This window comes from Collinsella sp. LCP19S3_B6 (genome assembly GCF_052121815.1).
Classification (GTDB): Bacteria; Actinomycetota; Coriobacteriia; order Coriobacteriales; family Coriobacteriaceae; genus Collinsella.
On the sequence record NZ_JBQKDN010000009.1, the window covers coordinates 1 to 57,671 of the forward strand.

Here is a 57,671-nt window from a genome sequence, read left to right on the forward strand (position 1 = left end):
CCAGCGCAGCACGCGAGGAGCGGAGCGACGAAGCGGGGCGCGGGCGGCGCCAGCCGCACGCGGACATCCCTCATCGCCCACCACTTGATTGAAAAGGCTCCCAGCGATGGGGGCCTTTCTTTTATGCACACGGCCTATCCCAGCCATGGTAAATCGATAGCAAAACGTGCTCCAGTTTGCCCAATCGTGCGCCAAACGGCACGCGACGGTCTGGAACCCGCTTCAAATTGCTCTATGCCTGATGACGCTAAGCAAAAACACCCGCCAGGATCTCGATTAGGCTGTCCACATCGGCTTCCTCGCACACGAGCGGCGGCAAGAAGCGCAGTGTATGTGCACCTGTAGCGTTAATCACGGTACCAGCCACCAATGCGCGAGCCACAACGTCGTGCGCATCACCCGCAGCATCGTCCAAATCACAGCCGAGCATTAGGCCGCGACCGCGCACCTCGGTAACATGCGGCAGCCTGGCGAGCCTTGCCTCCATATAGGCACCCACCTTGGCGGCATGGTCTGCGTAGTCACCGCGCACAAGCACGGAGAGCGTCGCGGCACACGCCGCGATGGCCAAGCAGCTGCCGCCGAAGGTCGAACCATGGTCGCCGGGCTTAAAGATGTCAGCGATTTCCTTCTTTGCCACCACGGCACCCATGGGCACGCCGTCGGCGATGCCCTTGGCAAGACTCATGATATCGGGCTCCACACCATAAGTCTGGAACGCGAACGGCTTGCCGGAGCGGAAAATACCACACTGGACCTCATCGGCGATAAGCACGGCACCCACCTCGTGTGCCAAGTCGCGCGCCGCAGCCATAAACTCCTCGGTCATGGGATGCACGCCGCTTTCGCCCTGGATCGGCTCGAGCATCACAGCGCAAATCTCGCTTCCCAGCTGCTTAAAGATTGCGTGCAGTTCATCTACATCGTTGGGCGTGCATGCCACAAAGCCACCCGGCAGCGGGCGGAAACTGTCCTGCAGCCAATCCTGCATGGTCGCGGCAATGGTCTCGAGCGTACGACCATGAAATCCGCCGCGCATACACACGATGGTGTTGCCACCGTTGCCAGCACGTTGGGCATACAGACGCGCGAGCTTCATAGAGCCCTCGTTGGCCTCGGCACCGGAATTGGCAAAGAACGTCTCCCACACCTGCTCGCCCGCAGCCGGAGCGCCAAGCGCCGCCGCCGTGGTCTCGTCGCCAGCGGCAATCGCGTCGGCAAGCACGCGCGCACCGTCCGCATCGTCGTTGGCGAGCTTGGACAGCAACGCCGCGACCTGGCCGCGCTGCTCAATGTAGAAGTAGTTCGAGACATGCAGGAGCTTCTTGGCCTGGGCCTCGAGCGCCGAGAGCACCGCCGGGTTGCCGTGGCCTAGGCTGCATACGCCAATACCTGCAAGAAAATCGAGATATTCGCGACCATCGTCGCCGGTGAGCTTCATGCCGTGGCCCTCGACAAACTCGACCGGCGAGCGGCCAAAGGTTTGCATAACGTAGTGGGATTCGAGCGATTGTTGAGCTGCAAGTGACATGAGATGCCTTTCGTTAAGCGCCAGGTGGCGCGGACTGTGGGTGTAACGGTGTGACGATTTCTAACCAGCTAGACCGTCTGGAGCTTCTCGACCTCGTCGAGGTTCTCGGTCAGGCGCGCCGCAAAGGTCGAAAGCGGGTGCGGGTGCGTATCAAATTCGTAGGCCGTCTCGGTAGAGTGGATCACGGTGCCGACGCCGGCATCGGTCAGCAGCTCCAGGAGCAGCGAATGCGGCGTGGTACCGTTAATGATGTGAGCGCGAAATACGCCGCCGACAAGCGCATCGACGGCCGCGCGCAGTTTGGGAATCATGCCCTTATCGACCTCGCCACCGTAGAGCATCTCATTAACCTCGTCGAGCGTTAGGTTGGAGATGAGCGAGTCTTTATCGCTAAAGTCCTTGTACAGGCCGTCGACGTCGGTCAAAAAGATCGCCTTGTGCGCGTGGAGCGCCGCCGCAACGGCACCGGCGGCGGTGTCGGCGTTGATATTGAAGAAGCCACCGTCCTCCCCCGCCGCGACGGTAGCGATGACGGGAATATACTCGCTATCGAGCAAGTTCTCGATGTAGTCGGTGTTGACATGCGTCACTTTGCCCACGCGTCCGAGCTCGGGGTCGAGCGGCTCGGCGATGAGCGTGCCGGCGTCGCTGCCCGATACGCCCACGGCCAAGTTACCGTGGTGGTTGATTGCCGCCACCAGCTCTTGGTTAACCTTGCCGCCCAGCACCTCGCGCACGATATCCATGGTCGCCGGCGTGGTCACGCGCTGACCGTTCTTAAACTCGATGGGCATATCGTAATGGCTCAGCGCCTCGTTGATGGCTTTACCACCGCCATGCACGATGACGGGGCGCATGCCGATAATCTTGAGCAAAACGATGTCGCTCATCACGTCGCGACGTAGTTGCTCGTCTACCATGGCGGCCCCGCCATACTTGATAACGACCGTCTTGCCGGTCAGGTTTTTAATCCACGGCAGCGCTTCGAACAGCAGCTGCGCAGTTGCTTCGTTGGATTCGCTCGAACGACAATCGCGTGCGAATTTCATAATCTGCCTCGTCTTTCGTATCGTTATCGCGCTGTGCTCCGCTGCCCGCAATCGCGGCGAGATGCGCAGCGTGCCTGGAGTCTAGGAGCGGTAGTCACCATTGATTGAGATGTACTCGTGCGTGAGGTCACAGGTCCACACGGTCGTTGCCGCGTCGCCTGCGCCCAGGTCGGCCGAAATCACGATCTCGGGCGCCTCAAAACGTCGCAGGGCCTCGTCCTCGTCAAAAGGAACAGTCAGGCCATCGCGGCAGACGGGCATGCCCATCATGTCGATGGAAACGTCTTCCTGATTAAACTTTACGCCGCACTTGCCGAGCGCCATGGCAACGCGACCCCAATTGCAGTCGTGGCCAGCGATGCAGGTCTTGACGAGCGGCGAATTGGCGACGGCACGGGCGGCGATATCGGCTTCCTCGTCGTTGGCGGCGCCGGTGACGTTAACCGTCACGAGCTTTGACGCACCCTCGCCATCGGCCGCGATGTTACGTGCCAGGCTCTCGCACACCTCGTGCACGGCAAAGGCCAGCTCGTCAAAGGCGTCAGTGCCCTCGACGATGGCCTCGGCATCCGCGGCGGCAGCGCCAGAAGCCAGCATGATACAGGTGTCGTTGGTCGAGGTATCGGAATCGACCGTCACTTTATTAAAGGTCTGTTTAACGGTCGAGAGCAGTAGGGTGTGGAGCGCCGCCGACTCGACGGGGGCATCGGTAGTAATGACCGCGATCATGGTGGCCATATTGGGCATGATCATGCCCGATCCCTTGCACATGCCGCCCACCGTATAAGCGTTGCCCACATGGCCCACAGCCTCACTGCGGTAGCGAACGGCATACTCCTTGGAATGCGTATCGGTCGTCATGATGGCACGGGCTGCATCGGCGCCGCCATGGGCAGAGAGTGCCTCGTAGGCGGACGGAATTGCCGTCTCAAACGTGTCGATCGGCAGAATCTGTCCGATCACGCCCGTGGAGGCAACTAAAATCTGTTGGGGTTCACAGCCAATGACCTGCGAGGCGATATTGCACGTCTCGCGCGCACAGGCAAGGCCGGTCTCGCCCGTGGCGGCGTTCGCGTTGCCGGAGTTGATTGAAACACCGGCGATGATGCCATAGCCCTTGTCCGTACCGCCCAGGTTGGCACGGCTCACCTGCACGGGCGCCGCACAAAAGCGGTTGGTCGTAAACACGCCGGCCCCGGGACAGGGTTTATCGGGCACAACGAGCGCGTAATCCAGGCGCTCGGGATTCTTGCGGAATCCGGCATGGATGCCCGCCGCCTTAAAGCCGGCTGCCGCCGTTACGCCGCCCTCTACGGCACGAATCTTGATATCGAACTGCTCAGCATTCATCGTCTTTACGACTCCTTATGTCAAACAAAAAATGGGCATCGGTTGGTGCGCCATGCCAGCCACAATCATGAGACCAGCTTAAAAGTGGCGCCAAACTCGATACCCGACTACCAAATCGTTAATAATCGAATGTGCTACACCGGGCACGCCACTGTGGGCAAGCCTCGTCGCTCGTCAAAACCAAAGACGATGTTGGCGCACTGGACCGCCTGGCCCGCAGCGCCCTTGCACAAATTGTCGATGGCGCCCGTCGCCACCAGCACGCCCGCACGCTTGTTGAGCGCAAGGCCGATCTGGGCGGCATTGGTACCGACAACCGAAGCCGTCTTGGGCTGCTGGCCGGCATCGAGCACGCGCACAAAGGTACGACCGGCGTAGAACTTCTTGTAATGGTCGACGGCATCCTCAAGAGTCAGCGCTTCGAGAGCCTGCGTTGCGAGCGGCAGCGTCACCGTAGAGAGCAGGCCGCGCTTGAGCGGTGCCAGGTGCGGAGTAAAGACGACGCGATCGGTAAGGCCCAGAATTTGCTCGATTTCTGGCGTATGGCGATGTTTTCCTACGCCATAGGCCTCCAGATTCTCGTCCGCGCTGCAAAAATGGGTGCGGGTGTTGCACGACTTACCGGCACCCGTCACGCCACTGATGGCGTCGACGACTACGGGGCCGCTCTGGGCCACCCAGCCCGCACGCACGGCAGGCGCGGCAGCAAGACTCGTTGCGGTGGGATAGCAACCGGCGCAGGCGACCAGCACGGGTCTGCCAGCGGCATGGCTGGAAGCAGCGGTCTCTAAGTCCTGGCAGAACAACTCGGGCAGACCGAAGGCACGTGTTTTAAGCAACTCGGGGCTCGTGTGCTCGGCGGCATACCATGTCTCAAAGACAGACGCGTCGCTCAGACGGTAATCGGCCGAAAGATCAAAGCAAGAGACACCCGATGCAAGCAGAGCGGGCACCTGTGCCATGGCAGCCGTGTGCGGCACGGCGAGAAAAACCGCATCGCAGCTCTTGAGTTCAGGGGCGTCATGCGTGGTGAAAACCAGATCGCTCACGCCAGCAAAGCTCGGATACACCGCGGACAGCAGCTGGCCGGCATCGGCGTTGGACGTAATGGCAACAAGTTCAAACTCGGGATGGCCGAGCACGAGGCGAATAAGCTCGGCGCCGGCATATCCAGCCGCGCCGACGATTCCAACCTTTAAAGACATATCGGACTCCTTGTCTGCGGTCTTATGCGTCATTGCGCATTCCGCAGCCGTCGTTATGAGGTAGGTTGAAACTTTAGCACCTGAGAATGCATATTTACGCAAATAATTTGTGTCTTCATGCATTGAAACATACCCGACACATTCACTTGAAAGAATTGACAAAAAATAAGCGAGCTCTGCATTAGCCGCAGCGCATCATGCTGCTGGCCAATGCAGAGCCCACCTTATACGGAATACCAAACTTAAGGATCGCCCAGAGCAGCCTAGAGCTCGACCGGAACCCATTCGTCGTGATTGCAGATAAAAGCCTCGGGGTCCTCGACGCTAAAGAAGACGAGCGTGGGATCGTTAGGCCCCTCATAGTGCTCGCTCAAGCGCTCAAGATGTTTCCACCCGGCCTCGCGCATTTCATCCGAAGCCCGGTCGTCCAGACCCGCACGCCCGCGCAGGATCAACCAACCATGGCCCGGCCACCAACTCGTGGCCTCAAAGCGCTGGTTTTGCAGCAGCTCTTGCCACACATCTTTGGTGCGCGCCGTTACAAACCACAGCTTGCCGTCCTGAATCTGCGCAAACGAGAACGGACGCACATGCGGCTGCCCGTCCACGCTCGTCGCTAGGTACCACGCCGGCACCGACGTCAGATACTCCAGCACCGTATTCAATCCGTCCACGTTTCCTCCTGTCATCTGACCAGTCTTTTTGGAATGGGCAGCTAATTTGGGAAATTAAAGTTCGAGGAGCTCTTCGCTGCCGTCGATATCGCAGAACCGTGCGGCGATGTTGCGGACCGAGAAGAACGCAAGGCGGCCATCGTTGGCACTATCGTGTTGCTCGCCAATGCCCACCATGTGCTTAAAGCCCGTCTGGCGCACCTTGTCACTCACGAATGCATCGTCCTCGAGTGCGGCCTCGCCAGTTAACACGATCCAGCACTCCCCCGGCTTCCAGCCCGATACCTCAAACTTGGGATTCTTGCTCAACTCCGCCCACACGTCCTTGTCGCGCGACGTGCAAAACCACAGCTTGTCGTTATCGACCATGGCAAACGAAAACGGCCTCACGCGGGGCTGATGCCCGTCGTTTGCATCGGTCGTGGCAAGATACCACGCCGGAATGCGCCTGAGATACGAGCAGACGCGCTCGAGCTGAGCCATGCGATCGATGTCGGTCATAGAGACCCCTTTCTTGCGCTCGAATCGAGCTTAGACGAGTTGGAGATTGATAACGACAACGCATACCACCAGCAGCGTCATCGCCACCGCGGCCAGTGCATCCCCGCGGCCAAACGTAAGCGCATGCAGACGCGTGCGTCCCCGCTCGCCGTGATAGCAGCGCGCATCCATAGCGGCCGAAAGCGTCTCGGCATGACGGAACACGCCAGCAAACAGCGGAATCGCCACACTGCCGAGCATGCGCACGCCACCGAGCGGACCGCCCGTCACGCGCGCGCCACGGCTTGCCTGTGCATCGGCCGTCTGTTTCATCTCGGTGGCAAATTGTGGCATAAATCGCAGTGCGATACCCATAATCATGCCGAGCTCGTGCGCCGGAAGCCCCACACGCGCGAATGGTGCGAGCAGGCGCTCAAAACCCGCGGTGAGGTCGAGTGTCGGCGTGGTGAGCGTAATGGCGCTCATGCCGGCCATCATCATCGTCAGGCGACACGCCATAAACGTCGCAGAACGCAGCGAGCCCTCGCTCACCTGCAAAAAGCCAAACTGCCACAAAATGCGGCCACTCTGATCGGAAAACAGGTTGAGCACCGCGACCACCACGACAATCGCCAGCAGTGGTGCCATCGACGATAGGACCCGACACAACGGAACCCGGGCCGCGACATAGACCAGCACGACAAAAATTGCGACCGGAACCAGCCCGCGGAAGCTGCCGACGGTGAGCGCAGTGATCAGAAATGCGAAACCTAGGAGCAACTTAGTTCGCGGATCCAGGCGGTGGATCGCACTATCGCCGGGATAGTAGCTGCCAAACGAAAACGCCTCCATTAGCAGCCCTCCTCTTGCGTGGCCATCTTGGAACCAGCCTGACGCGACGCCCTCAAAGGTCCGTCCGCGCAGCCTAGCAGCATGCCGGCCAACTCGTCGGCCAGCGACTCAACCGTATAAAGCTTGTCGCAGCGGAGCGGCACACCGGCTTGCACGAGCGACAATGCCATGCGCTGCGCAGCGGGAACGCCCAAACCGATCGATTTGAGCTCGTTCGCGTGCGCAAAAACCTGTGCGGGCGTTCCATCGGCAAACACCGCGCCCTCGTTCATCACAACGATACGGTCACAACAATTTGCCAGGTCATCCATGCTGTGCGAAACCATGACAACGGTCAGGCCCTCACGATGGAGCCGATCGATGAGCCCCAGGAACTCCCTGCGCGCAGCCGGATCGAGCCCCGCCATGGGCTCGTCGAGCACCAGGACCTCGGGCTCCATGGCGAGCACGCCGGCAAACGCCACGCGGCGCTGCTGACCGCCCGAAAGCTCAAAGGGGCTCTTGTCGCCTATCGCAGCAAGGTCGAGGCCCACGCGCGCAAGCGATGTTGCGACACGGCGAACAACCTCGTCTTGCGGCAAGCCAAGGTTGCGCGGGCCAAACGCCACGTCCTGCGCCACGGTCTCGGCAAATAGCTGGCGCTCGGGATACTGAAACACCACGCCGACCTTGGCCTTAACCGCGGAGGCGCCTTTCTTGCTTGATAGGTCGAGCCCCAGTGCGCAAACGCTCCCCTCCTGTGGACGAATCAGCCCGTTGAGATGCTGAACCAGCGTTGATTTACCCGAGCCGGTATGACCCGCCAGGCCCAGAAACTCGCCGCGACGCACCGTCAGCGAAACATCACGTAGCGCCCAGGGGCTGTTTGGATCGTTGCCCCAAAGAGCCTGTTTGCCCGATGCGCCCACAGTGGTCGAGCGCTTGCGCCATCGGCGGCGCTCGCGGACGCTCAGCGAGTAACTATGCGAGAGGTGCGAAATCTCGATGACGGGTTCCGACGCGACCATCCCACCGGCTGCAGAGGATGCATGGTCAAGCACACGAGAATCGGATGCGGAGGGCCGCCCAGCGACGCCCGCCCCGCTCCGCTCAGCATAAACCTGTGCAATCTCGGCGACCATATCCGCCTCACGCACCTGCGCGCAAACGGGTACGCCCTTCGCGCGGAGTGCCCTACCTAGACAGCACGACGCCGGCATATCCAGGTTGAGCTGGGCAAGTTCGTCCGCCCGCGTCAGAATCTCCTCGGGCGCACCGAGCATGGCAACGCGCCCCGCCCGAAACACCGCGACACGATCGGCCTCGGCGGCCTCTTCCATAAAGTGCGTAATCATCACGATGGTCATGCCGCGATCGTGCAACGCGCGGCAAACCTTCATGAGGCCCTTACGTCCACGCGGATCGAGCATCGAGGAAGCCTCGTCCAATATGAGCACGCGCGGTTCCATGGCGAGCACGCCGGCAAGCGCCACGCGCTGCTTTTGGCCGCCCGAAAGTGCATGGGTCTCGTGGCGCTCAAAGCCCACCAGGCCCACACCCTTCAGCGCCTCGCGTACGCGCTGCGCAATTTGCGCCGATTCGACCCCTAAGTTCTCGGGACCAAACGCAACGTCATCTTCGACAAGCGTTGCCACCAGCTGATCATCGGGATTCTGGAACACCATGCCCGCGGTCGAACGAATGTCGTAGACCAACTCGGGATCGGATGCATCCATGCCGTTGATACGCACCGTGCCTGCATCGGGCTGCAGCAGCGCATTCAGATGCTTGGCAAACGTCGACTTGCCCGACCCATTGCCGCCGAGGATGCAGAAAAACTCGCCATCCTCGATGTTCAGATCGATACCGTCGAGCGCCGGCGTGACACCGTCATAGCTAAAGGAAACGCCTCGACAATCAATCATGCGCGGCCTTTGACCTGGTCCTTTTTAGGCGTGATGAGGTTGGAGACCGCTTTGTACACTGCAAGCGTGAGCACCGAGTTGAGCACGGTCTTGATAAGGTTGAACGGTAGCACGGCAGGAACCATGAGCGGAGCGATCGTATCGACCGAGCCATACCAGAACCATACGCCAATGGTAAGGTTTGCGACCATAGACAGTGCCGTAGCGGCAATGACGCCGAACACCAGGCCAATCACGGCACCCTTATAGGTATGCATCTTCTGGTAGACGATAGCCGCGGGCAGAATGTAGCCCAGCGTGGCAACCAGGTTCATAAGCGCACCGACCCAGTCACCCGTGGTGAGCGCGTGAATAACGATAGCCATAGCGGCAACAGCAGTACCGGCGCCGGGACCATACGCAAACCCGCACACCATCGCTGGCACCAGCGACGGATCGTAGGTCAAAAACGGCGCCGAAGGAAGGATGGGCAGCTGCACGTACATAAACAGGGCGCCCAAGGCACACATCAGCGCCATGGTAACGAGCTGTTTGGTGCTCCACCTATTCGTGTTCTCAAAATGGATATGCTGCGACTGTTCAGACATAAGATCACCTGCCTCTTTCATCCGGACTCTAACCGTTGGTACTGGGATCTCACCAGTTCAGCCGGTATGCGAACCAACGCACGCACGGGTCGCGGACTCATCGGATCGGACGCAGGTACCTCGCCTGCGCCACGGCGCCCCTCTGGCACCGTCCGATTTACCGCCAGTGGGGAATTACACCCCGCCCTGAAACAGCAATTCCAAGTCTAGCACGGGCAGGCTTTCGCGCAAGTATGCCAAAGGTAATTTATAGTGGGGATCAGTTGCCGCAACAACCACGTTCCCCACCCATCCCACAGTAACGCGCCTTTCGCGCAAAGCGCGAAACAGCGTCCGGGATACGTATCCCCAACAACCACGTTCTCCGCGAGCCGACCTCAAGGCCGTAAACGTAGGGAATCCGGGGGCGTGACGGGGCTTCTCTCCGGAACATTCCGCAGGACGCAAAGAGGCTCCGCAGCGCGAAGCGCGATGCGGAGCCTCTTTGCATGTCCGAGGACGTTCCGGAGAGAAGCCCCGTCACGCCCCCGGGATTCCCGGTGGGAGTTCTAGACCTTGTCGGCCTTAGTACATACCGCCGCCCTGCTGACCAGCGGTAGCAGCAGCGATAGCATCCTCAAGCTGAGTGTTCTTGGGCACATCGGAAACCGTGGCCTCGGTGATGAGGATCAGGCTGGCGACAGAAGCAGCGTTCTGCAGGGTGACGCGGCTGACCTTGACGGGGTCGAGGACGCCCATCTCGATCATGTCGCCCCACTCGCCGCTGGCAGAGTTGAGACCCTGGCCAGCGGGCAGCTCGGCGACCTTGTCGACCACGACAGCGCCCTCAAAGCCAGCGTTCTTGGCAATGGTTGCGACCGGAGCGGTCAGAGCCTTCTTGACGATGTCGACGCCGATCTTCTCCTCGGGGTCGTCGATCTCGACTGCATCGAGCGCAGGCACAGCGTCCATGAAGGCGACGCCGCCGCCAGCGACAATGCCCTCCTCGACAGCAGCGCGGGTTGCCTGCAGGGCGTCCTCGACGCGGTGCTTGATCTCCTTGAGCTCGGACTCGGTGGCAGCGCCGACCTTGATGACGGCAACGCCACCGGAGAGCTTGGCCAGGCGCTCTTGGAGCTTCTCGCGGTCGAAGTCAGAGGTGGTGTTCTCCATCTCGCCCTTGATCTGAGCAATACGGGCGTCGATGGCCTCCTTGGAGCCAGCGCCGCCGACGATGACGGTGTTGTCCTTGGAGATGGTGACGGACTTAGCGGTACCGAGCATATCGGCGGTGATGTCAGCGACCTTCACGCCCAGCTCGTCCAGAGCAGCCTGACCACCGGTGAGGACGGCGATGTCCTCGAGAATGCGCTTGCGGCGATCGCCGTAGCCCGGAGCCTTGACGGCGCAGACGTTGAGGGCGCCGCGGATCTTGTTGAGGACGAGGGTGGGCAGGGCCTCGCCGTCGATGTCCTCAGCGATGATGAGCAGGCCACGGCCAGCGCGCTGGACAGCCTCGAGAACAGGCATGATGTCCTGGACGCTGGAGATCTTCTGGTCGGTGATGAGGATGTACGGATCCTTCATCACGGCCTCCATGCGGTCGTTGTCCGTGACGAAGTAAGCGGAGACGTAGCCCTTATCGAACTGCATGCCCTCGACGGTGTCGATGGTGATGTCGAACGTCTGGGAATCCTCGACGGTGATGACGCCGTCCTTGCCCACGACTTCCATGGCCTCGGCGATCTTCTCGCCGACCTCGGGGTCACCGGCGGAGATGGTACCGACGGAAGCAATCTGCTCCTTGGTCTCGACCGGCTTGGCCTGCTTCTTCATCTCGGCGACGGCGGCGTTGACGGCCTTGTCGATGCCGCGACGGATGGCCAGCGGGTTGGCGCCAGCGGCGACGTTGCGCAGGCCGTCGTTAACGATGGCCTGAGCGAGCAGGGTTGCGGTGGTGGTGCCGTCACCCACGGTGTCGTTGGTCTTGGTGGCGACCTCCTTCACCAGCTGGGCACCCATGTTCTCGATGTTGTCCTCGAGCTCGATCTCCTTGGCGACGGAAACGCCGTCGTTGGTGATGGTCGGGGCACCGAACGTGCGCTGCAGGGCGACATAGCGACCCTTGGGGCCCATGGTGACGGTAACGGCATCGGCCAGAGTGTTGACGCCCTTGGCGAGCTTAGCGCGGGCATCGGTATTGAACGTAATGTTCTTTGCCATGGTAGGTAATCCTCCAAAAGAAATGTGACTCACGTCGCCGCTTCCGAGTCCTATGCGGCGACCGCGTTCAAAGACGAATCAGAGAGCCTGATGAGACTAGGCCTCGACGACGGCGTAAATGTCGTCGGCGCGCATCAGCAGATACTTCTCGCCGTCGACCTTGACCTCGTTGCCACCGAACTTGCCGTAGATGACAACGTCGCCTTCCTTGACGTCCATGGGGATGCGCTCACCCTTGCCGTTGACCTTGCCAGCGCCAACGGCAATGACGGTGCCGCGCTGCGGCTTCTCCTGAGCGTTGCTGGCGATATACAGACCAGAAGCGGTCTTCTGCTCGGCCTCGTCGGGCTTGACCAGAACACGATCTGCAAGCGGCTTCAAAGACGACATGCTTGTCTCCTCCTTTTTGGGCCGCGTGGATATGCCACGCGAATTAACCCTATTTGTTTGCGTACGCGTTGAATGGTACCCACGAATGGCGGGTTATACAACACAGAGTCAAAAAATCTTATTTTTTGGCACTTAGATTTTCTGAATGCCGGGGGGATAACTTAGAAGTGGCTCCTTGGACGGACCGGAGGGCATGAAGTTTGCTGCTCTACAGTCCTGCGCAAGACGGAAAGCGCATTAAGTGCCTTCCTTTGCGTGCGGAACTCGCGACAAACCTTATGCCCCGCCCCTCCGGAGCCACACGGGAGCCAAGTTAACTAGTTCGGGCGCGGCATTCAGAAACGTCAGTGCAGCAAAATGGCGATGCGGATAGGAACATGGGCATGGCTTTCGCTGCACGCACGGGTCCCCTGGGGAGCACCGTGCATTTTTGGGAGTATTCAGCAGACCAGGATGGCTGTATACGCGCCAGACACATCTTATTGGTCCCAAGGACGCCTTCGACCGGCGATTTGGGTCGGCAGGCAGACCCCATCAGGGCATAAAGGCATGCCTCGTGCCTGCCCGGACGCCAAAATGACGTCAATCCCCATGACATTACCCGACCGCAACGGCGCCGGCAGAGCTCGCAGTGCTGAATACTCCGTTTTTTGTACGGCCCAGGCGGGGGTACATCAGGGCCAGAAAGAACATCCCAACCTTTTTATGCAATCTGTAATGGGAAGTATGCAAAACACCATGAGGCAGCATTGCAAATGTCCAATTTGAACGCGCGGGGCAGCAGCGCCTCCACCCCACGCACAAATCCGGCAGAGCAGGGACGCTCATAACGAGTCCCCACCGATATGCAGACGTGGCTCGAGCGCCATCCCAAAATAAGTCGCCCGGGCCGCGTTTAACGACACGGCATGAGCATCAGCGCTCGTAGATGAGGTTACCGGCTAGGTAGGTGGCCTGAACCTTGGTGGCTTGCAGCTCTTGGGGGTCAACGGTGAGCGGGTTTTGGTCCAAGACTACCAGGTCAGCATACTTGCCGGGCTCCAAGCTGCCGAGGTTTTGCTCGTCGCCTGCTGCATAGGCGCTGCCCAAGGTGTAGTTGCGCAAAGCCGTTGCCGCGTCGATGCGCTCGCTCGGCAACCAGCCGCCCTCGGGCCAGTGGCTTTTGGGGTCCTGGCGTGTGATAGCCGTGTAGAGCACGTCCATGCTGGTAACGGGCGTGATGGGGCTGTCGGTACCGAAGGCTTGGCGAATGCCGCGCTGCTTATAGGTTGCGAACGGCCACATGATGCGGCTGCGCTCCAAGCCCAAATCGCGCTCCGGTCCACCCGGGTCGAGCGTAATATGGCAGGGCTGGCTCGAGGCGACCACGTTGAGCTTGCGCAGGCGGTCGATGTCCTCGGGCAGGAGGTTCTCCAGGTGCTCGAGCGTGTTGTGGCCGTGCTGGGGCAGGCCGTACAGACCGGCGGCTTCCTCGAAGATATCCAGCGCGGCATGAATCGCACCGTCGCCGATAACGTGGATGCGCACGGCGCGGCCGCGCTCCGCAGCCGCCAGAACCAGCTTGCGCATGCGCTCGGCGGAAACCGTCAGACGGCCTTGGTCGCCCGGGAAGCGCGGATTGGTATAGGGCTCGGTGAGATATGCCGTATGTTCGCTCGACACGCCGTCAAAGAACTGCTTAAAGCCCGGCGCCGAAAGCAGTGCGTTGTTCGCGTAACGTGCCTGCAGCTCTTCTAGACGCGACTGGTCATCCAGCAGCGTGGGGAACAGATGGGCACGAATGCCCAGCTTGCCGGCTGTCTGCAGTTTGTCGTAGACGTCGTCGCGGATAAAATCGCAGCCCGGCATGGGCATGAGCGACATGTCGCAGATCGAGGTGATGCCCTGCTCGGCCATGCGCCTCATTTGATCGGCGTAAGCGCTTGCGATGCGATCTTCGCCCAGCCACTCAAGGCAGCGCGGCAACAGCTGCATGGCGGCCGCCTCGTGAGCAATGCCCGTGAGCTCACCGTTTGCGTCCTTGTCGTAGCTGCCGCCCGCTGGCGGCTCGCTATCGCGCGTGACGCCGAGCGCCTCGAGAGCGCGACTGTTGAGCCACAGCGTGTGGCCGTCGCCCGAGTACATAACGCAGGGACGATCGGGAAATACCGCATCGAGCGACGCCTTGGTAGGATGCTCGGGCGGGTCCCAACGGTAGTCGCGCCAGCCCTGCGTCACAACCCAAGCGTCGTCGGGCAGATCCTGGGAAAACTCGAGCACGTGCTGCACCAGCGCCACCTCGGACGTGCCCCCATCCATGAGCATATACGGCGAGGAACCGACCGAGGTATGAAAGAAGTGCAGATGAGCGTCATGGAAACCGGGGCAGACAAACTGCTCGCCGTAGTCGATAACCGGCGTGGTGGCAGGAGCGGCGGCGATCACGTCATCGGGCTTGCCGACTGCGACGATACGGTCGCCTGCGATGGCAATCGCCAGCTCACGGGCGGTATCGATGCCATCTTGCGAGGTAAAGACGTTCTTAGAGCGGATAATCCGATCGATATGTTGCATGGGCATCCCCATCTCTGGCAGGAAATTCAACACCCCCGAGTGTACTCCACCGCCACAGCTGCAAAACGTCAAGCGGTAAACGGCACCTTTCCCAACCCCAACGGCCCCGCCTGCCACTTGGGGACGGGGTAGAAATGGTAGATTTCAAGCTTGAAAGCCGCATCCAAGGCTGCGTGCACAAGCAATTTGGACCTGTCAAGGTTACGGAGGTATCCATTTCTACCATTTCTGCCCCGTCCCCAAGTGGCAGGTGGCATACTGGAAAGAGCCTGTACGATTTTGCGATAAACCAGCAAGGAGCAAATCGACCATGACGAAGACCAAGGCACAGCAGATTATGGCAGCGACCGAGGCCCGCGCGGCTGATGACGTCACCGCAGCCATCCAAGATATCGCCGCCGAGTTTGAGCCCTACATCATCAAGCAGCGCCGGCACTTCCATAAGCACCCGGAGCTGAGCCTCGCCGAAGAGCGCACGACTTCTGACATCGCCAACCAGCTCGACGCCATGAATATCCCCTACGAGCGCCCGCTTAAGACGGGCCTGGTGGCGACCCTTCGCGGCACCGCACCCGACGCCTACCGCGAGGACGGCACGCCGCGCCGCCGCATCCTGCTGCGCGCGGATATCGACGCCCTACCCGTCACCGAGCAGACCGGCGAGGAGTTCGCCAGCGTCAACGAGGGCTGTATGCACGCCTGCGGCCATGACTGCCACATTGCCATGATGCTCGGCACGCTGCAGATTCTGCGCCATATGACCGACGACATCCACGGCGAGGTCCGCATCGTCTTCCAACCCAGTGAGGAAAACGGCCAAGGCGCCAAACTCATGATCGGCACGGGTGTGCTCGATGGCGTCGATGGCGCCTACGCCGCACACATCTGGAGTGAGGTCGACGCCGGCACCGTAAGCTGCGAGCCCGGTCCGCGCATGGCCAATACCGACTGGTTCCGCATTGATGTCCGCGGGACCTCGTGCCACGGCGCCATGCCCCAGCGCGGCCACGACGCCGTCATGGTGGCGGCCGAGATCGTCAACGCCCTGCAGACCATCGTTTCGCGCGAGATCAGCCCCTACGAGCCGGCCGTCATTACCGTCGGCGAGCTGCACGGCGGCACCGCGCGCAACGTTATCGCCGGTACCGCCTACCTCGCCGGCACGGTGCGCACCTATGGCGATTCGACGCACGAGGAAATGCCCGAGCTCATGCGTCGCATCGTAGAGCACACTGCGGCGGCCCTGGGCGCCGAGGCTGAGCTTACCGACTACACCATCGCCAACTACAAGGTCGAAAACGACGTCGCCTCGAGTGAGCGTTGTCGTCAGGCCGTGGTCAAGTGTCTGGGTGCAGCCGGCGAAGGCCATTATCGCGGCACGCTTTCGGGCGAGGATTTTTCGGAGTACCTGCGCCGTGTACCGGGTGTGCTTGCCTTTGTGGGCACGCGCAATCCCCAGATCGGCGCCACGTACGCCCAGCACTCCTGCTTCTATAAGATCGACGAGAGCGTGCTCGCCAAGGGCTCCATGGTAGCCGCTCAGTATGCCATCGACTTTTTGGCCGAGCCCACGCAAGAGGAGCTCGACGGCCCCGCTATCGCCGCGGTTGCCGAGACCAATCCCGATCTGGCAGCCAAGCTACGCTCTGCCAAGGCAACGGCCGCCGAGGCCCGCGACGCCATGCACGACGCCCGCACCGCCCGCCATGCCGCCATCAAGGGCATCCACGAAGCTCGCACCGCCGCTCGTCACGAAGAGAAGCACAACGAGTAGTCGAATCGCGACCATCTCGCAGCCGTAGCCACATCGCGATGTCAAAGCGGGGGCGGACGTTTCGACACGTCCGCCCCCGCTCATTCGTCAAGCACTATTTCTACCATTTCTACCCCGTCCCCAAATGGCAGGTGACAGGGCTACTCGTCTTGCGGGTCCTCGTCGGAGCTTGGCGCGGGCTCCGTCGTGGGCTCGGACTCCGGCGCAGATCCCGGGGCAGACTCAGGCTCGGGCTCAGGCGCGACATCCGGAGCGCTGTAACCCGAAGGAGCGGACTTCTTCTCGAAGGGCAATACAAACGTCAGGACGTCGTCCTTATCCTCGTCGGCCCACTCGCTTGCATAACGTGCGACCCAATAGCCAACGGCACGGTGCTTGAGCATCTTGCCAAAGACCGTTAGAAATACGGTGACGAAAGCGATCAGCACCAGGAACAGTACGAGTGCGATGCCACCGCCGGCAACAATTGCCTCAATACCCGTAGGACGATAGTAATAGCTATACATACCGACAGAGGCAATGGCGCCAAAGACCGCCGTCAAGATCCATGTGACAACGTTGGCGACCAGGCCCGTCAAAAACTCGGGAAGGAATGAGGCACAGAACAGCTTGGTCTTATTGTTCTTAAAGGCCGCCCAGACCTTGTCGAGCGAAAACGCGCTCTCGACGCGACCGGTCACCGCAAAGTGCATCACGGCGATATCGGCGAACATCTTAAAGAAGACTCCCAGGACCGCCGTGGCAATCATAGCCAGGACAAGCAGGCCAAGCGAGCCAAACAGCGCAGCCTCGAGCGCATAAGAGCCGTAATGCGAATACGAGCCCGCCGCGCCAATTACCACGCTCTCCACCAGCGAAAGCACTACGCCAATAACGGGAATGGCAGCGATAATCTCGAGCACGACCGAAATAACACTCGAAAAGACCCCGAGGCCAAACGATGTGGAACGCATCAACGGACGATCCATGCCGTCATCGATCTTAAGCGACAGGTCGCGACCCCACTCGATGCCAAAGCCCGAACCGCACACACTCGCCACGCAGGCGGCCAAAAAGCCGATGGCAGCTGCAATACCGCCGATAACGGGAATGAACAGCACGAGCACCGACACGACACAGATGAGCGCCGGCAAAAAAGCAATCTGGCACACGCGCTGCAGCACGCCCGGAGTCTTGGTCATGTCTTGGAACGCCTGAGCCACACAGCCCTTTGGCGCATTCGCCACGGGCGGTTGCGGAACAAACTGCTGGGGCTGAGACTGTCCCTGGGGAGCGGGGCCGGCGGCCTTGACCTCGGTATTAGGGGCACCGCACACGCCGCAGAACTTGTCGTTATCGCCCATGGGGGCGCCACACTGCGAACAGAACATCGAAATCATCCCTTCGTATCTAGAGTGAACCACCTGGATCGCAAACGACGTCTTTGGCAACATTATCGCGCAATGTGGGGACAAATACCCCAAGATGACCGATTTGAAACGTTGGCGGCTTTATTCAATGGTTCGAAGGGTATATCCGCGCTAGTTCGTGCCGCGGAAGCCCTTGCCCACGATCTCGGAGCTGTCAACGATCGTGATAAACGCATCTGGATCGATATCGCGGGTATAGCGGCGCAGTTGCACTGCTTCGCGACGGCTCAGCACGCTCATGATCACCGTCACGCAATTGCCCGAGAAGGCACCGTAGCCGCGGCTGATCGTTGCCGTGCGGTTGAGATGCTTGACGATAAACTCCTCGACTTTGCGTGGCTCGGCGCAAATAATCGTACAGACCTTGCGCAAGTGAATGCTCTCGATGGCCTTGTCGACCACAAGCGTCTTGGCAAACAGGCCGAGCACGCAGTACAGGCCAACGCGCGGACCGTACAAAAAGGCCGCGATGGTCACGATGCCGATATCGACCAGTAGCAAGGCGCGTCCGATCTCGAGCGTCGTGCGACGCTTGAGGATCATGGCAAGGATATCGGTGCCGCCCGTTGAGGCGCCAATGTCAAAGACAATGGCACTGCCCAGCGCCGGCAAGATAACGGCAAAGCACAGGTCGAGCCACATATCGCCCGTCATCGAAACATCCGTCGGAATGAAGAGCTCAAACAGCGAGACGTAGGCCGAAAGCGCAAACGAGGCAAAAACGCTCCAAAGGATTGCCTTGCGCTCCAAAAAGATAAAGCCCAAGACGACGAGAACCGCATTGATGATCCACATAAAGACGCCGACGGGCAGAGTCGGGAACAGCGTGGAAAGAATGACCGACACGCCCGAGGTTCCGCCAAAAGCAAAATGATTAGGGGTTTTAAACGCAACGATGGCGAACGCCGTGAGGATCAGGCCCAGATTGAGCTCGGCGAAAAAGCGCGGGAAGCCCGGCTCCTGGCTGCGCTTGCGGCCGGCGCGCTCGCCGCGCTCGATATCCTCGCGACCGACAACGCGCTCCATCGGCACCACGGGGGGACGATGCACCTCCTCGGCGGCACGCGACGCCGCCTCTGCCGCGGCGGCCTCAATCGCCCATGCCTTGCTTTCTGTTTCGTGCTCGTCGGCCATTACGGCAACCCCTCGTTAACGATTTGGAAACAATGCGCCCATTAGGGTAACGCGGAACGCGAAGATTGCAACCCTAAGTTAGACGAGCGGTATGACTACATCGAGGGCATATAGAAAACGGTCGACCGCACTTTTGCTTGCGCGGTCGACCGTTTAGCGTTTTCGCAGGTAAAACCTATCGAAACAAACCTGTCCCTATTTGGTAGGTTACTCGTGCTGGCTGGTGCGGTGCTCGTACTCCTCGGGGGTGATGACATCCTCGATGCGCAGGTTGACGCCTGCCACCTCAAGGCCGGTCATCGCGGCCAGACGCTCGGTCACGCGCGCCTTAACGTCGTCGAAAATCGCGGGTGCGTAGGCGCCGTACTCGATAATGACGGAAATGTTGACGACCACGCGGTTGTCATCGGTGACCTCGACCGTCACGCCCTTGGTCAGGTTCTCGGCACCAAACTGCTCCTGCACAAAGTGCATAAGGTTGCCCTTCATGCCCAGGACGTGCGGCACCTCGCGGGTGGCCATGGCGACGATCTTCTCGATCACACCGTTGGAATAGGTCAGCGAATCCTCGGACTCGTCCGCTTCCTCATCATCCTCGTCCGCATCGTCGGCGGGCTCGGCCTCGACGAGCGCCCCGTCCTCGAGCGTTACGTCCTCAGCCTCGGCGGCGACGGTCTCGTCTGCCTCGAGCTCGGTATCGGCCACATCGACCTTCGTGTTAAAAGCCATGGTTCCTCCTTATGCCCACCGCACACGCGGCGGTCGAATACATACTAGCGGCCGCTAAACAGACGGCCGAAGAAGTTGACGATCCCGTTCTCGCCGTCACGGATCTGGCCAATCACGGCGCCGATCAGCACAAAGAATGCGATGACGAGTGTGTCCCACAGGCCGAGCGTGAGCACCAGCACGGCGAGCACAAAACCAGCGACGGCCCCGAGCGTGGTGTTGGGATGACGGACGGCATAGCTCCAGATGGCCGCCCCCGTACCCTTGATGAGACCCATGGCCTCGTCAAAGTCGTTGGCGGCGCTGTCGTGCTGCTCGCCGGCCTCGGGGGTGGTGTCGGCGGACTCGCTCGCCGGCGCAGCGTTCTGGTCGATCGTCAGGCGCGGGGTGCGGACGGTCTTGTCTTGGTTGGTATCACTCACCGGAAACCTCCACGGTCTGGACGGTAGTCTTGGACGGCAAAAAACGGACGCGCGCGGTCGTGCCCGGCGTGCCGAGCATGGTGTCGCAGGCCTCCTCGATACGTTGCTGCATCGCGGTTGCAAGGGAGGCCACGTCCCGGTCATCGAGCGCGATGGCGTCGACCTTAAAACGGACGAGCGATTCGTCGGAACCCTGCACGCGCGCCTCGACATGCTCGACCATCACACGGTCGTCGCGCTCTGCCGCAGCGCGAGCGCACGAGGAAAGCGCTGCGAGGGTGACCTCGATGTTGCGCTCCCCCGCCGGATGCACGCAGGACGGCTCGCGACGCGCGAACATCAGGCGGAAAAACCCGATGAGCACGCCAAGTGCCACGATGGCGGCGCACACCGTAACGACGACGCGAGGCATGGTGTCACGCAACAGCAGCATAAAGCGATACGTATACGGTCCCCAGAACTGGCAGACAAGCGTGCCCAGCGCCACGATGGCGGCGGCAAGGTACACGATTGCTAGGGCTCGTTTGAGTACGCGCACGCGCGCTCCCTTCAGGTTTCGGTCCGCAGAATGCAAAACGATTCGCATCATTATAAAAGAGCCGGGTCCGGTGCCATACGCACGCGGATCCGGCTCATCTATTCCACGAGGCTTGTATGCTCGCTTCATTATGCCCAGATATGCACGGCTTAACCCGTGCAGGCGCTACTCCTCCTCGAGGGCAGCGATGACCTCGTCGGTCATGTCCATGGTGCTGTAAACATCCTGAACGTCGTCGAGCTCCTCGAGACGGTCGATGAGGCGCTGGACCTTCTTGGCGTCGGCACCGGAGACCTCGGTCGGGGTGGTCGGAACCATAGTGGTCTCGGAGCCCTTGACCTGGATGCCCTGCTCCTCGAGCGCCTTGGAAACAGCCATGACGTCGTTGGCGGCGGTCCAAACGATCCACTCCTCGCCGGCGTCCTCGTAGTCGTCGCCACCGGCCTCGGCGATAGCCATCATGAACTCTTCCTCGTCACCGGCAGCACCGTTGGCGATCATGGTCTCCTTCTTGGCGTTCTCGTCCAGGATCTCCTTGGCGACGACGATCTGGCCCTTGCGCTCAAACTGGAAGGCGACGGAGCCAGAGGTGCCCAGGTTGCCGCCAGCGTGGGAGAAGGCGGAACGGACATCGGCGGCGGTACGGTTGCGGTTATCGGTCAGGCAGTCGACGTAGACGGCAACGCCGGCGGGACCATAGCCCTCGTACACGATGTTCTCGTAGACGGCGGCATCGGCACCCGAACCGAAGGCCTTGTCGATAGCGGACTTGATCTTGTCCTTGGGCATGGACTGAGCCTTGGCCTTGGCAACGGCAGCGGCGAGGCTGGCGTTGTTCTCGGGCAGCGGGTCGCCGCCGAGACGGGCAGCAACGGTGATGTTGCGGCTCAGCTTGGAGAAGAGGGCGGAACGCTTGGCGTCCTGCGCGCCCTTACGATGCTTGGTTGTGGCCCACTTAGAGTGTCCGGACATACGTGTCTCCTATCGGTTTCGACCTAAAGCCCAGCGCAGATGCTCGGGCAATATAAACAAACGTCGTTATGATATACCTACTGGCCTGCGAGATAAACCCCAAAATGAAGGCGTCGTGATGATGCAGCCCCTTGGTGCAAAGTAACCTGTCCCCTTTGCACCAAGTTAGAACCAGAGAAGGTCGCTGCGGGTGATGGTGGCGCCGATGGCGAAGGGCATGCAGGCGATGACTGGATACAGGTAGCGCATGTAGGTCGAGCCGTTGCAGGGACCGATCAGGCACACGGCGAGCACGCCCAGCAGCGGCACCCAAATGGCCAGCCCGCGCCACGAATGACGACGTAGCAGATAGACCACCACAGCGATCATGATCCACACATAGGTGGCCGAGCTCATGGTGAGCGAGATAAACGGGATGCGTTGTACTGCCACGCGATACAGGTTGATCAGGTGGTCGCACCAGCGCACAACCTTGCTATCGGCCGGATAGAAGTCGAAGTACTTGAGGTTATCGGGCTTCGCCATGATCTCGGCACTGCGCGCCGTGCTGTAGACCCACGCATCGCGGGCGCTCGGATAAAAGTAGCCGTAGTAGTTATTGATGAGCGCCGAGATATAGCACTCGGGATCCTTTTTGAACATCTGGGCCCACACCTCAAAATAGGCCTTGATGTCCTCCTGCGAGGCGTACTCGTTAAAACAGTTTTTTACGGCATCCGACTTGTCGGGGTTGTAACGGCGGCCCAGATTCTCGTACTTGAGCACCCGATCGATCGCAGCGCGTTCCTTATCGGTCACCAGACCGTCGCAGGGAGCTTCCTCAATCGTGCCGTCGTCTTTGACCTTGGGGTTAACGCCCGAATTAAGGCCGTCGTGCTTTTGGACGAAGCGCGCCGTCTGTTGAAACGGAATCGAGAGGATCTCGCGCTTGGAGCCCGGCGTGATATCGTGCGCGGGCATAAAGACCTTGGTAAAGTACATGTTGGAGGCAAGGCAGAGCACGAGCACCGCGAGAACGCCGGCCCAGCGGAAGCGCGGCGTGGCGCATGAGGGTGCGACGCCAGACTGTTTGACCACGCGACGGGCCACATGCGCGTCCCAGGCGCAAAACGCCGCCGCAATCACGCAGGCCGCCAACGGAAAGACCAGGCCGCCATTGCGCAAAAACGTGGAACCCATGGCGCCCAGCACGAGCAACAGCCAGTCGTGTCGCGCAAAGAGCACAGGCGTGCGCTCGCCCGCGCGCTCGGCATTGACATCGCGACGGGGCAGGCCACATGCCACGAGCTTGACGGTCTGAACGAGCAGTACCAGAAACGCATCGGCAAACAGTACGTCTTTGGTCAGCAGCGCCGCGTAGTTGGAGAACATCGGCATAAACGCAAAGAACAGCAAGATGACGCCGCGGACCGGCAGGCTCACGCCCAGCTTGCGCAGCGACGATATGGAATAGGCCACGCAGGCGGCCGTGATGACAAATTGGGCGCAGGTGTAGATGGCTAGACCCGCATTGGCGCTATTGAATAGCGAAAGCCCCAGTTGCACACACGAGCCGATGATGGCCGTGTGCACCACCGGATGATGGCCGTTGAGTAGCACGTTGGGGTTAAGCAGGCGCAGGTAGTCGCTCGTGCCGTTGGGGTAGTTGAACCATTGGCGGATCTGCGCGCCCGTATCTCCCATAAAGAGGCCGGGCAGCGAGGCGATAAGCGTGGGCGCCCAGACAATCATGAGTACAAGAAACGGCCCAACAAAAGGATGGACCGAGAGCACGGCGTGGGTAACACGCCACACGCGGCCAAAATGCGCCTCCGAAAACGGAATGCGGCGAGAACTCAACCAATCCAAAAACTCAAAAGCCAGATAGAAGGACACAATCGCCAGAAGCATCCAGCCCGCGCCGCCAATCCAGGCGCAGATAACGCGCGCCTTGTCGCCCAGCACAATCTCGGCCGAATCGGTGAGGTCGTAACTGCGGCCGAACACCATGCAGACGGCAAAGAATAGCGATGGCAGCACGACCGAAGGACGCCAAGCGTCACCGCGGCCAAAGAACACATAGCGAAACGGCAGCGTAAGTAGGCAGGCCAGCGCGAGCAGCATCACAGCGTCGGTATGGCCGGCAAATGAGAGGAGTACCTCGTAGCACACGTAAAGCATGCCCGAGGCCTTTGGATCGATCGCCAGGACCGCGTTGCTCGACACCGGGGCGGGATCGATGGAAAACGCCGTGGTCGCCAGCAGGGCGAGCAAAAATGCGACGAACGTCTGCTTGGCGGGATAGCGCTTAAACCAAACGATGCGGGCGGCGTCGCGCGCAGCCGTTGTGGAGAGATCGGAATCCTTCACAGTCCGAAAAGCCTTTCTAGAAACCTGCCAAAAAGGGACAGGTTTATTTTGGCAGGTTTTATCTGGGGAAACGTTACGGTTCTGTCATCGTTGCCTGGCAAAACCACCACAAAGGTGCCTGTCCCCTTTGTGGTGTATGTGGTGGTTAGGCGTCGAGATAGATGCGCTGGGGACGGTTGCGGCGGAGGGCAAAAATGATGAGCGCCAGGCCCGCAATCACGAGTGGCAGACTCAGCAGCTGACCCATGGTGATGACGCCGCCCAGCAGATAGCCCAGCTGGGCATCGGGCACGCGCACGAACTCAACGAGAAAGCGGACGATGCCGTACCCCATCACAAACACACCCATAAACGTACCCTGGGGCAGCAGCGGTTTTTTGCGGCTGAGCACCTGCAGAATGCAGAAGAGCACAATGCCCTCGAGAAATGCCTCGTAGAGCTGGGATGGATGGCGCGGCATATCGCCCGCGGTGCCGCCAAAGATCACGCCCCAGGGCAAATCGGTCGGCTTGCCCCACAGCTCGCCGTTGACAAAGTTGGCGCAGCGCCCCAGGCACAGGGCCAGCGGAGCACCGATAACGGCAAGGTCGGCGATGGTCCAGGCGTCGAGCTTGTACATACGGCACACGAGCACGCCGCCGATGATGCCGCCCACCAGGCCGCCATGGAAACTCATGCCGCCTTCGTTGGTGGCAAAGATCTCGAGCGGATGCGCCCAGTAGTAGCCGTCACCGTAAAAGATGACGTAGAACAGACGGGCGCCAATGATGAGGCCAAAAACCACGCCAACCACGACACTCATCAGGTCGTCGACCGTAATGTCAAAACCCCAACGACGCTGCGTGCGGTACATGACGACCGCCGTGAGCAGAGCTCCGACCACATAGGCCAAGCCGTACCAGTAGATGGTGATGGGCCCCGCCGAAATGGCAACAGGATCAAGCATATGGTAGAGGTCGTTGAGCATATCGGTCCCCCTGCTCCCTACATACAAATGCGGCCGCGGGCCTTTCGCTCGCAGCCGCACATTTGGGCATGACGTCTATGCGGAGCACATCGCCCGCAGCTTTCGCTTCTCAGAACGGCGCATACTCGTCGTACAGATCCTCGACCTCGCCGGAGGCATTGACCTGCTCGACACGCGTAACGCCGGGCACGTGCTCCTTGAGGATACGCTCGACGCCCATGGAAAGCGTCAGAGCGCTCATGGGGCAACCGGCGCAAGCGCCCTGAAGCTCCAGCTTGACGACGCCCTCGTCATCAACGCCCATATACTCCATGTCGCCGCCGTCGGCCTGCAGGTTGGGGCGAATCTCTTCAAGAACCTTCTTAAGCAGCTCTTCGTTAACAGCCACAGGGGCTCCTTTCTCACAATAACGCGGGCGCGCCCGCGGACAGAGCTATGTTACTACAGCCATGTACCCGCTCACGAGCCGTCCATGCGCGCGGACACGACTTTCACGAGCAGTTAATTTGACAGTTAATTTGGGACGGGGCTTAATTAGCCGCTTTTGCCAACGCCCGGCGCTCGTACACGCTGCCGCTACTGCTGCGTTTGTTCCCCGGTACCAATGTGGACATCGACGATAACCTGGCGGAAGCTAATGCCACAGGAGTCGAGAATGCGGCGACTGATGCGGCCGTCGTCGGTGTCGGCGTACTTATTGTCCAGATAGACAACCTCGCCCACACCTACCTGCGCCAGGATTTTGGCACAGTCGTGGCACGGGAACAGCGTGACGTAGACCGTGGAACCCTCAAGGTCCTTGAGCGAGCCGCGGTAGTTGAGCACGGCGTTGGCCTCGGCATGAACTACGTAGTTATGTTTGTCCTGCAGCGGGTCATCGCTCGTACCCCACGGGAAAAAGTCGTCATTGAGCGCCGAGGGCGTACCGTTGTAGCCCACCGAAAGAATGCGGTGGTTGGTGCTGGCGATGCACGCGCCCACCTGCGTATTGGGATCCTTGCTGCGGCGCTGCGCGGCGATGGCCACGCTCATAAAGAACTCGTCCCAGCTAATAACGTCGCGGCGCTTGCCCGACGCGGTTTGATGAAGATCGTCCGACATGGCAGACACCTCCGAAATCGAAATAGTTTGGCCCATTGTAGCAGGTGAAAGGTGGGATTGTTTCCTCCCCCCCGCCGACGTTCTTGGCTTTATGCGCGGCGAGGCTTTTGGTTGATGCGGTACAGCTCGGCGAGACCCCGCAGCGTCAGCGCGTCGTCTACCGTCAGGCTGTGGCCGACCAACGCCGCGAGCGCCTCGGCATCGTCGCCGGTGATGACAATGGGCACGCTGCCCTCGCCTGCCGCCTTGGTCGAGCGCATCTCGGCAAGCACCATGTCGAGCATGCCGTCGATACGGGCCACCTCGCCCAAGACCACGCCCGAGCGCATGGCCTCGCGCGTGTTGCGACCGATCACATGCGTGGGTGCCGAGGGCTCGACTTGCGGCAGGCGCGCCGCAGCGGCCGAGAGCGAGCGAGCGCCGAGCGCCAGCCCCGGCGCGATAACACCGCCGACAAAGGTTCCGCGCGCATCGATGACCTCGATATTGGTCGTAGTGCCCAGGTCGATCACGATGCACGGAGAGCCGTAGACGGCACGGGCCGCCACGGCGTCGGCGATGCGATCGGGACCGATCTCGGCCGGGTCGTCGTAGTGCACGGGCATGCCGGTCTTAAGTCCCGGCCCCACGGTGAGCACACGCCCCGTGCAGGTACGGGAAAGTGCCGCCTTCCACGGGCGTTCGAGCGCCGGCACCACGCAGCTCAGCACTGCTGCCGCGGGAACGAGCACACCAGGCATGCCCGCATCGGCTGCCAGTGCGCCCATGACCCGCGCGAGCCTCATGCGCGCCTCATCGGCCGTAATGCTCGGCGGCGTCGTGATCTCGCACGTCGCAAGCGGGCATTCCTGCGCCGCGGCCGAATCCTCGGCAAACAGACCAAAGCGAATGAACGTGTTGCCCACGTCGACCGTCAATATATATGCGCACCCATTAAGCATCGTCGGCGCTCCTTTCGTCTGCCCAGCAGTATATCCCCGTCCCAGAATAATCATCCTTCGACTTCGCTCGAGGTAGCTAAAAAAGCCCCGTCCCAAATTAGCTGGTTTTGGCAGGGCATGGGACGGGCGATGCCGCTATACTGATGCGCGGTCGTGCGCGAGCTCACGCGGCGGCCCTTGGTAACCCGACTTCCCGCGCCGTATCCGTAGCGGCGCTTGCGGGGGAAGCGGATATACGCAAAGGAGTTCTATATGGGCAATCCCTCGAACCGCACCTCTATGCGCGGTCAACTCACGCTGCGCGGCGTCGTCATCGGCGTCCTTGGCTGCGTGATTATCACGGCAAGCTCGGCCTACACGGCCCTCAAGATGGGCGCCCTCCCCTGGCCGATCATTTTCGCTGCCGTCATCTCGTTGTTCTTCCTTAAGCTCATGGGCAATGCCAGCCTCAACGAGGCCAACGTTACCCACACCATCATGTCCGCGGGTGCCATGGTCGCCGGCGGCCTGGCGTTTACCATCCCGGGCGCCTGGATGCTGGGCTATGCCGACCAGATCAGCTGGCTCGACATGTTTATCGTGGCGCTCGCCGGCACCATCTTGGGCCTTCTGGCAACGGCGCTCATCCACCGTCACTTTATCGTGGACGCCGCGCTGGAGTTTCCCACCGGCAACGCCGCAGCCCAGACCCTGCGTGCTACCGAGGCTGGCGGCAAGACCGGCAAGCAGCTCTTTGGCTCCATGGCCATCGCAGGCATCTATAGCGTGCTGCGCGACGCCCTGGGCGTGGTGCCCAGCATGCTGTGCACGCTCAATATCCCCGGCGTGACCTTTGCCATCTACAACTCGCCCATGTTGCTGTCCATCGGCTTTTTGGTGGGCTTTGCCCCCGTCGCCTTCTGGTTTGCCGGCGCGCTGCTGGGCAACTTTGGCATTATCGTCGGCGGCACCGCTGCCGGCCTGTTCGATATTGTGACCGCACAGGGTATCGTCAAGTCCTTAGGTATGGGCCTTATGATGGGCTTTGGCGTCGCCGTCGTCCTTAAAGACATCCTGCCGCAGGTCGCCGGTATCGTTCGCGGTCTTGCCGCCGACAGCTCCACCGACACCGACGAGCAGTCGCTCATCTCGGGCTCGCTTAAGCTCGACGCCGGCATCATCGGCCTGGGCGCCGCCGCCATCGCCGTGATCATCGCCATCGCGCTCGACCTTGGCCCCGTCCCAGCCGTCATCGTCACGCTGTTCACCTTTGTCACCACCATCATGAGTGCGCAGAGCTGCGGTCAGACGGGTATCGACCCCATGGAGATCTTTGGCCTCATCGTCATGCTCATCGTAGCGGCCTTCGCGCAGCTTGCGCAGGTCAAGCTGTTCTTTATCGCCGGCATCGTGGCCGTGGCGTGCGGCCTTGCGGGCGACGTCATGAACGACTTTAAGGCCGGCGCCGTGCTGGGCACCAACCCGCGCGCACAGTGGATCGGCCAGGCCATCGGCGGCATCGTGGGCGCACTGGTCGCTGCCGCCGTCATGGTCGCGCTCGTCACCGCCTATGGTCCGGACGCCTTTGGTCCCGACAAGAGCTTTGTGGCCGCGCAGGCAAGCGTAGTCGCCACCATGGTCTCGGGCATCCCGAGCGTGCCGTGGTTCGCAGGCGGTTTTATCGCCGGCATCGTCATGTATTGGCTCGGCATTCCGGCCATGATGATCGGTCTGGGCGTGTACCTGCCGTTCTACATGTCGCTCACGGCCTTCTTGGGCTCCTGCGTCAAGCTCGCCTACGACAAGTGGGCAGCCCACCGCGACGCCGTTGCCGGTCTTTCGGGCAAAGAGAAGGCTTCCAAGGATGCTGCCTTCCAGGAGCAGGGCCTGGTCGTCGCCAGCGGCCTGTTGGGAGGCGAGTCTGTCGTTGGCGTTATCCTGGCGTTTGTCTCCGTCGGCCTGAGTCTGCTGGGCTAAACCCAACAACGACGTACCCGTACAGAGCGCAGGGTCGGAGACCATCCGGCCCCGCGCTCTGTATCTGTCGAAACACTCGGCCGCAACCGCATTTGACGTCCCCCTTACCTGCTCGTCTAAGTTTCACGTCAAGATGACCACCCCGCCCGCCACGGTGTAGAGTACATGCTGCGAGCACACCCGCGTTCCTGCGACAATACGAGGTGGACATGGAACTCGACAAACAACAGATCAAGCGACTACGCAAACGCCATCACCGGCGCCACGGCATTCGACCTGCCCATAGTGAGGCCCTGGAGAACACCGGCCGCTTCCTAAAGCGCGCATTCAACATTCGCGAGGGTCGCGCACCCTATCACGTGATTCGCAAGCGCTTTGTAAACGGGGCGCGGCTGACCGGCTCGCACTTATGCATCCTCATCATCGCCATGCTCATCGCGAGCATCGGCCTCGATATCGACTCGGACATTGCCATCGTGGGCGCCATGCTCATCTGCCCACTCATGGGGTCGGTCCTTGCCATGGCATATGGCATCGCCACGCTCGACCGCGAGATTGCCGTCGAGGCCGTCGCCGGCCTCGCGCTACAGATGGCCTTTTGTCTGATCACGTCTACGCTGTATTTTAAGCTCTCGCCCCTTGGCACCACCACGGCCGCCATCATCGACAACTCGACGCCCACTGTGTGGGACCTTGCCGTCGCGCTCGCGGGCGGCTTTGCGGGCGGGCTGGGCAACTCGCGTGACCAGGAACCTGCCACGCTTATCGCCGGCGTGGCCGTGGCGACCGCGCTCATGCCTCCCCTGTGCGCGGCGGGCTATGGCATCGCCATTGCAAGCGGGTCGCTTTTTCTCTCGGCGCTTTATGAGTTTGGCATCAACGTGGTCTTTATCGCACTGGCTGCCGAAGCCGTGCTGCTTCTTTTGCGCGTGCCGCTCAAGCGCGACCTGAACGGCGACGGTATTGTGACTGCTGAAGAAAACGCCGAGGTCAACGAGCTATCGCGCAAGGTGCGCCGCCGCATCATCGTGGGCACGGTGATCTTTGCCATCCCCTGCATTATTATGACGGCGGGGTCTATTGGCTCGGCGCAGGCCGGCGTGCAAGACGGCTACGGCGTCACTGAAACCACGCGCGAACTTGCGGCGGTGCTGCCGGGCTTTAAGGATTACACCGTCGCCGTCGAGACCTCGGCCGCCGAAGGCGACAAGGAGGGCGTTGTCGATCGCCAGACTGTCGCTCGCGTAACGACAAGCGAGACGCTCGGGGCGCACGACCGCCGTGTTGCCCGCAAGCTCATCGACCTCAACGTACCCGAACTCGATCGCGTGGAGTTTGACGTGAAGTGATGCGGAACGTGAGGTAGGCCCGGTATGAGCGCGCGCAGCCGCGGGGCACAGGCACAGCCAAGCGCAGCGCTACAGCTCGTACTTGTACACGCGGTAGATGTACTTCTCGGCTTCCATCTCGTACGTGGCAATGGGCAGTCCATAACGATCGTACTCGGCAAAGGTCTTGGCTATGCCCGATGCCACGAGCATGCTATTCGAATCGCCGACGCGCTGCGCACTACTTACGTAACCTGAGAACGGCACTGCGATCTGGTCCACAAGCTCGTAGGTGCGCGCGGTCTCGTCCACCGTAAAAATGCGCCCAAACGAATGCGTTCCTTTGCTGTAGTCGGTCACTACCGCAGCGCCCAGCTGGCCCCAGTCGAACTTGGGATAGCTCTCGGCAACACCAAAGTTGTTGTCGTATAGCAGCACCTGGTAGCGGCCAGTCGCGGTCGTCTCGTCGTTTGGCAGATAGGTCACACTATGCTGGCCTGCGTTGAGCGAAAAATCGCCTTGAGCCTGCAGCAACTTGTCCTCAAAGCCCGAGCCGGCCCAAAACTCTGGCGAGCCCATAAGCCAATCGACCGTAGGCGTACCGTAGATATCCGTGAGCTTGATGACCGTTGAGGTCTCGCGCGAGCTGAGCAAAACGGTGCCGCCGCCGAGCCACTGGATCGTGTTGATGTGAATCCAATCCAGGTCGCCGTCCGAGGCAACCTTGGCACTTGCCTTGAGGTCGGGGAATATATCGCCCAGGTCCACGACGAGAGAAACGTCACCTGTTGTTATGTCGACCTTAATGATGAGGTCCTCTACATTAACGCGATCGTCCTTATCTTTTTTGGCAGCCGCGCGATCGACGTCCAAATCGGCTTCGGAGCCGGCGTGACTCGCCAGCACCAGCAGGTTGCCATCGTCATCGAAAGCGTAGTCGTGGTGTAGCTCGTAGTCGCCCGTGCTCCAGACGTTTACCACCTGGCCGATGGCGTTGATCTGGGCCATCTTGGTAGTCGAGACGCTCATGATCATGCTGCCGTCGCCCGGGAACAGCAGGCGGTGGCTGCGGTAGCCGACAATCGGCACCTCGCCGCGAATCTGGCCGTCGTTGTCGTAGAGGTACATAAAGTCGAGCTTGGACGAGTCGTTGCCCAAGATGGTAAAGAGACCATCGGCAAGCGGCGTATTGGACTCCCCCGACGTGACGGCGAGCTGCTCTTCTTCCTCGCCTTTGAGAGCCGGCGTCTTGACCGTGAACGTCGAGGTGCGGCTGATACCATCTTGTGCCGTGCAAGTGATGGTTACCGTGTTTTTGTGGTTGGGAATGAGGCCGATGACCTTGAACTCGTGTTCCGTGGCCGGCGCGTCGCCGCCGTGGGGCGTATGGGAAAACGCGGCGACCTTGGGCGCGTCACCAGTCTTTTTGCGACCGGCGACCTTGTAGGAGACGGTTACGGAATCCGTTGTCGCAAAGCGAACGTAGCAGCTCAGGGTATCGGTGCCAAAGGGATCCTGCGCGATAAACGGAGTGGTCTCGTTGTAGCCGCCGTCAGCGTACTCGGCATCGAGCCGCTCCTTGATGGCCGCCTGCTTCTCGACGTCGTAGGTCGCGACAATCTGCTTGTGGAGTTTCTTTTGCTCGTCAGTGAGCTCGTTGCTCGCAGTAGATGCGGCGCCCGTGCCGGCCCCGCCGACCGAGCAGCCCATGAGCCCTGTCCCGGCAAGCGCCAGCGCGCCCGCCGCACCCGCAAGAGCCTCTCGACGCGAAAACAGTCTGCTGTCCTTGTCACTCAATTCCATATCGTTACCGTCTATGAATACCATTGTTGTTCCCTCATATACCACGGCGTTTGCCCAGCCCTGTCTAATTATGACTCACAGTTTAACAAACGCCCCTTAATGCAAGTTTAAGCTTGTAGCGATACGGAAACGCGGGGCACGAAGGGAATCCGCAATCCTTCCGCTCCCAAGTGATCAATCGGGGCGGCCGCGATGGTGCTCGATCCAGTCCACGGCAAAGTCGACAAGTTCGCGTTGGCGCATAAAGCGGATTGTCCCGTTGCCGAGCGGCGCTGCGGCGCACTGACACTGCAAATGATACGTTTCTCAATGTTGCCGAGGAATCTTTTTAGTACTTGAAGAAGCCCTCGCCCGAGCTTTCGCCCAGCTTGCCTTCGTCGAGCATCTGCTTGAGGACGGATGCCATGGCCTTAAAGTTGTAGGGCATCATCATCTTTTTGAGCAGCGGGCTCACCAAGCCCGGCACCTTCTGATACTGCATGACGATGTTATAGGCCGTCTGGATGCCCACGGTGTCGAACACGCGGAACGGGCCCTTGGGCGCGCCAGTGCCGCGCGTCCATGCGAGGTCGATGCTCTTGGGGTCGCTGACGCCCGAGACGTACAGATCAAGGCCCGAAAGCAGCCACGGCACCAGCATGGAATTGAGCAGATAGCCGTTCTTTTCCTTGTTGACGGGCAGGGCAAGCATACGGATGTCGCTGGCAAAGTCGACGAGCTCATCGAAATAGCGCTTGTCGGTCTGGTCCTGAGCCATGACCTCGGTCATGTTGTTCTTCCAGATGGAGTTGGCAAAGTGCAGCGACAGGTACTTCTCGGGGCGGCCGGTGTACTTGGCAAAGGTGCTCGGCAGCAGCGTGGAGGAGTTCGTCACGACAACGGTCTTTTGCGGGAGAACCGGGGCGAGCTTCTTGTAGAAGTCGATCTTTGCCTGGGTGTCCTCGGCCATCGACTCGATAACCAGATCGGCGTCGGCCACTGCCTTGGCAAGATCGAGCTCTAGCTTGAGTGTGGAGTAGGCACGCTCGACGGCGGCGAGCGCCGCCTCCTTGTCGAAGGGCTGGTCGCTATCGGCGATACCGGCACACCACTCGCCCGTGCCGTCCGCCATGCCCTCGATAGCCGCGATGTACTCCTCGCGCACATGATCGATCTTGGGCTGAGTGCGGCCGATGCTGCCCTCGCTGCGCAGCCAGATCGTCACATCGAAGCCGCAGTAGGCAGCCTGAAAGGCAATCTGGCTTCCCAACACGCCGCCACCGGCAACACAAACGGTCTTGTAGCTCATAGGAACAGTCCTCTCTTACGTAATTCCATGGATGTGTATTTATTCAACCGTAAGGATGACGCGCGCTAGAGGTGGGTTCCATAAACGGACGGTAATTTGCGGCGAACGGCTACATATGTTCATTATCTCAGGGTTCCGAGGGCGATTTTAGTGCCACTGAGACGTCGTTTTCGGAAGAGGTGATAGTTGGGCTGTTTACGTAACTTATGTCCAGAAAAAACGGGTGGTAGCCGGCACGGCTACCACCCGTTTGTCTCATATCTAGCACATAGCAGGCCAACTACTTCTTAATGCCGCGTCCCAGACGCTTGGCGACCGATGCAACGGCCTCCTCGCTGACCGAGCCACAGCTCACGCAGCCATCATGGGCACGCATCTGGCCGGTGACCTCGTCCATCGCGAGCGGCGCCACCTTCTCGAGCTTAAAGCCCTTACCGGCGCGCATGTTTTCCTTGGCCACGCTGATCATGAGCTTAATGCGGTTGAGCTGGTTGACCTCGGACGCGCCGGGGTCGTAGTCCACCGCGACAATGTTGCTCTCGGGGTGCTGACGGCGCAGCTCCTTGATCACGGCCTTGCCCACCACGTGGTTAGGCAGGCACGCAAAGGGCTGCGTGCAGATGATGTTGGGCGCGCCATGGTCAATCAGGTCGAGCATCTCGGCCGTGAGCAGCCAGCCTTCGCCCATGTTGTTGCACACCGAAAGCACCGTACGGGCCTTGTCCGCCATGGTGCCGATGCGCTCGGGCGCCTCAAAGCGGCGGGACTTTTGGAGCAGCTCCTCCACCGGCGTACGCATCCAGTCCACGAGCTTGATGAGCGCCTGCATACCAGCGCGCGTGGTTGCAGAGCTTCCGAGCTCATCCTTCTGCAGCTCGGCGTTGCTCATGGAGTACAGGAAGAAGTCCAGCAGGCCCGGCACCACGGCCTCGCAGCCCTCGCGCTCGATAACGTCGACCACGTGGTTGTTGGCTGTGGGGTGGAACTTGACCAAGATCTCGCCGACCACGCCCACGCGCGGCTTGGTGCCCTCGCCCACGAGCGGCATGGTGTCGAACGCGCGGATGGCCTCGCGGCACAGCTTGGTGTAGTTGTGGCGGTTGAACTTGGGCGCCAGCTTGCGGGCGCGCGCCATGTACTCCTCGTAGAGTGCGTTGGCGGCACCGGGCGTAGCCTCGTATGGACGACAGCGATAAAGCATCTGCATCATCACGTCGCCAAAGAGCACCGCGTAGACTGCCTGCTTAAGCAGCGCCGGCGTAATCTTAAAGCCGGGGTTGTCCTCACCGAGCGCCACCGCCGAAAGCGAGATCACCGGAATCTCGGGGTGGCCGCTCTCGCGCAGGGCCTTGCGGATGAGTGCGATGTAGTTGGTGGCACGGCAGCCGCCGCCGGTCTGGCTGATAACCACGGCCGTCTTGGACAGGTCGTACCGGCCGCTCTCGATGGCCTCCATAATCTGGCCGGTCACCAAAATGGACGGATAGCAAATGTCGTTGTTCACATAGCGCAGGCCGGCCTCGACGGCGTCGTGATCGGTCGAGGGCAGCAGCTCCAAGTTGTAGCCGGCGCCGCGGAACACCTCTTTGACCAGGTCAAAGTGGATCGGCGCCATCTGCGGGCACAGGATGGTGTAGCCCTCCTCGCGCATCTGCTCGGTAAAGGGCACCTTGGGCCACGCGGTCGATGCGCTCTCGCGCTGAGCCTCGAACGTGTACTTGCGGCTCGCGAATGCGGGGGCATCCGTGGAGGGAGCCACCGGCGCGGCATCGCCCTGCTCGTAGGTCTCGCCCGCGGCCGCGGCCTCGGCCAAGCGCTCGGCCTCCTGGTCCTTAAGCGCGGCCATGAGCGAGCGGGTGCGGATACGCGCGGCGCCCAGATTGGACACCTCGTCGATCTTGAGCACGGTATAGATCTTGCCGCTGGCCTCCAGAATCTCCTGCACCTGATCGGTAGTCAGGGCGTCCAGGCCGCAGCCGAAAGAGTTGAGCTGGATCAGGTCCAGGTCGTTGCGCATCGTCACAAAACGGGCGACGGCGTACAGGCGGCTGTGGTACATCCACTGGTCGACGACGCGGATGGGGCGCTCGGGCTTCACCAGGTGCGCAAGCGAATCCTCGGTAAAGACCGCAAAGCCAAAGCTCGAGATAAGCTCGGGCAGGGCGTGGTTGATCTCGGGGTCGTTGTGGTAGGGGCGGCCGGCGAGCACGATGCCGTGACCGCCATGGTCCTCGACCCACTTAAGGGCCTCCTCGCCCATGGTCTGGATGTCCTCGTGGAAACGCGCATCGGCCTCAAAGGCAGCGTTGACGGCGGCATCGACCTCGGAGCGCGTGATCTTGGGACCGCGCACGCGACCGCGACCGGCCTCAGCATCGGCCACGCGGTCGACGGCAAGCACCTGGTACAAGCGGCGCTTGAGCTCGGTCTTGTCGTGATAGGGCACAAACGGGTACAGGAACTCGATGTTCTGCTCACGGATCTCGTCGATATTGAGTGCCAGCGCCGTGGGGTAGCTCATGACGATGGGGCAGTTATAGCAATTGCCAGCCGTCGGATCCTCCTTGCGCTCCCAGCGCACGCACGGCATCCAGATAAAGTCGACATCGCGGTCGATAAGGTTCATCACGTGGCCGTGGCTCATCTTGGCCGGATAGCACACGCTCTCGGACGGCATGGACTCGATGCCCGCCTGGTAGGTCTTCTTGCTCGACTGGTCGGACAGCTGCACGCTAAAGCCCAAGCGCGTAAAGAACGCGTGCCAGAAGGGGTAGTTCTCGTACATGTTGAGTGCGCGCGGGATACCCACGGTGCCGCGCGGGGCCTCGTCGGGGCTCAGCACCTCGCGATTAAAGAGCAACTCGTTTTTCTTTTTGAAGAGGTTAGGGGCCTCGGTCTTTTGCTTTTTGTGGCCGGCGCCCTTCTCGCAGCGGTTGCCGGTAATGAAGCGCCTACCGCCGCCAAAGTCGTTAACGGTGAGCTGGCAGTTGTTGGAGCAACGGCCGCAGCGGACGTGCTTTTGCGTCACAGTGAGGTGCGCGATGTCCTCGGCCGAAAGGATGGTCGAGGTGCCGTCGGCGCCAGCGCGATCACGGGCGAGCAAGGCCGCACCATAGGCGCCCATGCAGCCGGCGATGTCGGGACGCACGGCGTGAACGCCGGTGAGCTGCTCAAACGCGCGCAGCGTGGCATCGGACATAAAGGTGCCGCCCTGGACGATCACCTGGTTGCCGATCTCCTTGGGATCGCGCAGCTTAATGACCTTGAACAGGGCATTTTTGATGACGGAATAGGACAGACCGGCCGCGATGTCGCCCACCGTGGCACCTTCCTTTTGCGCCTGCTTAACACGCGAATTCATAAAGACCGTGCAGCGACTGCCCAGGTCCACCGGAGCCTTGGCATGGATGGCTGCGTCGGCGAACGCGCGCACGTCCATGTTCATAGAGACGGCGAAGCTCTCGATAAAGCTACCGCAGCCCGACGAGCAGGCCTCGTTGAGCATGATGTGCTCGATAACGCCGTCCTTGACGCGCAGGCACTTCATGTCCTGGCCGCCGATGTCCAGGATAAACTCGACGCCGGGCAGGAACGCCTTGGCGCCGCGCAGGTGCGCGACGGTCTCGATCTCGCCGGAGTCGGCCTTGAGGGCCTCGATGAGCAGCGCCTCGCCGTAACCCGTGGTGGTCACGTGGCCGATGGTGCAGCCGGCGGGGATGTGGTTGTAGAAATCGGCCATGATGACCTTGGCCGTACCCAGGATGTCACCGTTGTTATTGCCGTACCAGGTATGCAGCAACTGGCCGTCCTCACCCACAAGCGCGGCCTTCATGGTGGTGGAACCGGCGTCGATACCGATGAACACGCGACCGGTGTAGCCTTCGAGCTTGCCCTTGGGAACGACCTCGGTGTTGTGGCGGGTCTTGAACTCGGCAAAGTCCTCGTCGGTGGCAAAGAGCGGATCCAGACGCTCGACCTCGGCGCCCTGTGTGTCACCCAGGGCATCGATGGCCTCGATGAGCTGCGGGAACGTGCTGAGCTTATTGGACTCGTGCGCCATGGCGGCACCGCTCGCCACAAACAGGTGAGCATTTCGGGGCACGATGCGGTGCTCCTCGTCCAGGTTGAGCGTGAGGTAAAAGCGATGGCGCAGCTCGGAGAGATACTGCAGCGGGCCGCCCAGGAAGGCGACGTTACCGCGGATGGGACGGCCGCACGCCAGGCCCGAGATGGTCTGGGTCACGACGGCCTGGAAGATGGAGGCGGCCACGTCCTCGGGGCGGGCGCCCTCGTTGAGCAGCGGCTGGACGTCGGTCTTGGCAAAAACTCCGCAGCGGCTGGCGATGGGATAGATGGTGGTGGCGTTGGCCGCGAGTTCGTTAAGGCCGCTGGCGTCGGTGTGCAGCAGGGTTGCCATCTGGTCGATGAACGCACCCGTACCGCCGGCACAGGTGCCGTTCATGCGCTGCTCGATGCCGTTATCGAAGTAGATGATCTTGGCGTCCTCGCCGCCCAGCTCGATGGCGACATCGGTGGCCGGGATGAGGGTCTCGACGGCGCGCTTGCTGGCGATGACCTCTTGGACAAACTCCAGGTCGAGCCACTGGGACAGCAGCAGGCCGCCCGAGCCGGTAATGGCGCAGGTCATTTGGACCGTCGGCAGCACGGCCGCAGCGCCCTCGAACAGGTCGCGGGCGCAGGCGCGGACGTCGGTGTGGTGGCGCTGGTACTTGGCGTAGACGATCTGGTTGTCATCGTTGAGCACAGCGAGCTTGACGGTGGTGGAGCCCACGTCGATGCCCAGGTGCAGGTTGCCGTGGGCGCTGTCGGGGTTGAAGATTGCGCCTTCGGGGGCGTGGGCGGCGGCTTCGGGCTCGGCGGCGGTGGCGGGCTCGCTAGCGACGGACGTCTCCCCTACCGAGTTCTTGGCATCGGCAACTGCCTCGACAACTTTCTCGGCAGCCGCGGTCGCGGCCTTCTGCGCGGCGTCCACCACGGTGGGCGCAGCCTCGCGTGCGGCGGCGACCATGCGGTCCTTGATGCCCTCGACGAGTTTGCTCATTGTCTCTCCTCTTAGTTGTTGGACTCGACGGTTGCGGGGGTGTCGGCCGCGTCCTCGAGCTGCAAGTTCAATAGCTTCATGCCGTACTCCGGCACGTTGATATCGATGGGTTGGCTATACAGGTCACCAGGGCGCACAAAAGCGAGCACCGTCATCATGCGCGCCATGGCCTCGGGCGATTCGGTGAGCCCACGCTCAAACCAGCGCTGAATCATGCCGACCTCGGCACTCACGACGTAGGTGACGTAGTAGTCAAAGAACGTGCCCAGCGCCAGGCCCAAAATGCCCGTCTGTGCACGCGGCACCACAGCCTCACGCGCGGTGTCGATAATCCTTTTAATGAAGGCCTGGTCGCCGCCCGGACCCAGCAGCGCACCGATCAAGTCGCGGTTGGCCGCAAGATAACGCAGTAGCTCAACCGAACCGGGCGCCGGCTCGAGCTCATCGATGTTGTGATAGAGATCGGGCAGCCGAGCTGCGGTGATGAGCTCAATACGCTCACGGATCTCGGCCAGCAAGCCGTCCTCGATTTGATTGATAAAGTCGGGGATATCGCGGTAATGCGAATAGAACGTACGGCGCGTAAGGCCAGCACGCTCGGTGAGCGACGCGACGTTAATGCGCGAAAGGTCGCCGCTTTCGGCAAGCTCGCTGGCAAGTGCCTGGCGAAGGGCACGCTGCGAGCGAAGGGACCGGCGATCGCATTTCTCGAGCTGGGACAAGCGTCCTCCTTGTTACTCAGCCTGTGCGCTATTGCACAGTGCGAGTATTATTGCACACCGTGTGCATCAACACGTAAAGGCAATATTTGGATGCGACGAAGGGGCAGTCCCTTTGTCACATTATTCGATGATGGTGCGGGGGTTTTGCTTATGCATGGTGGCGAGCATGTGTTTGGGGACGGCGTGGACCATGCAGCTGCCGATAGTCGCGCTCGCGGCGGCCTTGGCCGCGTCACTGCCGTTTTTGGTCGCGTAGCTGTGGCGGAAGCGCTTGAGCATGGCGATGTCGTTGCCGCCGTCGCCGTAAACCGCGACCTCGTCCTCGGCAATGCCGTAGTAGCCCGCCAGCCAGGCCACACTCTCGCCCTTGTTACACGCCACGTCCGTGATCTCAAACATCACCGGATCGAACGGCGCGTTGACCACGCGGTCCGAGCGCTCGGCCAAATACGCCTTAAGGTCGCGCTCCAGCTCGGGCGAGGTCACGCGACAATTGATCTTGCATACGTCATGGCGCAGGATGTCACCGATCGACTGGTCGAAATACTGTTCCTCGTGATACCCCCCACGTGCACGCATGCCGCGCATCACGATGCGCTTGATAGGACTGTCCTTTTTAAAGCCCGCCTGGTGCATCTCGAACGATCCGCTCGAGAACATGCCGTCGGGCGTGGAGCAGTCGAAGCAAATGCCCGGAAACTCCTTGAGCAGCTCCTCGGTAATCTGCGGGTCGATGGTCCAGGTCTTGAGCACCTCGCCATGGCTGTTGCGTACGATGGACCCATTGGAGCAGCAGGCGTCAAGCGCCAGGCCCGTAAAGCCATGCTCGCCGATCGGCAGCGTCGAGCGCCCGGTCGCGGGAACCACATGCAGGCCAGCTTCGGTCAGCTCGCGAATGGCACGGCGGATGGTCCCGTCTGCCTCGTGCAGGGCGTTCAGCAGCGTTCCGTCTAAGTCGCTCGCAAACATCTTGATCATGGGCATGCCTCTCCTTCGTCTGCACGATATTGTAGACGAGAACGGGCGCGCCCCAAGAGAGGCACGCCCGTCAGGCGAAAGATTGTCCTACACCGCGGCGGGGCCGTGTTCGCCGGTGCGGATGCGGATGACCTCCTCGACCGGCTCGACCCAAATCTTGCCGTCGCCGACGGCGCCGGTGCGGGCGGCGTTGCAGATGATGTCGACAATGCCGTCAACATGCTCATCGGCGCAGATAAGGGTGAACTGTACCTTAGGGATCGTGTTGACAAGCAACTCGTTGCCGCGCACGTATTCCTTCCAGCCATGCTGCGCGCCGCAGCCCTGCACCTGGTTGATGGTCATGCCACGAACATCGGCAGCAAACAGTGCGTCTTTAAGAACCTCAAGCTTCTCGGCACGAACGATCGCCGTAATCTTCTTCATAGTGAATTCCTCTCTTTAATAAAGAAATGAACCGCTCATTCATGTGGCACGGGTTTTCCAGGTGCCCGAGATTGCCCCGAAAGAGGAGCGCCGCGTACTTCGGTACGCAAGCGACGGTTTGAGGGGCAAGGTCGGGTGCCTGGGAAAGCCGTGCTGCTAATCGAGTCCGGAGAAGGAGGGATACGCGCTCTCGCCGTGCTGACTCGCATCCAGGCCCAGCGCCTCGTCTGCCTCGTCCACGCGCAGGCTGCCGCGGAACAGCGCCTTGACCACCGCGGCGATCACCAAGTCGAGCACCAGTACAAGAGCGACCGTCACCACAATGCCCAAAATCTGCGAGATGAGCAGCGACACGTCGCCCGTGTAGAACAGGCCGCCCTTACCGGTCCACGAGAGCTCAGGCACGCAGAACAGGCCCGTGAGCACGCCGCCCAAGATGCCGCCGATGCCGTGGCAGCCAAACGCGTCGAGCGCATCGTCGTAGCCAAACTTGGTCTTAAGATGGCTGATAGCCAGGTAGCAGACAGGTGATACGATCAGGCCCATGACCAGCGCTGCCCACGGCTCGACAAAGCCCGCACCCGGCGTGACCACCACAAGGCCCGCAACCAGACCGGTGCTGGCACCCACCAGCGTGGGGCGACCGGTATGCACGCGCTCGACGACAAGCCACGAGACCATGCCCGCCGCGCTGGCCGTCACGGTGTTGAGGATGGCGAGCGCGGCCACGGCGTCGGCCTTAAACTCGCTGCCGCCGTTAAAGCCAAACCAGCCAAACCAAAGCAGGCCGGCGCCCAGCGCCACAAACGGCACGTTATGCGGGCGGTAGCTCACCATGCCAAAGCCGCGACGACGGCCGAGCATTAAGCAGAGAATCAGGCCCGTGAGACCGGACGAGATGTGCACCACGTCGCCGCCCGCAAAGTCGAGCGCGCCGATGACGTCGCCGATAAAGGAACCCTCACCGCCCCAGACCATGTGGGCGAGCGGCGCATAGACCACGAGCAGCCAAATGCCCAGGAAGGCCGTCATGGCACCAAACTTAACGCGGCCGGCCAGGCTGCCCGTGACGATAGCAGCCGTGATCATGGCAAACGCCATTTGGAAGGTGATGTTGATGATTTGAGGGTAGACGGCACCGTCCGCAGCATTGCCCTCGGCCGCCTGCAGCACCTGGTTGAGCACCGGCAAGCACAGCAGCTGGTCAAGGCCTCCAATAAACGGGCTGGAACCATCGCCACCGTAGGCCAGCGACCAGCCGGCAACAATCCACAGCACACCAACCAGGCCAATGGCGCCAAAACACATGAGCATGGTGTTGATGACATTTTTGCGCCTGGACAGGCCGCCATAGAAAAACGCCAGACCCGGTGTCATTAAAAACACGAGCATGGTGCAGATGAGCATAAACGTTGTCGATCCCGTATCGTACATTCGCTCCCCCTTGATCGCATGAACGTTGTCGGCGCCCATAATGCGGCCGAGGGGCAACTGGTGTAGACCAGATACGGCGTTGTTAAACGCTGCGTTGTCGAATGGAAACGGTGCCGCAATCTTGGAAACGGCACGGCAACGGGCGCGAAACGAACGGGAAATACGCGAGCAAGGGAGCCGTGAGCGTGCCCGTCCCGGCTAGCGCCGAAACAGCTCGTGGGCGCGGTCGCGGAGATTAGTTGCTCGAATGACACCTTCGTAGCGATTGATGCGCAGACGCGGGAAGGCATTGAAAAAGCGCAGGTCACGACGACTGAGCGACACGCTCGGCACCGGACGGCTCATGCGCTTGCCGGCAAGGCGACGACTGAGCGACGGACGCGGCATGCTCGGCGCGGCATCGGCGACGCGGCGGGCAGCGAGCGCCAGGCCGCGAGCACCATCCGAGATAAACGTCGGCATCGAAGCCTTCTCACGCAGGGCATCGAGAGCCGCATCGCCCAGCTCGGCCAGCCACGCGTTAACGGCGCGGCTACGGATATGCGTCTGCGCTACCGAGTCAATCGTCGAATCGGGAATACGTTCGAGCATGGAGTCGGACGCGTCGGCAAGCGACTCATTGATGCGGTCGGCAAGGTCGGCGCGTACACGCTCCAGCTGATCGGACAGGCGACGCCAGCTGGCCAAAGAGCACGCTGCGTCAACCATCATCGCGACCGAGACGATAAAGGCGGACAGCCGCACAATCAGCACCGGCAGATGGCCAAGCAGCCCCAGCAATGCCGGCTCCACTAAACGGCAAATGCACAACGCACCCAAGCCAAACGCGCAGGCCCAGTACAGGCAGATACGTCCGTGCAAGTTAAACGGCAGGTGCGAGTAGTCCCAAAAGCGTGCGCCTGTTGTCTTTTCCAATAGAAGGCCCACACTGTACTCGATTACGCTGCACACAAGCGCCGCGGCGACAAATTGGCTCGAGGCATCCGGAATCCCGCGCAACAAAAGCCAGCAGGCTATGCCGCCCACACCATAGATAGGGCAACACGGCCCCAGCAAGAATCCGCTGTTGGCGAAGCGTCCTTGGTTGAGCATGGCGCAGACTGTTGACTCCCATGCCCAACCGCAAAACCCGTAAAAGGCAAACGAGAGCACCAGTGCCGAGAGCGGACAGGCGGCAAGCGTCGCGCCGTCAAATGCCATGTCGATCGCGGTTCCCACCGTCTACCCTCTCCTCTTTTCGCTCGATTCTTCACTCACGCCATCGTCTGCCTCGTCCTTGCGCGGCAGACGGCCGGCGACCGTCTCGCGCAGAGCACACCATTTATCCGCCAGGCACACAATCCATGCCTCACGACACGTCGGCGGCACCGGCACCAGCGGAAACATATGCCGCACGATAATATTCCGCTCGCGCGACGTCAGCTCAAAATCTTCCTCCGCACGCGCCAGAGCAAAAAACGGATGCCGAAAGCCATGCAGCCGATGGCTTGGGTCGGGATCGTGCCAGTCATAAAGAAAGTAATCGTGCAGCAGGGCCCCGCGCAGCAACGAGGCGCGGTCGACGGAGATACCGACACGGCCCAAGCGCTCGGCAAAGGACAGGCTCGCCCGCGCTACCGAAGTCACATGTGCATAGACCGTCACATCGCCATGCTGGATAAACTCACGCGTCAGGTCCAGACGGCCCGCCTGCGCCAGTTGACGGGCAGCATGGTCTACTTCGCACGCGATTTTCTCGGCACGAACGACATCGGACATGTTGCCTCCTTCCAGCGACTCACGGCGACAAGCCACGGCCTGCACGCATTGAATTAATCATCATCGAATCTACCAGTATGGCATCGGACAAAACGTTTTGCCCCACCAGTTGGCGAATTACCGCGCCGCCGTCACATATCAAACGCCAAAATGTGCGAGACTGTTTTGTGCAATTGTGCCGGCCGAGGGAGCGCCGGCGCTCGATTCGCATGGAGTAACCCACAACGATGCTGCTTACGCAAACGACAACGCCCGAGGACGTCAAGGCTCTCGACCGCGCCGAGCTTCCGCTGCTCTGCGGCGAGATCCGCCAGGCAATCCTCGAAAGCTCCGCCGCCGTCGGTGGACACGTTGCTCCCAACCTGGGCGTCGTTGAGCTTACGGTTGCGCTTCATCGCGTGTTTAACTCCCCCATCGACAAGATTGTCTTTGACGTTTCGCACCAGACCTACGCCCACAAGGCGCTGACGGGGCGCGCGTACACCTATATCGATCCGGAGCGTTATGGTGAGGCTTCTGGCTTTGCCAATCCCGACGAGTCCGAGCACGACCTGTTTGCCATGGGCCATACCTCCACGTCGGTGAGCCTGGGCTGCGGCCTTGCCCACGCGCGCGACCTGGCGGGTGACGCGTACAACGTCATTACCATCATTGGCGACGGTTCGCTTTCGGGCGGCCTGGCGTTTGAGGGCTTTAACAACGCCGCCGAGCTCGACAGCAACTTGATCATCATCGTCAACGATAACGACCAGTCCATCGCCGAAAACCATGGCGGCCTGTATCGCAATCTGGCCGAGCTGCGCGCCAGCAACGGCGCCTGTGAGCGCAACGTTTTCCGCGCGATGGGGCTCGACTACCGCTATCTGGACACCGGTAACGATGTGTTAGCCCTCGTCGACGCGCTGCAGGAACTGCGCAATATCGATCATCCCATCGTGCTGCACGTCTCCACCGCCAAGGGCAAGGGCTTTGAGCCGGCCCAGAGCGACCCCGAGCGCTGGCACCATGTGGGTCCGTTTGACATGGCAACCGGGCGCAAGCTCTGCCCGGGCCATCCGAGCGAGCCTGCGCCGCGCACCTATGCCGACATTACGGGCGAGGCGCTCAGCGCCGCCATCGAGCGCGATCCGCAGGTCGTGGGCATCACGGCCGCCACGCCCTACATCATGGGCTTTACACCCGAGCTTCGCGCCGCGGCCGGCAAACAGTTCGTCGATGTGGGCATTGCCGAGGAGCACGCCGTGACCTTTGCCACCGCGCTTGCGCGCTCGGGCGCCAAGCCAGTCTTTGGTGTGTACGGCACGTTTTTGCAGCGCGCCTACGACGAGCTGTGGCACGACCTGTGCCTCAACGACACCCCCGCAACCATCCTGGTGTTTGGCGCGTCGATCTTTGGCGCCACCTCCGAGACGCACCTCTCGTTCTTTGATATATCCATGCTGGGCGGACTTCCCAACATGCGCTATCTGGCACCGGCCTGCATGGAGGAATACCTGTCCATGCTGAGCTGGTCGCTCGACCACCGCGACCATCCCGTGGCGATCCGCGTTCCGGGCATTGGCCTGGTTAGCCGCCCCGATTTGGCGCCCGCCGAGGACACCGACTACAGCGCCGTTCGCTACGACGTGGTGCGTCAGGGCCGCGACGTTGCCGTGCTCGCGCTTGGCGATTTCTTTGAGCTGGGCGAGCGCGTAACAAACCGCTTGGCTGCCGAATACGGCATAGAGGCCACGCTCGTCAACCCGCGCTTTGCAACCGAGCTTGACCGCGAGTCTCTCGATGGCCTTGCCACCGAGCATCGCGTTGTCGTCACCCTCGAGGACGGCATCTTGGACGGTGGCTGGGGCGAGCGCGTCGCGTGCTACTTGTCCTGCACGCCTGTGCGCACGCGCACCTTTGGCATCGCCAAGGGCTTTCCCGACCGCTACGATCCCAACGAGTTGCTTGCTCAGAACGGCATGACGGTTGAGAATATGGCTGCCGAAGCGGTACGCCTGCTGAACGAGTAGAAAAACCTCCGCAAGGGAAGCACCCCTGCGGAGGTTTTTACTTTCCCAACTCAATTGTCTCGATCTGTAACACCTAGAGGACAAATCCTCGCCCAATTGTTACAGATCTAGACAAACCGTCTTTGCCCCTGTTGTTTATCTCAATCTGTAACAGATAGAGACCTTTTGTCCGTCCAGATGTTACAGATCGAGACACTCAAGTCCCCCTAAAGAGAAAATCTCAATCTGTAACAGTTACTCGGCAAAAATGGCTGCAGATGTTACAGATTGAGACAAAACAGCGAGGCAGGCCGCCACATCTGCAAGAATCACCACAAAGGTGCCCGTCCCCTTTGTGGTAGTTTTAAGTCATGGTCGGCGCGAAAAACGAATAACCGTTCATACGCGATCTCCTTACTTATATATGTCGCGTTGCCGCCATTATAGCGACCGCCGCGAGCGACCATGCTGTCCGCAAAACGCTATCTCAGCTGTAATAATCGACGTTTGCCCAGATAAAACCTGCCAAAATAAACCTGTCCCTTTTTGGTAGGTAGAATTACCCATAAGGTAAGTATGTTTCTGAGTTATTTCGTGTTGACCCATTTGAGCGCGATAGGGTATAACTCTATTCAACCGCTAGGGATTTTATTGAGAAAGGTGTTCTACCATGAGCAAGAACCTCTCCCAGCAGGTCGTTTTCGACCGTCGCGGCTTCATCGCCGCCACCTTTGCAACCGTCGCCGGCCTTGGTCTTGCCGGCTGCTCCGACACCAGCGCCGAGGCCGACAAGGGTTCCGCCGCCGGCTCCTCCAAGAGCCCCAAGGACACCGAGGCTTCCACCACGCTCGATGCCAAGGCATTCGACAAGCTCGTCGACAACGGCCCCAAGGCCGATGATGACGCCATCGCCGCCAGCACCTGGGCCACGGCCGTCAAGGACGCCGGCGTCTTTAAGATCGGTGGCGTTCAGACCTCCACGCTCTTCTCCCTCCTCAACGAGAAAGACGGCAAGACCCGTGGCTTCGACGCCGGCATCGCGCAGCTCCTGTCCAACTACATTCTGGGCGAGAACAAGGTCGAGATCACCCAGGTGACCTCGGACACGCGTGAGTCCGTCCTGCAGAACGGCCAGGTCGACGCCGTCTTTGCCACCTACACTATTACCGATGAGCGCAAGAAGCTTGTCTCCTTTGCCGGTCCCTACTACTACACCCAGCAGGCTATCCTGGTGCTCGCCGACAACGACGACATCAAGAGCGTCGACGACCTGGCCGACAAGAACGTCGCCGTCCAGTCCGGCTCCAACGGCCCCGCCATCCTGGAGGAGTTCGCCCCCAAGGCCAGCCAGCAGGAGTTCAAGACCGACGAGGAGGCTCGCCAGGCACTTCAGCAGGGCCGCGTTGACGCCTACGTCATCGACAACAACATGCAGCAGAGCGCCCTGGTCCGCGAGCCCGGTAAGTACAAGATCGCCGGCAAGCCCTTCGGCAGCAAAGAGCCCTACGGCATCGGCCTGCCGCTCGATTCCGACGGCGTCGCCTTTGTCAACGACTTCCTTAAGAAAATCGAGGACGATGGCACCTGGACCGAGCTGTGGCAGATCTGCATCGGCGATCGCACGGGCGACACCAACGTTCCCGAGCTGCCCGAGATCGGCGCCTAGACAGCGAGCCCAGTAACGGCCGCTACGAAACCATACGGAAACGCACGATGCGCTTTATTGCGCTAAACTGTTTCCACACTGAGTTGTCGGGGCTTCCGTACACACGGGAGCCCCTTTCCTTATCGGCGGGAGGTCCGCATGAGTCTCTCCGAGCTCTGGTCGCTCTATGGCCAGAACTATATCGACGCGCTGCTAGCAACCTGGGGCATGACGCTTGAGTCGTTTGCCATCGCCATGGTGCTGGCCGTCGCTGTCACCGTGATGCGCGTGTCGCCGCTCAAGCCGCTGCGCATTTTTGGCGACCTGTATGTTCAGGTCTTCCGTAACATCCCCGGCATCGCGCTGCTTATCATCGTCGTCTATGCGCTGCCGCCGCTCAAGGTCGTCCTGCCCTACCGCACCTGCGTTATCGTCGCCACGGTCCTTTTGGGCTCGGCCTTTGGCTCCGAGAACTTTATGAGCGGCATCAACACCGTCGGCGTCGGCCAGGTGGAAGCCGCGCGCTCGCTCGGCATGAGCTTCAGCCGCATCCTCGCCAAGATCGTGATTCCACAAGCGCTGCGCTCGAGCGTGCTGCCCATGACCAACCTCTTTATCGCCGTCATGCTCACCACCGCACTCGGCAGCCAGGTACCGCTTCAACCGCAGGAGCTCACCGGCGTGGTGAGCTACATCAACACGCGCTCGCTCGGCGGCGTCGCCGCGTTCTTTATCTCGGCGCTCGGCTACCTGGGCACGGCCTTTGTGGTGAGCCACATCGGCAACTACATCGATAAGAAGGTGAGGATCCTCCGATGAGCAAGCATTCCACCTCCGCGCTCACCATGCGCGATGCGCTTTACGAGGCTCCCGGCCCCAAGATGCGCGCCAAGATTCGCATCGGCACCGCTATCTCGCTTGTTGCCGTCGCCGCGCTCGCCGTCCTCGTGTTGCAGCGCTTTTATGTGACCGGTCAGCTTTCGGTCCACTATTGGTATTTCTTTACGCACCTCACCACCTGGAAGTTCCTGCTTGCCGGCTTTGAGGGCACCGTTAAAGTCGCACTCACCGCTGGCGCCATCGCGCTGGTGTTGGGCCTAGCCCTTATGCTCGGCCGCACCAGCGACATTAAGCCGCTGCAGCTGGTCTGCCGCGTGCTCACCGATTTCTTCCGCGGCGTACCGAGCCTGCTGTTCATCTACTTCTTCTTTTTGGTGCTGCCTCAGTACAAAATTGCGCTACCGTCGTTTTGGATGCTCACGCTCCCCGTCGCGCTCGCTGCAGCCGGCGTGCTGGCCGAGATCTTTCGCGCGGGCGTCAACGCCGTGCCGCGCGGGCAGGTCGAGGCAGCCCAAGCGCTCGGTCTCTCCAAAGCTAAAATCACCTTTAAAATCGTGCTGCCGCAGGCGATTCGGTTTATCATTCCCTCGTTGATTTCGCAGCTTGTGGTCGTAGTCAAAGACACCACCGTCGCCTACGTGGTGAGCTACCCCGACCTCATGCAAAATGCCCGCGTGCTCATTACCAACTACGATGCCCTCGTGTCGGTCTACCTGGTAATCGCGGTCATCTACATCCTCATCAACGTCGCGATCAACAAGGCCGCTGTCTACGTTTCGCACAAGACCGGCGCGACCATCATCCGCTAACGCTTTACCATTTCCAGTCATAAGGAGCCGAGCACCATGGCACAGAGCACCTCTTCCACCGGCAATCAGCCGCTGATCGAGCTCAAGCACGTCGATAAGCACTATGGCGATCTGCACGTCCTCAACGACATCAATCTCTCGGTCGACCGCGGCGAGGTCGTCGTCGTGATCGGCCCCTCGGGCTCGGGCAAGTCGACCATGTGCCGAACCATCAACCGCTTGGAAACCATCGACTCGGGCGAGATCCTCATCGAAGGCGAGCCCCTGCCGCAGGAAGGCAAGGACCTTGCCCGTATGCGTGCCGAGCTGGGCATGGTGTTTCAGCAGTTCAACCTGTTCGCACATATGACCGTGCTGCAGAACGTCATGCTGGGACCGGTCGACGTGCTGGGCGTCTCCAAGGACGAGGCCCGCGAGCGCGCCATGGACCTGCTGGGCCGCGTGGGCGTTGCCGAGCAGGCCGATAAGGTGCCCGCACAGCTCTCGGGCGGCCAGCAGCAGCGCGTAGCCATCGCCCGCTCGCTTGCCATGCAACCCAAGGCCATGCTTTTTGATGAGCCCACGAGCGCCCTTGACCCCGAGATGATCAACGAGGTGCTCGAGGTCATGGTCCGTCTGGCCCAGCAGGGCATGACGATGATCGTCATTACGCACGAGATGAACTTTGCCCGCCGCGTGGCCGATCGCGTCGTGTTTATGGCCGACGGCCAAATCGTGGAAACCGGCACGCCCGACGAGTTCTTCGACCACCCCCAGACCAAGCGCGCCCAGGACTTCCTCAACTCCATCAAGGGCCACTAACCAGCAACCCCGTGGGACAAATCCATTGAAAGTGTTGTCCCACGTCTCTCATGCGCCCTGTCACCTTCAGATTCGAAAGCAGCACCCATGATCGGAACACGTACTTCCTCGTCCTATACCCCGCACGTCGACGTTGCCCCCTCCGACCGTCCGCTCATCCTCGTCGCGCCGCGTTGGGAAGAGGCAAAGCCGTTTTTGAGCGAGACGCTCTCCCCCAACGAGGAAATCGCCAGTGTCTTTGTCGATGCCATCCTTGCCGCCGGCGGCCTGCCGCTGCAGATGTCCATCACCGAGGACATTGAGGTCATCCGTCATTACGTCGATATCGCCGACGGCATCGCCATTCCCGGCGGCCCCGATGTCAATCCCAAACGTTGGGGCGATGATCGACCCTACGACCCCACCCTCTGCTGCGAGATCCGCGATAGCTTTGAGTTTAAGCTGGTCGACGAGGTGCTCCGCGCCAAAAAGCCGCTCTTTACCACCTGCCGCGGCACACAGCTGCTCAATGTCGCCACCGGCGGCACCCTGTGCATGGACGTACCGAGCCTGGGCGCGCGCGAGGGCCGCACGCAGTGGCGCCATACCCACGTGCTCAACGACCCCGTGCATCCCGTCGAGGTCGTGCCGGGCTCGCTTCTGGAGCGCGCGGTTGGCGGGCACAGGCTTATCCAGACCAACTCCGCACACCACTGCTGCGTCGAGCGTCTGGGTAAGAGCACGCGCTTGGTCGCCAAGGCAACCGACGGCGTTCCCGAGTGCATCGAAGTCGAAGGCCAGCCTTTCTGCCTGGGCGTGCAATGGCATCCCGAGTACACCTGGCAGACGCTCGAGACCGACTTTAACCTGTGGAAGTCGTTTGTCGAGGCGGCGGCCAAGGTAAAGCAGGCCCGCTAGTTCGCGAACCGCACAACAGATAAGGACGCCCCGCCGGCCACATGGTCCGACGGGGCTTCCCTTTGCCTAGCTAAACCGAAGGGAACGCGACAACGTCCGCAGGACGCTCCAGCGTCTCGGCAATGCGATCGCGCACTTCGAGCAGACACTCGATAAGCAGCGGATTGAAAGCGCCGCACTCACCGTCCAGAATCATCCGAATCGCCTCTTCTTGCGAAATGGCGTCCTTGTACACACGCACGCTCGTCAACGCATCGTACACATCGGCCACCGAGACCACCTGAGCGGCAATGGGGATATCGTCGCCCTTAAGACCGTCAGGATAGCCCGTACCATCCCAACGTTCATGATGCCAGCGGGCGATTTGGTACGCATAGTCCAAAAGGGCACTTCCTTCATGGTTTCTGCCCAGATTGCGCAGCATGTCGGCGCCAATGGTAGTATGCGTCTTCATTATTTCAAACTCTTCGGGCGTCAGACGTCCGGGCTTGTTGAGAATCGCATCGTCGATCGACATCTTGCCGATATCGTGCAGCGCCGACGCCAACGCAATCGAACAACGCTCCTCGTTGCCAAGAGAGTACTTGTCGCTCCGTCGCGCCAAGTCGCCAAGCAGCAGCTCAGTCAACTTCTCGATATGCGTGACATGCCTGCCGCTTTTGCCATTACGGACTTCCATGACGCTCGCCATGATGTCGACGAGTATACGGCTGTTATTGACGCGCGCATTGTACTGCTGCGACAGCAGACTCGTCAGACGACGCTGTTTGGCATACAGTCGAATAATATTGTTGACGCGACGACGCACGATGCGGTCATCGAACGGGCGACTGATATAGTCCGAGGCGCCCAAATCGTAAGCACGTAACACCACGTCGTCGGTATCTTCGCTCGAGATCATAATAACAGGTAGGCTATCGAGGGCTGCCTGACGCGAAAGCTCGGCCAGCACCTCACAGCCGCTCATGTCCGACATGACAACATCGAGCAGCACGAGGGACAGGTCGCCACCATAACGGTCAACCGCATCGAGCGTGGCGCGACCGCTATCGGCTTCTAGAATGCGATAGTCGTCCTTGAGCATCTCACCGAGGATGGACCGGCTCACTTTGGAATCGTCGGCAATCAGCACCAGGGGCTTTTGGCTCCTGATCGTCTCGCTTGCATCGGCATCCGTCACAACCGTGCCGCGTCTGATCTTCGCACGATTCGAGAGAGTGGCTGCGCGATGCACGCCTTCCTCGATCGTCTCACCGCTCACACGAACGCCGCTCGCACAGGCCGATAGGTCGATCTCCTCATTCCCCGGTACAACAGCAGAGCGAATGGCCTCCGACACATGGTGCAAGCGCCGAGCAAAATCATCGGGGGCAATATCGGGCATGACGACCACAAACTCGTCGCAATCATAACGCACAAGCAGATCGGTCGAGTGAATGTTATCGCGTATAACGGCCGCGACGACGCCAAGCACCAAATCGCCGACACGATGGCCATAAGCGTCGTTGACCATCTTAAAATCATCGAGGTCAACGATCGCCACGCCACCGGATACATGGTGCGTGCGGAGTCTTTCATCAAAGTAGCGACGATTGCGAACGCCCGTCACCACATCGGTGCAGGCCGCCTCCTCATCTGCCACCTCTTGCTCATTGACCGGGCGTGCCACAAGTAAAACGCGTCGCTCGCCTTCAACCGTCACGGGACGCGCGGAAGCACAGTATTCGATACCGTCGCCCTTCAGTCGCTCAGACACTTCATCGGAACCCCCGAGCACCTTGAGACAAACCTGACGCAAGCAAGGGCACTGATCGCCAAAGAACAGGCAGTTATGCTCGTTATTAATCTGTTCGGCAGAAACCAGGCGCACCACGGGGTAAATCTTCTCGACACGGGCGACCTTGGCGGCGGCCTCGCTGTCGGTAAGATTACCCCCATATTTATTGAGCATATACGGCCTTTTCCGTCGTTGGCCTGGCAACGGTACGTCCCTTAAACGTTACTAGAGTAACATCTTGCAGAGCAGGCAGGTGCACAATTGTTGTAATATTTTTAATAGCAATAGAAGGGTCAATTACCTCTGCGAACACGCAGCTCAAGATTGATTTATTGCAGGACACCAATGTTTATTGATTCTCATGTATGAGTCACCGACGCATCAGCGGCTTAGAATGGCGCGGACGGCGTTGGCGGCTGCGACCGGTCGATCTCGAAGACCGTTATGCGCGCCCGGAATTGTTACAACGGGGCAGCCCAGTAACTCCGCAGCCGCTCGTGCACCTGCCGCGCGGGACGTATCGGCCGAAAGCTCTCCCAAGCAGACGGCGGCAACGGTTTTTGATGCGCGAACTCGATCCCAATCGGGACCATACGTCATGACAAGTCCATACTCGTTCGCCATAAAGCCACGTCCATTGCGCATAGCATGTTTGGCTTCCGCTTTGGTTATCCCGGGAGCTTCAGGGTCGGGGTCTCCAATAGCGCCCAAGAAGACCCTCAGCGCCCTCGAAACTTTCCCCGCCGCAACCATCTCGAGCAAAACCGGGGCTGCGCCCAAGCCAACGCCCTCGCCTGTCACGGCCGGCTCATGCAAAACCGCAGACGACACTGCCGCCGCATCCGCATGAAGGAGCTCAAGGGCAACGAGCGTGCCAGCGCTGTGCGCGAGGACATTTGCCGGGGCGCCGGCATGTTGGATAACAGCTCGCAGGTCGGCAGCCTGAACTGCCAGATCGTAGCGCCCGTCTGCCGCATCGTCGCTCTCGCCGCAACCACGGCGGTCATAGGCAATGACGCGATAGCCACAGGCGAGCTCGTGGGCGATGCCGTCAAAAAATGTGCCGTCGACGCACGCACCGTGCACGCACACCAAGGCGGGCGCATCGGACGATACATCCGGGCCGGCATACTCGCGGCAGGCAATCGTGGTGCCCGCATTTTCGACCGTAAAATCCATGTTGTGATCCTATCGTCAACGCCATAGGCCGCACCGAGGTGCGACTTGGACAGTCTGGCGCCATGTTGCGCATACTTAAATGCGTTTACTGTACCCGACTCGCACCCTTTCATGATAGGGTTCCGAAAACTCACCAGGCTGCACAGTTTCGGCTTAGACAACAGTGTCCAGACCCGCGATTGGCACGGGGGCCAATGCTATGCTTAAGTGCAACTGTCCCGAGGAGCATATGCCTATGTCTACGTTTTTGAATGCCAGCCCCATCTTTGGGCCCGTCCGCAGCCGACGCCTTGGACTCTCGCTCGGCGTCAACATGATGCCTGCCAGCGGCAAGATTTGCACCTTTGACTGCATTTACTGCGAAAACGGACTCAACGCCGAACGCCCCTGCCACGAGCCACACAACACGGCTGCCGTGGTGCTCGACGCACTCGAAGCCAAACTACGCGAGATGACAGTCGAGGGTGAGCCGCCCGATGTAATCACGTTTGCCGGCAACGGCGAGCCCACCGCCGCACCGGAGTTCCCGCAGGCTATCGCCGGCGCTGTCGCGCTTCGCGACCAGTTGGCCCCGAACACCAAGATTGCCGTGCTTTCCAACGGCACGCGCGCCGACCGGCCCCAGGTGCATGATGCGCTCATGATGGTCGACGACAACATCCTCAAGCTCGATACGGTCGATCCGGCATTTATCCAGCTGCTCGACCAGCCCGTTGGTCCCTACGACGTCGAGCACCAGATCGAGACGTTCGCGAGCTTTGACGGTCACGTTATCATCCAGACGATCTTTTTGACCGGTGAGTATCAGGGCAAGCCCATCGACAACACCGGCGAGGAGTACGTTGCCCCCTGGCTCGCGGCGCTTGAGCGCATTCGTCCACAAGAAGCAACCATTTACACGGTGGCGCGCGAGACACCAGTCGCCGGCCTTGCTAAAGCGGCTCCCGAGGCGCTCGACGCGATTGCCGCACGCGTCCAAGCCCTCGGCACCCCCTGCCAGGTGAGTTACTAGCACCCGTCTGCCCAAGAGCAGCTAATTTGGGACGGGGCTTTTTTGACTGCTTTTGGGAGCGATATGGGCGGCGCAAGGCCGCGCGGACAAAAGCAGTCAAAAAAGCCCCGTCCCAAATTAGCTGCTCTGCGGGTGGGCTATACTAGCTGCGAATGAAAGGAAGTTAGCCATGTATGACAAAGGACCCGTACCCGGCCGCAACGACGCTTGCTGGTGCGGCAGCGGCAAAAAATACAAGAAATGTCACAGCTCCTTTGATGGGCGCCTCGAGCGCCTGTGGGAAGAGGGCTGGAACGTCCTGCCCCGCACGCTCTATAAGACGCCTGCCGATATCGAGGGCATCAAGCGCTCGGCCGCCATCAACGTGGGCGTGCTCGATTATGTGGGTGAGCATATCACCGCGGGCATGACCACCAACCAGATCGACCAGATGATCTACGACTACACCGTCGAGCATGGTGGAACGCCGGCCGACCTCAACTACGAGGGCTACCCCAAGAGCGTGTGCACCTCGATCAATGACGTAGTCTGCCACGGCATTCCCTGCGATACGGACGTACTGCACGAGGGCGACATCATCAACGTGGACTGCTCAACGATCTTAGACGGCTATTTTAGCGACTCGAGCCGCATGTTCTGCATCGGCAAGGTCTCGGCCGAGCGCCAGCGCTTGGTCGACGTCACCCGCGCCAGCGTGGAGGCGGGTCTGGCAGCCGTCAAGCCATGGCTGCCGCTCTCCGTGATGGCCGAGGCCGTACAAAAGACGGTCGAGGACGCCGGCTTTAGCGTGGTGCGCGAGTACGGTGGCCACGGCATTGGCAAGGAGTTCCACGAGGACCCGTTTGTGGGCTTTACCACCGAGGCGCCCGACGTGGACACTATCATGGTTCCGGGCATGGTCTTTACTATCGAGCCCATGGTCAACGCCGGAGCACCCGACATTAAGATTAGCAAGGGCGATGGGTGGTGCGTGCGCACCAAGGACGGCAGCGACTCGGCCCAGTGCGAGGTACAGCTCGTGGTGACCGAGGACGGCTACGATCTGCTGAGCTGGTAGCCGTAGATGCGCCAGATGCTGACGGGCACGCTCGTCTTGCCTCCGGCGTTTTATTTGAACGTTTTGCCAGATAAAACCTGCCAAAATAAACCTGTCCCTTTTTGGCAGGTTGAGCGGAGAGGAATGCTTGTGAACATCCTGGTTTTGCTGCCCGTCAACGACCGCCATCGTGCAATTCTTGAGTCGAGCGCTCCGGGCGAGGATTTTATCTACACGAGCGCCGGCGATATCACGCGCGAACAGGTCGCCGATGCCGACGTGATCCTGGGCAACATCGACCCTGACATGCTCACGGCATGCGACCATCTCCAGCTGTTACAATTGCAGACCGCCGGCTATGACGACTACCTTGCCGCCGGCACCGTGCCGGCTGAAGCCAAGCTGTCTTGCTCGATCGGCGCCTACGGTCAGGCCGTGAGCGAGCACATGTTTGCCATGGTCCTTTCCATGATGAAGCGCCTGCCCGGCTATCACGACTTGCAGCGCGAGCATCGCTGGGAGGATTTGGGGCCGGTCGCCTCGCTCAAAAACGCCAACGTGCTGGTGCTGGGCGCAGGCGATATCGGCGGCCACTTTGCCACGCTCTGCCGCAGCATGGGTGCGCATGTCCGCGGCATCAAGCGCCATCCGCTCGTCTACCCCATTGTGTTTGAGGACATGGACGGCATGGATGCCCTGTCTGAGCGCCTGGCAGAGGCCGACATCGTCGCATCCTTTATGCCCAGCACGCCCGAGACCCGCGGTCTGGCGAACGCCGAGTTCTTCGCCGCGATGAAACCGGGCGCGTTCTTTGCCAACGGCGGCCGCGGCGATCTTGTGGTCGCCGACGACCTGGTTGCCGCTCTGGAATCGGGACATCTCGCCGGCGCCGCGGTCGACGTCACCGATCCCGAGCCGCTGCCCGCCACAAGCCCGCTGTGGGATGCACCCAACATGCTCATCACGCCGCATGTCTCGGGCTGGTTCCACCTGGCCGCCACGCTCAATAACGTGGTCGACATCGCCGCGGAGAATCTGCGTCACCTGCAGGCCGGCGAAACTTTACGTTGTTGGATTGAGCATTAGATTGTTCCGGCGTTTTACCAAACGCCGGAACCCCTCGACGCTGCGAGCCCGCCGTTTGGCCAATCTGCCGTTCAATTTCAAAGGCGCGACCAGAAGGTCAGCGCCTTTTCATTTCACGGCACCTTGGCTCAAACGGCGGGCTCTCGCTGACTTTTGCTCTACCTGCGGCGGTTCCGCTGGCGTCGGCTTCATCTGCAAGCCTTAGCAGCTCCGTCTTACCGTTGACATTGCGGCATTTGCCCAGATAAAACCTGCCAAAATAAACCCGTCCTTTTTTTGGCAGGTTTTAGAGCTCCACACTTTCGGCACCGTTGATGTTTAGGTCGCGCTCGTAGAAAGCCGTGAGGGCACGAATCGCGTACATCACGTCGCGCACACCACCGGTCTCGTAGCTCGAGTGCATGGCCAGCTGCGGCAGGCCCACGTCCACGGCGTGCATACTCGCCTGCATATTGGACAGATTGCCGAGCGTGGAGCCACCCGCCATATCGCTCTTGTTGGCAAAGGCTTGCGTGGGCACGTCTGCGTCATCGCAGATGGCCTGGAACACTGCGCGGCTAAAGGCATCGGTGCAGTAGTGCTGGTTGGCGGCTTCCTTGATGACGATACCGCCGTTGAGCACGACCTGGTTGTAGGCATCGCACTTCTCGGCGTGGTTGGGATGCACGGCGTGCGCGTTGTCGCAGCTCACGAGCATCGAGGCGGCAAGCGCGCGGTGATACGATTCGTCATC

The 57,671-nt window shown here is 60.8% G+C and carries 47 protein-coding genes and 1 riboswitch (1 of these 48 running past the window's edge); of the genes, 12 read left to right on the top strand and 35 right to left on the bottom strand.

Annotated features, from left to right (window positions below):
* Positions 1-247 precede the first annotated feature (247 nt).
* From ACTQWD_RS04585 to ACTQWD_RS04640, 12 genes are all read right to left on the bottom strand, one after another.
* Entirely contained in the window at positions 248-1,531 is a 1,284-nt protein-coding gene (locus ACTQWD_RS04585) for an aminotransferase class III-fold pyridoxal phosphate-dependent enzyme (protein WP_441559372.1), read from the bottom strand.
* Positions 1,532-1,599: 68 nt separating this feature from the next.
* Entirely contained in the window at positions 1,600-2,580 is a 981-nt protein-coding gene (gene argB / locus ACTQWD_RS04590; RefSeq protein ID WP_441559373.1) for an acetylglutamate kinase, read from the bottom strand.
* A gap of 81 nt (positions 2,581-2,661) precedes the next feature.
* Positions 2,662-3,930: a bifunctional glutamate N-acetyltransferase/amino-acid acetyltransferase ArgJ gene (gene argJ, locus ACTQWD_RS04595; RefSeq protein WP_441056393.1), complete on the bottom strand. Its 1,269-nt coding sequence runs from the start codon at positions 3,928-3,930 to the stop codon at positions 2,662-2,664.
* Between the two features lie 134 nt (positions 3,931-4,064).
* Positions 4,065-5,135 (bottom strand): N-acetyl-gamma-glutamyl-phosphate reductase, encoded by a 1,071-nt coding sequence (gene argC, locus ACTQWD_RS04600; RefSeq protein ID WP_427727000.1) that lies wholly within the window; start codon positions 5,133-5,135, stop codon positions 4,065-4,067.
* A gap of 263 nt (positions 5,136-5,398) precedes the next feature.
* On the bottom strand, positions 5,399-5,809 hold the full coding sequence (locus ACTQWD_RS04605; RefSeq protein ID WP_427718303.1) for a pyridoxamine 5'-phosphate oxidase family protein: 411 nt from the start codon (positions 5,807-5,809) through the stop codon (positions 5,399-5,401).
* A gap of 54 nt (positions 5,810-5,863) precedes the next feature.
* Positions 5,864-6,310, bottom strand: a complete 447-nt coding sequence (locus ACTQWD_RS04610) for a pyridoxamine 5'-phosphate oxidase family protein (protein ID WP_427726998.1) — start codon at positions 6,308-6,310, stop codon at positions 5,864-5,866.
* A 30-nt stretch (positions 6,311-6,340) separates the two neighbouring features.
* Positions 6,341-7,141 (bottom strand): energy-coupling factor transporter transmembrane component T family protein, encoded by an 801-nt coding sequence (locus ACTQWD_RS04615; protein ID WP_441559374.1) that lies wholly within the window; start codon positions 7,139-7,141, stop codon positions 6,341-6,343.
* Entirely contained in the window at positions 7,141-9,045 is a 1,905-nt protein-coding gene (locus ACTQWD_RS04620) for an energy-coupling factor transporter ATPase (RefSeq protein ID WP_441559375.1), read from the bottom strand. The genes ACTQWD_RS04615 and ACTQWD_RS04620 overlap by 1 nt, the downstream gene beginning before the upstream one ends.
* A complete protein-coding gene (locus ACTQWD_RS04625; RefSeq protein ID WP_441559376.1) occupies positions 9,042-9,632 on the bottom strand; it encodes an ECF transporter S component in 591 nt (196 codons plus the stop codon). The genes ACTQWD_RS04620 and ACTQWD_RS04625 overlap by 4 nt, the downstream gene beginning before the upstream one ends.
* A gap of 5 nt (positions 9,633-9,637) precedes the next feature.
* Positions 9,638-9,830, bottom strand: a riboswitch (FMN riboswitch).
* Between the two features lie 366 nt (positions 9,831-10,196).
* On the bottom strand, positions 10,197-11,834 hold the full coding sequence (gene groL / locus ACTQWD_RS04630) for a chaperonin GroEL (protein ID WP_154514811.1): 1,638 nt from the start codon (positions 11,832-11,834) through the stop codon (positions 10,197-10,199).
* Between the two features lie 96 nt (positions 11,835-11,930).
* Entirely contained in the window at positions 11,931-12,224 is a 294-nt protein-coding gene (groES, locus tag ACTQWD_RS04635; protein ID WP_441559377.1) for a co-chaperone GroES, read from the bottom strand.
* Positions 12,225-13,139: 915 nt separating this feature from the next.
* Positions 13,140-14,783 carry an amidohydrolase gene (locus ACTQWD_RS04640; protein WP_441559378.1) on the bottom strand — a complete coding sequence of 548 codons (1,644 nt, stop codon included), beginning with the start codon at positions 14,781-14,783 and terminating at the stop codon, positions 13,140-13,142.
* A 304-nt stretch (positions 14,784-15,087) separates the two neighbouring features.
* Here ACTQWD_RS04640 and ACTQWD_RS04645 point away from each other — a divergent pair, with 304 nt between their 5' ends.
* Positions 15,088-16,551: a M20 family metallopeptidase gene (locus ACTQWD_RS04645; protein ID WP_441536873.1), complete on the top strand. Its 1,464-nt coding sequence runs from the start codon at positions 15,088-15,090 to the stop codon at positions 16,549-16,551.
* Positions 16,552-16,691: 140 nt separating this feature from the next.
* Here ACTQWD_RS04645 and ACTQWD_RS04650 read toward each other — a convergent pair whose 3' ends face one another.
* The 11 genes from ACTQWD_RS04650 to ACTQWD_RS04700 form a co-directional block, all read right to left on the bottom strand.
* On the bottom strand, positions 16,692-17,921 hold the full coding sequence (locus ACTQWD_RS04650) for a DUF4013 domain-containing protein (RefSeq protein ID WP_441559379.1): 1,230 nt from the start codon (positions 17,919-17,921) through the stop codon (positions 16,692-16,694).
* A 150-nt stretch (positions 17,922-18,071) separates the two neighbouring features.
* Positions 18,072-19,094 carry a YitT family protein gene (locus ACTQWD_RS04655; protein WP_441540262.1) on the bottom strand — a complete coding sequence of 341 codons (1,023 nt, stop codon included), beginning with the start codon at positions 19,092-19,094 and terminating at the stop codon, positions 18,072-18,074.
* A gap of 207 nt (positions 19,095-19,301) precedes the next feature.
* On the bottom strand, positions 19,302-19,823 hold the full coding sequence (locus tag ACTQWD_RS04660) for an Asp23/Gls24 family envelope stress response protein (RefSeq protein ID WP_154514821.1): 522 nt from the start codon (positions 19,821-19,823) through the stop codon (positions 19,302-19,304).
* Between the two features lie 44 nt (positions 19,824-19,867).
* Positions 19,868-20,245 carry a DUF2273 domain-containing protein gene (locus ACTQWD_RS04665; protein WP_441559380.1) on the bottom strand — a complete coding sequence of 126 codons (378 nt, stop codon included), beginning with the start codon at positions 20,243-20,245 and terminating at the stop codon, positions 19,868-19,870.
* The gene (locus ACTQWD_RS04670; RefSeq protein WP_195838499.1) at positions 20,238-20,783 is read right to left on the bottom strand and encodes a hypothetical protein; all 546 of its coding nucleotides are present in this window, start codon (positions 20,781-20,783) and stop codon (positions 20,238-20,240) included. Before ACTQWD_RS04670 ends, ACTQWD_RS04665 begins: the two co-directional genes overlap by 8 nt.
* Positions 20,784-20,948: 165 nt before the next feature.
* A complete protein-coding gene (locus tag ACTQWD_RS04675; protein ID WP_154514825.1) occupies positions 20,949-21,755 on the bottom strand; it encodes a YebC/PmpR family DNA-binding transcriptional regulator in 807 nt (268 codons plus the stop codon).
* Positions 21,756-21,920: 165 nt separating this feature from the next.
* Entirely contained in the window at positions 21,921-24,104 is a 2,184-nt protein-coding gene (locus ACTQWD_RS04680) for a DUF6020 family protein (protein WP_441033453.1), read from the bottom strand.
* Positions 24,105-24,249: 145 nt separating this feature from the next.
* Positions 24,250-25,071: a prolipoprotein diacylglyceryl transferase gene (gene lgt / locus ACTQWD_RS04685; protein WP_154514827.1), complete on the bottom strand. Its 822-nt coding sequence runs from the start codon at positions 25,069-25,071 to the stop codon at positions 24,250-24,252.
* A gap of 109 nt (positions 25,072-25,180) precedes the next feature.
* A complete protein-coding gene (locus ACTQWD_RS04690; protein WP_427718265.1) occupies positions 25,181-25,459 on the bottom strand; it encodes a NifU family protein in 279 nt (92 codons plus the stop codon).
* Between the two features lie 188 nt (positions 25,460-25,647).
* A complete protein-coding gene (locus ACTQWD_RS04695) occupies positions 25,648-26,172 on the bottom strand; it encodes a deoxycytidylate deaminase (protein ID WP_154514829.1) in 525 nt (174 codons plus the stop codon).
* A gap of 89 nt (positions 26,173-26,261) precedes the next feature.
* Positions 26,262-27,113 carry a type III pantothenate kinase gene (locus tag ACTQWD_RS04700; RefSeq protein ID WP_154514831.1) on the bottom strand — a complete coding sequence of 284 codons (852 nt, stop codon included), beginning with the start codon at positions 27,111-27,113 and terminating at the stop codon, positions 26,262-26,264.
* 252 nt (positions 27,114-27,365) lie between these two features.
* Between ACTQWD_RS04700 and ACTQWD_RS04705 the strand changes: the two genes are divergently transcribed.
* Together ACTQWD_RS04705 and ACTQWD_RS04710 are read left to right on the top strand one after the other, a co-directional pair.
* Positions 27,366-29,069 (top strand): OPT/YSL family transporter, encoded by a 1,704-nt coding sequence (locus tag ACTQWD_RS04705; RefSeq protein WP_441054863.1) that lies wholly within the window; start codon positions 27,366-27,368, stop codon positions 29,067-29,069.
* Positions 29,070-29,278: 209 nt separating this feature from the next.
* The gene (locus tag ACTQWD_RS04710; RefSeq protein ID WP_441559381.1) at positions 29,279-30,418 is read left to right on the top strand and encodes a DUF389 domain-containing protein; all 1,140 of its coding nucleotides are present in this window, start codon (positions 29,279-29,281) and stop codon (positions 30,416-30,418) included.
* A gap of 69 nt (positions 30,419-30,487) precedes the next feature.
* Here the strand turns inward: ACTQWD_RS04710 and ACTQWD_RS04715 are convergent, their stop codons facing one another.
* The 9 genes from ACTQWD_RS04715 to ACTQWD_RS04755 form a co-directional block, all read right to left on the bottom strand.
* Positions 30,488-32,200 carry an aryl-sulfate sulfotransferase gene (locus ACTQWD_RS04715; RefSeq protein WP_441559382.1) on the bottom strand — a complete coding sequence of 571 codons (1,713 nt, stop codon included), beginning with the start codon at positions 32,198-32,200 and terminating at the stop codon, positions 30,488-30,490.
* 328 nt (positions 32,201-32,528) lie between these two features.
* Positions 32,529-33,488, bottom strand: a complete 960-nt coding sequence (locus ACTQWD_RS04720; protein WP_154514839.1) for a 3-hydroxyacyl-CoA dehydrogenase — start codon at positions 33,486-33,488, stop codon at positions 32,529-32,531.
* A 280-nt stretch (positions 33,489-33,768) separates the two neighbouring features.
* A complete protein-coding gene (locus tag ACTQWD_RS04725) occupies positions 33,769-38,550 on the bottom strand; it encodes an acyl-CoA dehydratase activase-related protein (RefSeq protein ID WP_441559383.1) in 4,782 nt (1,593 codons plus the stop codon).
* An 11-nt stretch (positions 38,551-38,561) separates the two neighbouring features.
* Complete coding sequence (locus ACTQWD_RS04730) at positions 38,562-39,272, bottom strand: TetR/AcrR family transcriptional regulator (protein ID WP_441559384.1); 711 nt, start codon at positions 39,270-39,272, stop codon at positions 38,562-38,564.
* A 120-nt stretch (positions 39,273-39,392) separates the two neighbouring features.
* The gene (locus ACTQWD_RS04735) at positions 39,393-40,250 is read right to left on the bottom strand and encodes an HAD hydrolase family protein (protein WP_441559385.1); all 858 of its coding nucleotides are present in this window, start codon (positions 40,248-40,250) and stop codon (positions 39,393-39,395) included.
* An 87-nt stretch (positions 40,251-40,337) separates the two neighbouring features.
* Complete coding sequence (locus ACTQWD_RS04740; RefSeq protein WP_117629936.1) at positions 40,338-40,676, bottom strand: P-II family nitrogen regulator; 339 nt, start codon at positions 40,674-40,676, stop codon at positions 40,338-40,340.
* Between the two features lie 156 nt (positions 40,677-40,832).
* Positions 40,833-42,110, bottom strand: coding sequence for an ammonium transporter (locus ACTQWD_RS04745; RefSeq protein WP_441559386.1), 1,278 nt, complete (start codon positions 42,108-42,110; stop codon positions 40,833-40,835).
* 198 nt (positions 42,111-42,308) lie between these two features.
* Positions 42,309-43,328: a putative ABC transporter permease gene (locus ACTQWD_RS04750; RefSeq protein WP_441559387.1), complete on the bottom strand. Its 1,020-nt coding sequence runs from the start codon at positions 43,326-43,328 to the stop codon at positions 42,309-42,311.
* Positions 43,329-43,331: 3 nt separating this feature from the next.
* The gene (locus tag ACTQWD_RS04755) at positions 43,332-43,868 is read right to left on the bottom strand and encodes an HD domain-containing protein (protein ID WP_441559388.1); all 537 of its coding nucleotides are present in this window, start codon (positions 43,866-43,868) and stop codon (positions 43,332-43,334) included.
* 227 nt (positions 43,869-44,095) lie between these two features.
* Between ACTQWD_RS04755 and ACTQWD_RS04760 the strand changes: the two genes are divergently transcribed.
* The 6 genes from ACTQWD_RS04760 (at position 44,096) to ACTQWD_RS04785 (ending at position 50,848) form a co-directional block, all read left to right on the top strand.
* Positions 44,096-45,877, top strand: coding sequence for a 1-deoxy-D-xylulose-5-phosphate synthase (locus tag ACTQWD_RS04760; RefSeq protein ID WP_441559389.1), 1,782 nt, complete (start codon positions 44,096-44,098; stop codon positions 45,875-45,877).
* 649 nt (positions 45,878-46,526) lie between these two features.
* Entirely contained in the window at positions 46,527-47,522 is a 996-nt protein-coding gene (locus ACTQWD_RS04765; RefSeq protein WP_441559390.1) for a glutamate ABC transporter substrate-binding protein, read from the top strand.
* A gap of 138 nt (positions 47,523-47,660) precedes the next feature.
* Positions 47,661-48,320, top strand: a complete 660-nt coding sequence (locus ACTQWD_RS04770; RefSeq protein ID WP_154514877.1) for an amino acid ABC transporter permease — start codon at positions 47,661-47,663, stop codon at positions 48,318-48,320.
* Complete coding sequence (locus ACTQWD_RS04775; protein ID WP_373094275.1) at positions 48,317-49,150, top strand: amino acid ABC transporter permease; 834 nt, start codon at positions 48,317-48,319, stop codon at positions 49,148-49,150. The genes ACTQWD_RS04770 and ACTQWD_RS04775 overlap by 4 nt, the downstream gene beginning before the upstream one ends.
* Positions 49,151-49,186: 36 nt before the next feature.
* Complete coding sequence (locus ACTQWD_RS04780; protein WP_117840240.1) at positions 49,187-49,951, top strand: amino acid ABC transporter ATP-binding protein; 765 nt, start codon at positions 49,187-49,189, stop codon at positions 49,949-49,951.
* 87 nt (positions 49,952-50,038) lie between these two features.
* Positions 50,039-50,848, top strand: a complete 810-nt coding sequence (locus ACTQWD_RS04785) for a gamma-glutamyl-gamma-aminobutyrate hydrolase family protein (protein WP_427793644.1) — start codon at positions 50,039-50,041, stop codon at positions 50,846-50,848.
* Positions 50,849-50,918: 70 nt separating this feature from the next.
* Here the strand turns inward: ACTQWD_RS04785 and ACTQWD_RS04790 are convergent, their stop codons facing one another.
* Together ACTQWD_RS04790 and ACTQWD_RS04795 are read right to left on the bottom strand one after the other, a co-directional pair.
* Positions 50,919-52,799 carry a diguanylate cyclase gene (locus tag ACTQWD_RS04790; protein WP_441559391.1) on the bottom strand — a complete coding sequence of 627 codons (1,881 nt, stop codon included), beginning with the start codon at positions 52,797-52,799 and terminating at the stop codon, positions 50,919-50,921.
* 207 nt (positions 52,800-53,006) lie between these two features.
* On the bottom strand, positions 53,007-53,804 hold the full coding sequence (locus ACTQWD_RS04795; protein ID WP_441559392.1) for an alpha/beta fold hydrolase: 798 nt from the start codon (positions 53,802-53,804) through the stop codon (positions 53,007-53,009).
* A 235-nt stretch (positions 53,805-54,039) separates the two neighbouring features.
* Between ACTQWD_RS04795 and ACTQWD_RS04800 the strand changes: the two genes are divergently transcribed.
* The 3 genes from ACTQWD_RS04800 to ACTQWD_RS04810 all read left to right on the top strand — a co-directional run bounded on the left by ACTQWD_RS04800 (position 54,040) and on the right by ACTQWD_RS04810 (position 56,938).
* The gene (locus ACTQWD_RS04800) at positions 54,040-54,816 is read left to right on the top strand and encodes a radical SAM protein (RefSeq protein ID WP_441559393.1); all 777 of its coding nucleotides are present in this window, start codon (positions 54,040-54,042) and stop codon (positions 54,814-54,816) included.
* 169 nt (positions 54,817-54,985) lie between these two features.
* Entirely contained in the window at positions 54,986-55,873 is an 888-nt protein-coding gene (gene map / locus ACTQWD_RS04805) for a type I methionyl aminopeptidase (RefSeq protein ID WP_441559394.1), read from the top strand.
* 123 nt (positions 55,874-55,996) lie between these two features.
* Complete coding sequence (locus ACTQWD_RS04810; RefSeq protein ID WP_441559395.1) at positions 55,997-56,938, top strand: D-2-hydroxyacid dehydrogenase; 942 nt, start codon at positions 55,997-55,999, stop codon at positions 56,936-56,938.
* Positions 56,939-57,224: 286 nt separating this feature from the next.
* Here the strand turns inward: ACTQWD_RS04810 and ACTQWD_RS04815 are convergent, their stop codons facing one another.
* Positions 57,225-57,671, bottom strand: the final stretch of a protein-coding gene (locus ACTQWD_RS04815; RefSeq protein WP_441555070.1) for a M18 family aminopeptidase. The gene runs 939 nt beyond the window's last position; the window shows 447 of its 1,386 coding nt (coding positions 940-1,386); its start codon lies off the right edge, out of view — the gene reads right to left on this strand; the stop codon is at positions 57,225-57,227.

Coding starts and splice junctions, on each gene's coding strand:
- ACTQWD_RS04765 (WP_441559390.1), top strand. CDS start 46,527: ATGAGCAAGAACCTCTCCCAGCAGGTCGTTTTCGACCGTCGCGGCTTC.
- ACTQWD_RS04720 (WP_154514839.1), bottom strand. CDS start 33,488: ATGAGCTACAAGACCGTTTGTGTTGCCGGTGGCGGCGTGTTGGGAAGC.
- ACTQWD_RS04585 (WP_441559372.1), bottom strand. CDS start 1,531: ATGTCACTTGCAGCTCAACAATCGCTCGAATCCCACTACGTTATGCAA.
- ACTQWD_RS04780 (WP_117840240.1), top strand. CDS start 49,187: ATGGCACAGAGCACCTCTTCCACCGGCAATCAGCCGCTGATCGAGCTC.
- argB (WP_441559373.1), bottom strand. CDS start 2,580: ATGAAATTCGCACGCGATTGTCGTTCGAGCGAATCCAACGAAGCAACT.
- map (WP_441559394.1), top strand. CDS start 54,986: ATGTATGACAAAGGACCCGTACCCGGCCGCAACGACGCTTGCTGGTGC.
- ACTQWD_RS04640 (WP_441559378.1), bottom strand. CDS start 14,783: ATGCCCATGCAACATATCGATCGGATTATCCGCTCTAAGAACGTCTTT.
- argJ (WP_441056393.1), bottom strand. CDS start 3,930: ATGAATGCTGAGCAGTTCGATATCAAGATTCGTGCCGTAGAGGGCGGC.
- ACTQWD_RS04705 (WP_441054863.1), top strand. CDS start 27,366: ATGGGCAATCCCTCGAACCGCACCTCTATGCGCGGTCAACTCACGCTG.
- ACTQWD_RS04775 (WP_373094275.1), top strand. CDS start 48,317: ATGAGCAAGCATTCCACCTCCGCGCTCACCATGCGCGATGCGCTTTAC.
- ACTQWD_RS04700 (WP_154514831.1), bottom strand. CDS start 27,113: ATGCTTAATGGGTGCGCATATATATTGACGGTCGACGTGGGCAACACG.
- ACTQWD_RS04610 (WP_427726998.1), bottom strand. CDS start 6,310: ATGACCGACATCGATCGCATGGCTCAGCTCGAGCGCGTCTGCTCGTAT.
- ACTQWD_RS04785 (WP_427793644.1), top strand. CDS start 50,039: ATGATCGGAACACGTACTTCCTCGTCCTATACCCCGCACGTCGACGTT.
- ACTQWD_RS04645 (WP_441536873.1), top strand. CDS start 15,088: ATGACGAAGACCAAGGCACAGCAGATTATGGCAGCGACCGAGGCCCGC.
- groL (WP_154514811.1), bottom strand. CDS start 11,834: ATGGCAAAGAACATTACGTTCAATACCGATGCCCGCGCTAAGCTCGCC.
- ACTQWD_RS04735 (WP_441559385.1), bottom strand. CDS start 40,250: ATGATCAAGATGTTTGCGAGCGACTTAGACGGAACGCTGCTGAACGCC.
- ACTQWD_RS04695 (WP_154514829.1), bottom strand. CDS start 26,172: ATGTCGGACGATCTTCATCAAACCGCGTCGGGCAAGCGCCGCGACGTT.
- ACTQWD_RS04800 (WP_441559393.1), top strand. CDS start 54,040: ATGTCTACGTTTTTGAATGCCAGCCCCATCTTTGGGCCCGTCCGCAGC.
- ACTQWD_RS04620 (WP_441559375.1), bottom strand. CDS start 9,045: ATGATTGATTGTCGAGGCGTTTCCTTTAGCTATGACGGTGTCACGCCG.
- argC (WP_427727000.1), bottom strand. CDS start 5,135: ATGTCTTTAAAGGTTGGAATCGTCGGCGCGGCTGGATATGCCGGCGCC.
- ACTQWD_RS04675 (WP_154514825.1), bottom strand. CDS start 21,755: ATGTCCGGACACTCTAAGTGGGCCACAACCAAGCATCGTAAGGGCGCG.
- ACTQWD_RS04725 (WP_441559383.1), bottom strand. CDS start 38,550: ATGAGCAAACTCGTCGAGGGCATCAAGGACCGCATGGTCGCCGCCGCA.
- ACTQWD_RS04795 (WP_441559392.1), bottom strand. CDS start 53,804: ATGGATTTTACGGTCGAAAATGCGGGCACCACGATTGCCTGCCGCGAG.
- ACTQWD_RS04660 (WP_154514821.1), bottom strand. CDS start 19,823: ATGGCTTTTAACACGAAGGTCGATGTGGCCGATACCGAGCTCGAGGCA.
- ACTQWD_RS04790 (WP_441559391.1), bottom strand. CDS start 52,799: ATGCTCAATAAATATGGGGGTAATCTTACCGACAGCGAGGCCGCCGCC.
- ACTQWD_RS04615 (WP_441559374.1), bottom strand. CDS start 7,141: ATGGAGGCGTTTTCGTTTGGCAGCTACTATCCCGGCGATAGTGCGATC.
- ACTQWD_RS04740 (WP_117629936.1), bottom strand. CDS start 40,676: ATGAAGAAGATTACGGCGATCGTTCGTGCCGAGAAGCTTGAGGTTCTT.
- ACTQWD_RS04810 (WP_441559395.1), top strand. CDS start 55,997: ATGCTTGTGAACATCCTGGTTTTGCTGCCCGTCAACGACCGCCATCGT.
- ACTQWD_RS04745 (WP_441559386.1), bottom strand. CDS start 42,110: ATGTACGATACGGGATCGACAACGTTTATGCTCATCTGCACCATGCTC.
- ACTQWD_RS04715 (WP_441559382.1), bottom strand. CDS start 32,200: ATGGAATTGAGTGACAAGGACAGCAGACTGTTTTCGCGTCGAGAGGCT.
- ACTQWD_RS04770 (WP_154514877.1), top strand. CDS start 47,661: ATGAGTCTCTCCGAGCTCTGGTCGCTCTATGGCCAGAACTATATCGAC.
- ACTQWD_RS04710 (WP_441559381.1), top strand. CDS start 29,279: ATGGAACTCGACAAACAACAGATCAAGCGACTACGCAAACGCCATCAC.
- groES (WP_441559377.1), bottom strand. CDS start 12,224: ATGTCGTCTTTGAAGCCGCTTGCAGATCGTGTTCTGGTCAAGCCCGAC.
- ACTQWD_RS04755 (WP_441559388.1), bottom strand. CDS start 43,868: ATGTCCGATGTCGTTCGTGCCGAGAAAATCGCGTGCGAAGTAGACCAT.
- ACTQWD_RS04760 (WP_441559389.1), top strand. CDS start 44,096: ATGCTGCTTACGCAAACGACAACGCCCGAGGACGTCAAGGCTCTCGAC.
- ACTQWD_RS04655 (WP_441540262.1), bottom strand. CDS start 19,094: ATGGCCGACGAGCACGAAACAGAAAGCAAGGCATGGGCGATTGAGGCC.
- lgt (WP_154514827.1), bottom strand. CDS start 25,071: ATGCTCAACGACCTCTACCATATGCTTGATCCTGTTGCCATTTCGGCG.
- ACTQWD_RS04650 (WP_441559379.1), bottom strand. CDS start 17,921: ATGTTCTGTTCGCAGTGTGGCGCCCCCATGGGCGATAACGACAAGTTC.
- ACTQWD_RS04625 (WP_441559376.1), bottom strand. CDS start 9,632: ATGTCTGAACAGTCGCAGCATATCCATTTTGAGAACACGAATAGGTGG.